This is a genomic window from Mycolicibacterium grossiae (assembly GCF_008329645.1).
In the GTDB taxonomy this organism is placed as follows: Bacteria; Actinomycetota; Actinomycetes; order Mycobacteriales; family Mycobacteriaceae; genus Mycobacterium; species Mycobacterium grossiae.
Map to the genome: position 1 here is coordinate 3,253,025 of NZ_CP043474.1, position 56,523 is coordinate 3,309,547.

Below are 56,523 nucleotides of genomic sequence, written 5' to 3' on the forward strand. Positions count from 1 at the left end.
TTCGGCAACGGCCGGGTGCCCGGCGAGGGAAGTACGCGGCCCGCCGACCCGCCGCGTCCCGAACCGGTCCTCAGCTCACCCGACGTGGTGCTCGCCCCGGTCGTCGTCGCGGACCCGCCGACGGCGCCCGTCGCGCCGGTGGCGGTGCTCCCGCCCTCGGCACGCACCGACGAGCGCAGCGGCACGCCCGTGCTGGCCGCGCCGCCGGCGGAGACCGGCGGCATCGGCGCGCTGTGGGGACTCGCGGGCCTGCTCCTCGCCCCGCTGGCCGGCATCGGGCTCGGCTACCGGCAGGCGCGCGCCCACCGCGCCGCGGCCGAGCTGACGTCGTCCCTGGGCTGACGTTCCCTGGGCTGACGTTCCCTGGGCTGACGTTGCCGGGGACGACGTCCGTGAGTGGTCAGCGCCGCAGATCCTTGCGCAGGATCTTCCCCGCGGCGGACTTGGGGATCGCGTCGATGAACTCGACCTGGCGGACCTTCTTGTAGGGCGCGACGTGCTCGGCGACGAAGGCCATCACCGCCTCGGCGGTAAGGTCGGACCGCCGGACCACGAACGCCTTCGGCACCTCCTCGCCGGACTCCGCGTCGCGCACGCCCACCACGGCGGCGTCGGCGATGTCGGGATGGCCGAGCAGCACGGCCTCCAGTTCGGCGGGCGGTACCTGGTAGCCCTTGTACTTGATCAGCTCCTTGAGCCGGTCGACGATGAACACGCAGCCCGTCATGTCGATGCGCGCGAGGTCACCGGTATGCAGGAAGCCGTCGTCGTCGATGGTCTCGGAGGTGGCGGCGTCGTTGTTGAGGTAACCCGCCATGACGTTCGGGCCGCGAAACCACAGCTCGCCGGTATCGCTCAAACCCTCTGTCGGAGGCTCGATCTCGCGACCCGTGTCGGGGTCGACCAGCTTGCTCTCGGCGTTGGGGACGGTCCAGCCGCAGGAACTCAGCGGCGCCGCCGTGCCGACGAAGCTCACACCGTGGTCGAACGGCGTCACGTGGCTGACCGGGCTGAGTTCGCTCATGCCGTAGCCCTGCACCACCGGGCAGCCGATGCGCTCGGCCACCGCGCGGGCGAGGTCCTCGTCGAGCGGGGCCGCGCCCGACATGATGCCGCGCAGGCTCGACACGTCGTGCTCGGCGACCAGCGGGTGCTTGGCCAGGGCGACGGCCACCGGCGGCGCGATGAACGCGAACGTGCAGCGCCGCTCCGAGATGTTGGTCAGGAATCCGGTCAGGTCGAAGCTCGGCATGATGACCAGCCGCGCCCGGGCGTGCATGGCCGCGTTCAACAGCACGGTCATCCCGTAGATGTGGAAGAACGGCAGCACCGCGAGGATGCGGTCGTCGGCGACCATGCCCTGCACCGGCCGGATCTGGGCGACGTTGGCCGCCAGGTTGCGGTGCGTCAACATCACGCCCTTGGGGTTGCCGGTGGTGCCCGAGCTGTAGGGCAGCACGGCGAGGTGCGTGGCCGGGTCGAAGGCGACGTCGGGCGCCGGCGCGGCGGCCGCCAGCAGGTCGGCGGCGTTCGGATGCCCGTCGGCGTCGGCGCCGGGCCCGTCGAGCACCACGAGGTGCGCATCGTCGAGGCCGACGGCGGCGGCGGCCTCGACGGCCTGGGGCAGCAGCGCGGAGACGGTGATCAGCAGGCGGGCCCGCGAGTCGGTCAGCTGCTTGGCGACGTCCTTCGCGGTGAAGAGCGCATTGATCGTGGTGGCGGTCGCGCCCGCGCGCAGGATGCCGTGGAACGCGATCGCGAAGGCCGAACTGTTGGGCGCGAGCAGGCCTACGACGTCGCCGACGCCGATGCCGCGCTGAGCCAGTGCGCCGGCGAATGCGTCGATGCGGGCGATCATCTCGCCGTAGGTGACCTCGGTGCCGGTGGTGGCGTCGACGAGCGCCACGCGCTCGGCGTCGGCGTCGGTGAGGTCGCCGAACAGGTATTCGTACAGGCTCGTGGTGGGGATCTGGACCTGGGGGAAGGGGCTCGCGAAACTCATGGTGCCTCAGATCGAACCACGCCGGACCGTCAGCGTTGGTCGAGTCGTTCGATGAGCGTCCGGGAGGCGACGAGGCGGTAGCTGGCGTCGACGAGTTCGGCGATCTCGTCCCAGTCGACCGCCGCAGTGGTGAAGTCGAGCCCGAGCCAGCCGTAGGGCCCCAGGTACGCCGGGTAGAAGGTCCGCGGGTCCGCGTCGAGGGCGGCCCGTTCGGCCTCGTCGACCTTGACCAGTACGCAGTGCGCGACGCTACGCATCGGGCCGGACTCCTTGGTGCTGCCGCCGTAGATCGCGAACATCTTCGGTGCGCAGAAGACCGGCCGGCCGTGAGAGACCTTCTCGAACGCCTCGGGGAACCCGAGCGCGATCGTGCGGACCTCCGCGAGGCCGGGATCGTCGTCGCGGAAGGCGATCGGGTGCGGCATGGACCGAGCCTACGGGGCGGGACCGTAGGTCGGGGCGGCCCGTGTCGACGTCACGGCCGACGCCCGTGCGGTCCGGGCCGCGCCGTGGGCGTTTCGCGTCGGTGCCCTCGGATAGCCTGCGACGGTGACTTCGACCGAGGTTGACCCCGTCCCACCGGACGTACGCCGGGCCTGGCAGGAGCTGGCCGACGAGGTGCGCGGTCACCAGTTCCGCTACTACGTCAAGGACGCGCCCGTCATCTCCGACGGCGAGTTCGACGCGCTGCTCGGCCGGCTCGCGGCCCTGGAGGAGCAGTACCCGGAGCTGCGCAGCCCGGATTCGCCGACTCAGCTCGTCGGCGGCGCTGGCTTCGCCACCGAGTTCGCCTCCGCCGACCACCTCGAACGCATGCTCAGCCTCGACAACGTGTTCAACATTGACGAGCTGGACGCCTGGGCCGGCCGCCTCACCGGCGAGATCGGCGCCGACCCGGAGTTCTTGTGCGAGTTGAAGATCGACGGCGTCGCCCTGGCGCTGGTGTATCGCGACGGCCGGTTGGAGCGGGCGGCCACCCGCGGCGACGGCCGCACCGGTGAGGACGTCACGCTCAACGCGCGCACCATCGACGACGTCCCCGAGCGGCTGAGCCCGAGCGACGACTACCCGGTGCCGGCGCTGCTGGAGGTGCGCGGCGAGGTCTTCTTCCGGGTGTCGGACTTCGAGGACCTCAACGCCGGCCTGGTCGCGGAGGGCAAGCCGCCGTTCGCGAACCCGCGCAACAGCGCCGCCGGTTCACTGCGGCAGAAGAATCCGGCGGTCACCGCCCGCCGCCGGCTGCGCATGATCTGCCACGGCCTCGGACGGTCGGAGGGCTTCTCGCCGCCGACGCTGCACGACGCCTATCTCGCGCTGAAGGCCTGGGGACTGCCGGTGTCGGACCACACCACGCGCGTCACGGGCATCGCCGCGGTCGCCGAGCGCGTCGCCTACTGGGGCGAGCACCGCCACGACGTCGAGCACGAGATCGACGGCCTGGTGGTCAAGGTCGACGACGTGGCGTTGCAGCGCCGCCTCGGCGCCACCTCCCGTGCGCCGCGGTGGGCGATCGCCTACAAGTACCCGCCGGAGGAGGCGACCACCACGCTGCTCGACATCCGGGTCAACGTGGGTCGCACCGGTCGCGTGACGCCGTTCGCCTACATGGAGCCGGTCAAGGTCGCGGGGTCCACGGTCGGGCTGGCCACGCTGCACAACGCCTCGGAGGTCAAGCGCAAGGGCGTCCTCATCGGCGACACCGTGGTGATCCGCAAGGCGGGTGACGTGATCCCCGAGGTCCTCGGCCCGGTGGCCGATCTGCGCGACGGCAGCGAGCGCGAGTTCGTCATGCCCACCGAGTGCCCGGAGTGCGGCACCACGCTGCGGCCCGCCAAGGAGGGCGACGCCGACATCCGTTGCCCGAATGCGCGGTCGTGCCCGGCGCAACTGCGGGAGCGCGTGTTCCACGTCGCCGGCCGCGGCGCCTTCGACATCGAGGGGCTCGGCTACGAGGCGGGGATCGCCCTGCTGCAGGCCGGCGTCATCTCCGACGAGGGCGACCTGTTCACCCTCGGCGAGGACGACCTGCTGCGCACCGACCTGTTCACCACGAAGGGCGGGCAACTGTCGGCCAACGGCAAGCGGCTGCTCGCCAACCTCGGCAAGGCCAAGGAGCAGGCGCTGTGGCGCGTGCTGGTCGCGCTGTCCATCCGGCACGTGGGCCCGACCGCGGCGCGTGCGCTCGCCGGGGAGTTCGGCAGCCTCGAGGCCATCGAGGCGGCATCCGAGGAGCAGCTCGCGGCCGTCGAGGGCGTGGGTCCCACGATCGCGGCAGCGGTCACGGAGTGGTTCGGCGTCGACTGGCACTGCGCGATCGTCGAGAAGTGGCGCGCCGCCGGCGTGCGGATGGCCGACGAACGCGACGCGTCGATCGAGCGCACCCTCGAGGGGCTGTCGGTCGTGGTCACCGGGTCGCTCGCGGGGTTCTCCCGCGACGAGGCCAAGGAGGCCATCCTGGTGCGCGGCGGCAAGGCCGCCGGGTCGGTGTCGAAGAAGACGGCCTACGTGGTGGCGGGGGATGCGCCGGGGTCGAAGTACGACAAGGCGGTCGAACTCGGCGTGCCGGTGCTCGACGAGGACGGGTTCCGGCGGCTGCTCGACGGCGGCCCGGACGCGGTCTGAGTGCCGGAACGGCGTCAGCGCAGGATGGTGGCGACGATCCCGGCGAGGTAGCCCAGCCGGGCCACCTCCGACGGCCGGAACGCGGGGCCGCCGGGACGGCCCAGCACGACGGCGGTGTGCGGATCGCCCAGCGGTGCGGCCGCCAGGGTGGTGTCCATGTCGCGCCACACCTCCGGCAGCCAGTCCGCGGTGTCGTCGAGGGCCGCGGCGTGCTCGAGGGGCAGCCACGGTGCGGAGGTGGCCTCGGTCTCGGGGGCGCCGCCGCTGCCGACGACGCGTTCGGTGTGGCCGTCGATCGAGCGGATGACCGTGCACCAGCCGACGCGCAGCACGCGCGGCGCCTCGTCGGCGAGGACCTGCAGCTTGCCGGGCGTGCTCCGCGCGGCGGCGATGTGGTCGATCAGCTCGAGTTCGCGGTGCGCCTCCAGCAGCCCGGTGTGCGGACGGACGCTGTCCACCCAGACGCCGGGGAGCCGTTCGGCTGCGGTGATCAGCGCGTCGGGCATCGCCCCGTGCGGGAGGTCCACGACCAGGTCGTCGATCGCGTACCCGGCGGCGCGCTCGACCACGTCGAGGCTGAGGATGTCGGCGCCGACGGAGCCGAGAGCCACCGCGAGCGACCCGAGCCTGCCGGGTCGGTCCTCGAGTTGGACCCGCAGCAGATAGGACGGCACGGCGAACACTGTCCCACGGAGGGCCGGAGCGCAGCGACTCGGGAAGTGGGCGGCGTGGGCGGGAGCGGAGCGACTCGGGAAGTCCAGCGCGGAGCGACTCGGGAAGTGGGCGGCCACTAGGCTCCGTACACGTGTCGCAGATATCCCGGGACGACGTCGCCCACCTCGCGCGTCTCGCCCGGCTCTCCCTGACCGACGGCGAGCTGGACAGCTTCGCCGGCCAGCTCGACGCCATCCTGGCCCACGTGGGCCAGATTCAGGCCGTGGACGTGACGGGCGTGGAGCCGACCGACAATCCGTTGCAGGCGGTGAACGTGACCCGTCCGGACGTCGTGGAGCCGTGCCTGCCGCAGGACGAGGCGCTGGCCGCCGCGCCGAACGCGGTCGACGGCCGGTTCGCGGTGCCGCGCATCCTGGGGGAGGCGGAATGAGCGACCTGATCCGCCGCACGGCGGCCGAGCTGGGCGCGGCGATCGCCGCCAAGGAGGTCTCGGCCACCGAGGTGACGCAGGCGCACCTCGACCAGATCGCCGCCACCGACGGCGACTACCACGCGTTCCTGCACGTCGCCGGCGACGAGGCGCTGTCCGCTGCGGCCCGCGTCGACGCCGCCGTGGCCGCGGGGGAGGCGCTGCCCTCGCCGCTGGCCGGTGTGCCGCTGGCGCTCAAGGACGTGTTCACCACCACCGACATGCCGACGACCTGCGGATCGAAGATCCTCGAGGGGTGGCGGTCGCCGTACGACGCGACGGTCACCGTGCGGCTGCGCGCGGCGGGGATCCCGATCCTCGGCAAGACCAACATGGACGAGTTCGCGATGGGCAGCTCGACGGAGAACTCCGCCTACGGGCCGACCCGCAACCCGTGGGACACCGACCGGGTGCCGGGCGGGTCGGGCGGCGGCAGCGCCGCCGCGCTCGCGGCCTTCCAGGCGCCGCTGGCGATCGGCACGGACACCGGCGGCTCGATCCGCCAGCCGGCCGCGCTGACCTCGACCGTCGGCGTGAAGCCCACCTACGGCACGGTGTCGCGGTACGGCCTGGTGGCCTGCGCCTCGTCGCTGGATCAGGGCGGACCGTGCGCCCGCACGGTGCTCGACACCGCACTGCTGCACCAGGTGATCGCCGGGCACGATCCGCATGACTCGACGTCGGTGGACGCCGAGGTGCCCGACGTCGTCGCCGCCGCGCGGGCCGGCGCGACCGGAGACCTGACCGGCGTGCGCGTCGGCGTGGTGAAGCAGCTGCGCAGCGGCGAGGGCTACCAGCCCGGCGTCCTCGCGTCGTTCACCGCGGCCGTCGACCAGCTGACCGCCCTCGGTGCGGAGGTCGTCGAGGTGGACTGCCCGCACTTCGACCACTCGCTGGCGGCGTACTACCTGATCCTGCCGTCGGAGGTGTCGAGCAACCTGGCCCGGTTCGACGCGATGCGCTACGGGCTGCGGGTGGGCGACGACGGCACGCACAGCGCCGAGGAGGTGATGGCGCTGACCCGCGCGGCCGGCTTCGGCCCGGAAGTCAAGCGCCGCATCATGATCGGCACGTACGCGCTGTCGGCGGGCTACTACGACGCCTACTACAACCAGGCGCAGAAGGTCCGCACGCTGATCGCCCGCGACCTGGACGCCGCCTACGAGAAGGTGGACGTGCTGGTCTCCCCGGCGACGCCGACGACGGCGTTCCCGATCGGCGAGAAGGTCGACGATCCGCTGGCGATGTACCTGTTCGACCTGTGCACCCTGCCGCTGAACCTCGCCGGGCACTGCGGCATGTCGGTGCCCTCGACGCCCTCGGCCGACGACGGGCTGCCCGTCGGGCTGCAGATCATGGCGCCCGCGCTGGCCGACGACCGGCTCTACCGGGTGGGCGCGGCGTACGAGGCGGCCCGCGGTCCGCTGCCAACCGCGCTCTGAACGGGCAGGATGGACGGATGGCAGGAGCGAGCTGATGCGCATCGGAGTCCTCACCGGCGGCGGTGACTGTCCCGGTCTGAACGCGGTGATCCGTGCGGTGGTGCGGACGTGCGACGCCCGCTACGGCTCGTCGGTCGTCGGCTTCCAGGACGGCTGGCGGGGTCTGCTGGAGAACCGGCGCATCCAGCTGGCCAACGACGACCGCAACGACCGGCTGCTCGGCAAGGGCGGCACCATGCTCGGCACGGCGCGGGTCAACCCCGACCTGCTGCGCGCGGGACTGGACCAGATCAAGCAGACACTCGAGGACAACGGGATCGACGTGCTGATCCCGATCGGCGGCGAGGGCACGCTGACCGCGGCGCACTGGCTGTCCGAGGAGAACGTCCCGGTGGTCGGCGTGCCGAAGACCATCGACAACGACATCGACTGCACCGACGTGACGTTCGGCCACGACACCGCGCTGCAGGTCGCCACCGAGGCGATCGATCGGCTGCACAGCACCGCCGAGTCACACCAGCGGGTGATGCTCGTCGAGGTCATGGGCCGGCACGCCGGGTGGATCGCGCTCAACGCGGGCCTCGCCTCGGGCGCGCACATGACGTTGATCCCCGAGCAGCCCTTCGACGTCGAAGAGGTCTGCCGGTTGGTGAAATCCCGTTTCGTGCGCGGGGATTCGCACTTCATCTGCGTGGTGGCCGAGGGGGCGAAGCCGGCCGAGGGGTCGATGTCGCTGCGGCAGGGCGGCATGGACGAGTTCGGTCACGAGCGCTTCACCGGCGTCGCGCAGCAACTGGCGATCGAGGTGGAGAAGCGCATCAAGAAGGAGGTGCGCGTCACGGTGCTCGGGCACGTGCAGCGCGGCGGTACCCCGACGGCGTACGACCGGGTGCTGGCGACGCGGTTCGGCGTCAACGCCGCCGACGCCGCGCATGCCGGCGAGTTCGGCATGATGGTCGCCCTGCGCGGGCAGGACATCGGCCGGGTGCCGCTCGCCGACGCGGTGCGCCAGCTCAAGCTCGTGCCGCAGAGCCGCTACGACGACGCGGCGGAGTTCTTCGGCTGAGCGGTCCGCACTAGGATCGAACCATGACCATCGCCCCCGCCGAACTCCTCGACTACGACGAGGTGATCGCCCGGTACGAGCCCGTGATGGGCATGGAGGTGCACGTCGAGCTGTCGACGGCCACCAAGATGTTCTGTGGCTGCGTCAACCAGTTCGGCGGCGAGCCGAACACCCAGGTGTGCCCGGTCTGCCTGGGCCTGCCCGGCTCGCTGCCGGTGCTCAACCAGAACGCCGTCGAGTCGGCGATCCGCATCGGGTTGGCGCTCAACTGCGACATCACCCCGTGGGGCCGGTTCGCCAGGAAGAACTACTTCTACCCCGACCAGCCGAAGAACTACCAGATCAGTCAGTACGACGAGCCGATCGCGGTGGACGGCTACCTCGACGTGCCACTCGAGGACGGCACCACCTGGCGGGTGGAGATCGAACGCGCCCACATGGAGGAGGACACCGGCAAGCTGACCCACCTGGGCAGCGACACCGGCCGCATCGAGGGCGCCACCACGTCCCTGCTGGACTACAACCGCGCCGGCGTCCCGCTCATCGAAATCGTCACCCGGCCCATCGAGGGCACCGGCGAGCGCGCCCCGGAGATCGCCCGCGCCTACGTCACCGCGCTGCGGGACCTGTTGCGCGCCCTCGGCGTCTCCGACGTGCGCATGGACCAGGGGTCCATGCGGTGCGACTCCAACCTGTCGCTGAAGCCGAAGGGTGCCAGCGAATTCGGCACCCGCACCGAGACCAAGAACGTCAACTCGCTCAAGAGCGTCGAGGTGGTGGTCCGCTACGAGATGCGGCGCCAGGCGGCCGTTCTCGACGCCGGCGGACGAATCGTGCAGGAGACCCGGCACTTCCACGAGGACGGCCACACCACGGCCGGGCGCAGCAAGGAGACGGCGCAGGACTACCGCTACTTCCCCGAACCCGACCTGGAGCCGGTCGCGCCGAGCGCCGATCTGGTCGAGCGGCTGCGCGGCACCATTCCCGAGCTGCCGTGGTTGTCGCGCAAGCGGATTCAGCAGGAGTGGGGCGTCTCCGACGAGGTGATGCGCGACCTGGTGAACGCCGGCGCGGTGGAACTGGTGACCGCCACCGTGTCCCACGGCGCTCCCAGTGACGCGGCCCGCGCGTGGTGGGGCAACTTCCTGGTGCAGAAGGCCAACGAGGCGGGCGTGGAACTCGACGCACTGCCCATCACCCCGGCGCAGGTGGCGGCCGTCATCGCGCTGGTCGACGAGGGCAAGCTCTCCAACAAGCTGGCCCGCCAGGTGATAGAGGGCGTGCTCGCCGGTGAGGGAGAACCCGAGCAGGTGATGACCGACCGCGGTCTGGCCGTGGTGCGCGACGACTCGGTGATCAAGGCCGCCGTCGACGAGGCGCTCGCCGCCAGCCCCGACATCGCGGCGAAGATCCGCGGTGGCAAGGTGGCTGCCGCGGGTGCCATCGTCGGCGCGGTGATGAAGGCGACCAAGGGGCAGGCCGACGCCGCGCTGGTGCGCGAAATGGTCATCGCCGCCTGCAGTTAGGACCACCCGGTGCCGCGTCCGCAGGATCTGGTGTTCCGCCTGCTCCGGCAGCCCCTGCGGCTGCTGTCGCTGCGGTCCATCGTCATCGTCAGTCAGCTCGGCGTCGTCATCCTGGTGTTGGTGCTGGGCGTCTGGGTGTGGGTGGGCGTCACCAACGACCAGAACAGCCAGCTGGACCGGCGGCTCGACTCGCTGAGCAGCCTCGGTGACGTCAACACCCTGATCCGCAGTGCACAGCAGGACGGATCGCGCCCGGCGCCCGCCGACGGCGACTTCGTCCGCACCGCGCGCATCGGCCCGGCCACCGTCTCGATCCCGGGGGACATCGTGTTGCCCGCGCTGCCGAACGGCTACGCCGACGTCAGCATCGACGGCATCGACTACCGGGTCCGGACCATCACCACGGGCAACGCGTCGATCGCGCTGGGCGCACCCGTCGCCGAGACGCAGGACCGCATCGACGCCCTGCACTGGCGGGTCTTCTGGATCTGCTCCGGCGTCATCCTCGGCACGCTGCTCATCGGCTGGGTGATCTCGCTGGTGATGGTCAACCCGTTCCGGCTGCTGGCCAAGCAGGCCCGCGCCATCAACGCGCAGTCCAACCCCGACGAGGTGCAGGTGCGCGGGGTGTGGGAGGCCGTGGAGATCTCCGAGGCCGTCGAGGGCATGTTGGCGCGCATCGGCGACGAGCAGCAGCGCACCCGCGCCGCCCTGGAGTCCGCGCGCGACTTCGCCGCCGTCGCGTCGCACGAGCTGCGCACGCCGCTGACCGCCATGCGGACCAACCTCGAGGTGCTCGAGACGCTCGACCTGGGGCCCGAGCAGCGCGCGGAGGTGATCGGCGACGTCATGCGGACGCAGAGCCGCATCGAGGCGACGCTCACGGCGCTCGAGCGCCTGGCGCAGGGGGAGCTGACCACCACCGACGACTTCGTGCCCGTCGACGTCACCGAGCTGCTCGACCGGGCCGCGCACGACGCGATGCGCAACTACCCGGGCCTCGACGTCGCGCTGGGGTCGTCGACCACCGTGCTGATGCTGGGGCTGCCCGCGGGGCTGCGGCTGGTGATCGACAACGCCATCGCCAACGCCGTCAAGCACGGCGGCGCGACGGCCGTGCGGCTCAGCGTGATCAGCTCCGCCGACGGCGTCGAGATCGCCGTCGACGACGACGGCTCGGGTGTGCCCGCGGAGGAGCGCACGACGGTGTTCGAGCGCTTCCACCGCGGCACGACGGCATCGCGCTCCGGGTCGGGGCTGGGGCTCGCGCTGGTGGCGCAGCAGGCCGAATTGCACGGCGGCACCGCCGCGTTGGAGGTCAGTCCGATGGGCGGGACGCGGTTGATGCTGCGCCTGCCCGGCTCGGGTCCCCGCTAGGGCGAGCCGGGTTCACGTCTTCGGTTGCTACGTCTTCTCGTCGCTGCTGCGCGGGAAGCCGCCCTGCGGGAACAGCGGGAACACCACGTCGTCGAACTGCTGCAGGTCGCCGGAGGTCTTGTTGACCGTGGCGCCCCAGACGTTGCCGTCGGGCGACATCTGCAACGCCCACACGTGACCGCGGGTGTCCTGGCGCAGCACCTCGGGCTCACCGGTCACCGCGCCGGTATCGGGCGCCATCCGCACGGCGACGGTCTGCTTGGTGTCGACGAGGTTGACCAGCACGGTCCCGTCCTGCGCGGCGCAACCCGCCACGCCGGGCCGGTTCGGCCACGACCAGACCGTCGACACCTTCGAGTCCTTGGTGATGCGCTGCAACCGGTCCCCGGTGCCGGTGCGGTCGGTGACGTAGAGCGACCCGTCGCCCGGATCGATGCACATGCCGCCCGCGCCGCCGATGCCGGACAGCGCCGTGGTCTCTGGCGCGGGGTTGACCGTCGTCGGCGCCTCCACGCGCAGCAGCTTGCCCGCCAGGGACCCCGGGTTGGTGGCCTGCGCGGGGTCGCCGGCGTCACCGGTGAGCACCATCAGCGTCGTGGGGCTGGTGAACTTGAGCGCCCCGGCGTTGTTGACCGCCCCCTTCGGGATGCCGGTCAGGATCGGCTTGGGCACGTCGCCGTCGGCGATGCGCACGACGCGGTTGTCCTCGGGCGTGCTGATGTAGGCGTACATCAGCCGGTCCTGCGGATAGGTCGGGGACAGCACGATGTCGAGCAGGCCGCCGTCGCCGCTCGGGTCCACCGGCAGCGTCAGCTTCACCTTCGGCTCGGCGTTGGTGGCGACTTCCTTGATGGCGCCGGTCTGTCGCTCGGCCACCAGCGCGGACTTGCTGTCCGGGCCCATGATGAGTCCGCTGGTGCTCTCCAGGCAGCCCTGCATGACGCCGGGCGCGGGGCACGCCTTGGGGAACGGCTGCCCCGGCAGCGGCGGCGGAGGCGGCGGGGGACTGCTCGACGGCGGCTCCATGGCCGGCTCGGTGGTGAACGGTTCGGAGGCAGCCGAGTCGAACCGGGCGCAGCCCGATCCGAGGGCCACCGTCGCGGCACACAGCAGCACCAGCACACCCTGCAGCGACCGTCGCAGTCTCATGCGAGCCAGGTTACGGATCGCGACGCCGTGCGCGCCACGCCGGTGTCACGGGTGTGCAACGACCAGCGAACGCGACGCGCCAATACACGACTGGTGGGTGATGTGCACTTACGCTGGGTTTCGTGACCAGTACCTCACACGATCCGCGTGCCTGGCAGCGACCCGGGGGTCTCGACGGCCCGGCCGCGCCGCCCGCGTCTGCGCGCCTGGTCGATCCGGAGGACGACGTGCCATCGACCCCGTACGCCGGCGACTTCGAGACGACCGCCATCCCGCGGTACGACTCGGCACCGGCTCAGCCGCCGGCCTACGCCCTGATGGGGGATCCCGAGCCCCTGCCGTACGTCCAGCCGGGCGGCCGGCACGCCGCCGGCACCGCCGAACCGGTCGAGGTGGGTACCGACCCCCTCACCGAGGACCGCATCCGCGCGGCGGGCAAGCGCGGCACGCAGGACCTCGGGCTGATGCTGCTGCGCGTCGGCCTGGGCGCGCTGCTCATCGCCCACGGCCTGCAGAAGGCCTTCGGACTGTGGGGCGGCACCGGCCTGGGTGGCCTGCAGGAGTCGCTCGCCGGTCTCGGCTACCAGCACGCCGGCATCCTGACCTACGTGGTCGCGGGCGGGCAGATCGCCGCCGGGGTCCTGCTGGTCCTGGGGCTGTTCACGCCGCTGGCGGCCGCGGGAGCGGTGGCCTACCTGGTCAACGCCCTGCTCGCGGCGGTCGTCGCGCAGTCCGGCCCCGGCTTTCCGTTCTTCCTGCCGGACGGTCACGAGTACCAGGTGACGCTGCTGGTCGTGGCCGCCGCCCTGTGCCTGACCGGTCCGGGGCGCTACGGCTTCGACGCCGGGCGCGGCTGGGCGCGCCGCCCGTTCATCGGCTCGCTGGCCGCGCTGCTGCTCGGCGTCGGTGCTGGCGTCGGCATCTGGGCGCTGCTCAACGGCGTCAACCCGCTGGGCTGACCGCACACGACCTCGGGGGTCACGCGTAGGGATTCGGTACCCGGCCGCCGCTGGCGGCGGTGAGCTGCGGCAGCGTCGCGAACGTCACGGCGGGCAACCGGAACTCGCTGCCGTCCGTGCACCGGGCCAGCGCCCAGGACCGCCGGTCGAAACGCAGCCCCTCGATGTCGGTCCAGTTCACGGTGCGACTGGACAGCAGGGTGCGTGCGGTGACCGCGTCGGCGTCGGCCACCGTGCGGTAGCGGAAGATCGCCACCGTCAGCCCCACGGGCAGCAGCAACAGCGCGGTGAACCACGCCGGTTCGGCCAGCACCAGCGTCAGCAAGCCCAGCGTGAAGAAGCCGACGGCCAGCAGCGCCGTCGCGGGGATCTTCAGGATCACCGGGGCGGCGGCGGGTTCCGATTCGTCGCGACTCACGCCACCATCCTTCCACCGGGGCCGGATTTGACCCGAACGGGCCCACGGGGCTACCGTCAACGGTCATGCAGACCGGCATGCTCGTAGTAATTGGTTCGCGCGTTGGTGCGTAACCAGGCTGATTGAACCAGTCGGGACTTACCCCAGGTCTACGAGCACCGACGCGCAACCCTCGTACAGCGGAAGCTGACGGGGGTTTTTTGTTGCCCAGAACGTCACCGAAGTACGGACGAGGATCGAAGAGGACACCGTGAGCGCACCGACCACGCGACCACCGGCCGCCACACGCCCCGACAACGGGGCGCAGGCCGTGTCGAAGAACCCCGCTGCGCAGCCCAGAAGGGTTGCGCCGCAACAGATGACGGGCGCCCAGGCCGTGGTGCGGTCGCTCGAGGAACTCGACGTCGACACCATCTTCGGCATCCCCGGCGGCGCGGTGCTGCCGGTGTACGACCCGCTGTTCGACTCGCAGAAGCTGCGGCACGTGCTGGTCCGGCACGAGCAGGGCGCCGGGCACGCCGCCAGCGGCTACGCCCACGCCACCGGCAAGGTCGGCGTCATGATGGCCACCTCGGGTCCCGGCGCCACCAACCTGGTGACCCCGCTGGCCGACGCCCAGATGGACTCGATCCCCGTGGTCGCCATCACCGGGCAGGTCGGCCGCGGTCTGATCGGCACCGACGCATTCCAGGAAGCGGACATCTCCGGCATCACGATGCCGATCACCAAGCACAACTTCCTGGTCCGCAACGGCGACGAGATCCCGCAGGCGCTGGCCGAGGCGTTCCACATCGCGGCGACCGGCCGGCCGGGCGCGGTGCTGGTCGACATCCCGAAGGACATCCTGCAGGGGCAGTGCACCTTCAGCTGGCCGCCGGTGATGGATCTCCCGGGCTACAAGCCGAACACCAAGCCGCACAGCCGGCAGATCCGCGAGGCGGCCAAGCTCATCGCCGCCGCGCGCAAGCCGGTCCTGTACGTGGGCGGCGGCGTCATCCGCGCCGATGCCAGCGCCGAGCTGCTGGAACTGGCCGAGCTGACCGGCATCCCGGTGGTCACCACGCTGATGGCCCGCGGCGCGTTCCCCGACAGCCACGCCCAGAACATGGGCATGCCGGGCATGCACGGCACCGTCGCCGCGGTGGCCGCGCTGCAGCGCAGCGATCTGCTGATCGCCCTGGGCACCCGCTTCGACGACCGCGTCACCGGCAAGCTCGACTCGTTCGCCCCGGGCGCCAAGGTGATCCACGCCGACATCGACCCCGCCGAGATCGGCAAGAACCGGCACGCCGACGTGCCGATCGTGGGCGACGTCAAGGCCGTCATGGTCGAACTCACCGCCGCGCTGCGACGCGACGGGACCTCGGAGTCCACGCTGGGCATGGACGAGTGGTGGGAGTACCTGCGCGGCGTGCAGGCCACCTACCCGCTGAGCTACGCGCCGCAGAGCGACGGCAGCCTCTCGCCCGAGTACGTCATCGAGACGCTCAGCCGCATCGCCGGTCCGGAGGCCGTGTACGTCGCGGGCGTCGGACAGCACCAGATGTGGGCGGCGCAGTTCGTGAAGTACGAGAAGCCGCGCACCTGGCTGAACTCCGGCGGCCTCGGCACGATGGGGTACGCCGTGCCGGCCGCGATGGGCGCCAAGTTCGCGCGTCCCGAGGCCGAGGTGTGGGCCATCGACGGCGACGGCTGCTTCCAGATGACCAACCAGGAGCTGGCCACCTGCGCAGTGGAGGGTGCACCCATCAAGGTCGCGCTCATCAACAACGGCAACCTGGGCATGGTGCGGCAGTGGCAGACGCTGTTCTACGACGAGCGGTACAGCCAGACCGATCTCGCCACGCACAGCCGCCGCATCCCGGACTTCGTCAAGCTGGCCGAGGCACTGGGCTGCGTCGGTTTGCGCTGCGAGCGTGCCGAAGACGTCGAGGACGTGATCAACCAGGCCCGCGCGATCAACGACCGCCCGGTGGTCATCGACTTCATCGTCGGCGCCGACGCGCAGGTGTGGCCGATGGTCGCTGCCGGTACCGGCAACGACGAGATCATGGCGGCGCGCAACATCCGCCCGCTGTTCGACAACGAGGACCAGGTGTAGCGCGCATGACCACCATCCACACCCTCTCGGTCCTGGTCGAGGACAAGCCGGGCGTCCTGGCCCGCGTCTCGGCGCTGTTCTCCCGGCGCGGGTTCAACATCCAGTCGCTGGCGGTCGGCGCCACCGAGCAGAAGCACCTGTCGCGCATGACGATCGTGGTGGCCGTCGACGACTTCCCGCTCGAGCAGATCACCAAGCAGCTCAACAAGCTGGTGAACGTCATCAAGATCGTCGAGCAGGACGAGGACAACTCGGTGTCGCGCGAACTGGCGCTGATCAAGGTGCGCGCCGATGCGACCACCCGCGGCCAGATCATCGAGGCCGTGAACCTGTTCCGCGCCAAGGTCGTCGACGTGTCACCCGAGTCGCTGGTCGTCGAGGCGACCGGCACGCCGGGCAAGCTGCAGGCGCTGCTCAACCTGCTCGAGCCCTACGGCATCCGCGAGATCGCCCAGTCCGGCATGGTGACGCTGGCCCGCGGGCCCCGCGGCATGGTCACCTCCAAGTAGCCAGACCCACGAAGAGAGAAGGAAACACACAGTGGCAGTTGAGATGTTCTACGACGACGACGCCGATCTGTCGATCATCGCCGGACGCAAGGTCGGCGTGATCGGCTACGGCAGCCAGGGGCACGCGCACTCGCTGAGCCTGCGCGACTCGGGCGTCGACGTGAAGGTGGGTCTGCGCGAGGGCTCGAAGTCGCGGGAGAAGGTCGAAGAGCAGGGTCTCGCGGTCGACACGCCCGCCGAGGTCGCCAAGTGGGCCGACGTCATCATGCTGCTGGCGCCCGATACCGCGCAGGCCGAGATCTTCACCAAGGAGATCGAGCCCCACCTCGAGGACGGCAACGCGCTGTTCTTCGGTCACGGTCTGAACATCCACTTCGGTCTCATCAAGCCGCCCGCCAACGTCACCGTCGGCATGGTGGCCCCCAAGGGCCCGGGCCACCTGGTCCGCCGCCAGTTCGTCGACGGCAAGGGCGTGCCGTGCCTAATCGCCGTGGACCAGGACCCCAAGGGCGAGGGCCAGGCGCTCGCACTGTCCTACGCCAAGGGCATCGGCGGCACCCGTGCCGGCGTCATCAAGACCGACTTCAAGGAAGAGACCGAGACGGATCTCTTCGGCGAGCAGGCCGTGCTGTGCGGCGGCACCGAGGAACTGGTGAAGGCCGGCTTCGACGTGATGGTCGAGGCGGGTTACGCGCCGGAGATGGCCTACTTCGAGGTGCTGCACGAGCTGAAGCTCATCGTCGACCTGATGTACGAGGGCGGCATCGCCCGGATGAACTACTCGGTGTCCGACACCGCTGAGTTCGGTGGCTACATCTCCGGCCCGCGCGTGATCGACGCGGACACCAAGGAGCGGATGCGCGCCATCCTCAAGGACATCCAGGACGGCACCTTCGTCAAGCGCCTCGTCGCCAACGTCGAGGGCGGCAACAAGGAACTCGAAGGTCTGCGCCAGCAGAACGCCGAGCACCCCATCGAGGTGACCGGCAAGAAGCTGCGCGACCTGATGAGCTGGGTCGACCGTCCGATCACCGAGACGGCCTAGCAGTCGTCCGACGATCCATCGCATCGGCGCGTCGGGGGTGTTCCGGGCGCGCCGTTGCGCGTTCTCGACGTGCGTCGACCGGGTGTCAGTGGGTATGAATGGAGGGTGCTGTTGGACGTCATGACCACTAATGAACTCGTCGTGCTGGTCGACGACGAGGGCCGCCAGGTCGGGACCGCCGCCAAGGCCTCGGTGCACACCGCCGAGACGCCGCTGCATCTCGGCTTCTCCTGCTACCTGTTCGACGACGCGGGCCGGGTGCTGCTGACCCGCCGTGCGCTGAACAAGAAGACCTGGCCGGGGGTGTGGACCAACTCCTTCTGCGGTCATCCCGGACCGGGCGAGGATCCGGCCGACGCCGTGGTGCGCCGTGCCGCCGAGGAACTCGGCGTCGACCTCGACGCGCCGACGTGCATCCTGCCGGACTTCCGCTACCGCGCGGTCGCTGCGGACGGCACCGTCGAGAACGAGCTGTGTCCGGTGTTCTGGGCGCGCACGGGCGCACCGATCCGCCCGGTTGCCGACGAGACGATGGACGTGCGGTGGGTCGACTGGCCGGAACTGCGGGCGGCTGCCGACCTCCCCTGGGCCATCAGCCCGTGGGCGGTGGAGCAGGTGCCGTTACTCGAGGCCGCGGGCCTTCCGGACGCGCTGGCTCGCTGAGGCGCCGGCGGCGCAGCGCGTACAGCCGCTCGGCGTACTCGAGGTCGTCACGCCACAGCCGCGCCGCGGTGTACCGCATGAACGGCAGCAGCGCCGGTCCCACGCGGGTGGCGTAGACGAAGCCCGGGCGGTCCGAGTGGGCGATGACCGCCTCGATCACCGCCGTGCGGGGCAGCCCGTCCGGGCCGGGACCCAGTGGCGTGGCGTGGGTTTCGACCACGCTGCCGCTGCCCTCGCCGTCCACGATCCGCATGAGGATCGTGCGCGGCTCGGGGCTGACGAACTCCGCGATCACCGGCACCCCGAGCCGTCCCATGCGGAACGTGACCGCCACGGCGAACCGGTCCTCGGCGTCGGAGACGTCGGCCGCGGCCGGCGGTGCGCTGACGACGTCGAGCCGGGTGAACGAGTAGGGATGGAACCAGGCCCCGTGCCACGGGTCGAGGCGGTTGGCGATGACGTCCCGGGGCTCGCAGGTGCCCTCGAGCCGGGCGACCGCCGCGACCGTGGGGCCGACCGGGCGGTGCGCGAGCACCGGTGCGTCGGTCGGGGTTTCGCCGCCGACGTGGTCGAGCCGCACCCAGGCGAGCACGCCGTCGTCGTGGGCGGGATAGGGTCGCCAGCCGGCCTGCCGCCTGCCGGTCACGCGCAGTCCGTGCCACGGACACACGACCGCTCCGCAGTCGACGGTGCCGGTCGAGAGATCGGCGCCGAGGTGCGGGCAGGCCGCCGGGCCGACGTGCAGTGCGCCGGCGTCGTCGCGCCACGCGACCAGTTCGATGCCGGCCACGCTGGTACCGAACGGCTTTCGCGCGATGTCGGTGCTGGCCGCGAAGACGTACCAGTTGCCACTCGGGCGGCTCTGCGACCGCCTCAGTGCGGTGTCGATGACGGCGGGCGCGGCGTCGGCGTACGTCGGCCGCTGCCCGGCCCAGTTCAGCGGGGGAAGCACCTGGAACGGCCAGGCCTTCGCGATCTTGGTGCGGATCTCGTTGACGAGCGTCATGCCGAGAGGCTCCTTCGTTGTCCGGCGAGTCGTCGCAGCAGTGCCGAGCGACCCTCGGTCGGCACCGTGTGCAGCAGGTGTCCCCGCACTCCATGGTGCGCGAGGATCGCGTTGGCGGCCGCCCAGCCGGTGGTGGCGGCGCGTTCCATCAACGCGACGGGCAGGTCGATGCGGATGCCGTCACCGGCCAGCATCAGGCCCGGGTATGGCGTCGTCACGCCGGGGCGACCGGCGAAGTCGCCGGGTGCGAAGCGCGGGCAGTCCTGCCGGCACAGGACGCGTTCGTCCACGATGGTGGCCGCCGCGGTCTCCGGATACAGCTCGTACAGCCGGGCCAGCAGGCGGTCACGCAGGTCGGCCTCATCGGCGGTCGCCGCGTAGGCGTGCAGTTCCACCACCGATCCGCCGGTGCGCCGGCTCCACTGCGCGGCCTGGCGTTCGTAGCGTTCGAGCACGCTGACGTTGTCCAGCGGCGGCCTGCCGCCGGTGCCGAGGAACGGCGGCCGGTCGGCCCGCACCGGGCGGTCCAGCCACAGCCGGTGCACGACGAACGGCGGCGCGGTGCCGAGGTCGTCGATCGACTGCCGCCACGCCGGGTCACCGAGGGCGGGGGAGTCGACGACGATGCGCCGGCACCCCGTCACGTCGGTGGCCAGCACGACCGCGTCGGCGGCCAGGGTGTCGCCGGTGTCGAGCGTCACGGTCCACGAGGGTGCGACCGACGTGACCGACGTCCCGGTGTGCACGCGGGCACCGAGCGTTTCGAGATAGCGCCGCAACGGATTCCAGAGCGCGTCGTCGAAGTTCGCGTCGGCGACGTCGAAGACGAGTCCCTCGCTCGAGCCGAGGAAGTAGATGTGGAACATCGTCGCCAGCTCGGCGGCCGAGAGATCCGGCGGCTTGGCGAAGAAGCTGCGCGAGAACACCTCGAACGCGAGATGCCGTGCGGCGTCGGGGAAGTTGATGTCGCGCAGGAAGTCCTCGGCGGTGCGGTCGTCGAGCCGCTCGTAGACCTCGGGCACCGAGACCGCGGCGAGCGGCGCGGCGGCGCGGGCGTTGATCCGCGCGAGATCACGCAGCCGGAAGGTGGGGCTGCGCAGGGCGAACATCAGCGCGTTGAGGGGCGGGGCGGTGGGCAGCCCGCGGAAGGTGTCCCGCCGCCCGCGCGCGTCGATCAGCGGGTAGTCCTCGACGGGCGTCAGCATCGCGAGGTCGGGGTCGATGCGCCGCAGCAGCGCGCGCAGGTTGTAGTACTGACGGAAGAAGGCGTGGAAGCCGCGGTTCATCGCCACGGTGGAGCCGTCGCTCAGGGTGTCCGACCACCCGGCCACCCGGCCGCCGAGGTGCTGCTCGCGTTCGACGACGTCGACGGCGAACCCGCGTTCGGCGAGGCCGGTCGCGGCCGCCAGACCGGCGATGCCCGCGCCGACCACCACGGCGCGTGGCCGGCCCCGGGCGTCGGCGACGCCCGACGGGGGCAGATGGGTCACCCGGCGGGTGTCGGTCACGGTGCGTCCGCGAGGAAGGTGTGCACGATGCCGCGCTGCCATCCCGTCACGGTCTCGCTGCGCACGTTGACGAAGCCGTTGGCGCGCAAGCGATCCTGGAACGCCGAGGCGCCGTCGAAGCGGTTCACGCTGTCGCGCAGGTAGCGGTAGAGGGCGGCGTCGCCGGTGCGCAGCCGTCCCATGGGGATGATCACCGCCGTGCTGACGACGTTCCACGTGATGCCGGCGACGCGCGAGTCGCGCACCGAGTAGTCGTGCACGGCCAAGGTGGCGCCGGGTGCGAGCAGTTTCCGGAACGCGGTCAGGGTCGCGTCGGGGTCGGGCAGGTTGCGCACCAGATACGCGGCGAGGATGCCGTCGAAGGGCCCCTCGACGCCGGCGTCGGCGAGGCCCTCGGCGTAGGAGTGCACGAAGCGCACCGTGTCGGGCCACTGCTTGGCGCGCGCCTGGGCCAGCATGCCCGCCGATCCGTCGACGCCGATGATCTCGGCGTGCGGCGCGGCGGCCAGCAGCGCCGCGGTCGACAGCCCGGTACCGCAGCCCACGTCGAGCAGGCGCAGGCCGCGGCCACCGTCGGGCAGGTTCATCCGCTGAGCCGAGAGCAGCAGGTGCTCGTTGTATCCGGGGTTGGCGCCCACCAGACCGTCGTAGGCGGCGGCGCCGGCGTCGAAGGCGGCGGGTACGTCACGACGAACGTTCACGGTGTTCCTCTCGGTCGTCCCAAAGTGGTGCTACTGCCGCGGGATTCAGCGCTGCGCCGGTCACGCCCCCCGGCTGCCGAGGCGCGCCCGCCAGGCGCGGGTCAGGCCGCCGGCCGCCACCGCCAGCCGGCGCCCGGTACCCACGGTCGCTCGCGTACCGAACACCGCGAAGTCGATCTCCTCGATGCGGTCGAGGATCTCGGAGTACAGCGTGAGCGCCGCACCGATGCACGGGCGCGACCGCGGTTCGAGCAGGTCGATGCCGCGGCGGGCGTAGGTGTAGACACCGCGGGTGATCGCGTGCTGCTCCACCAGGGCGGCGCGGACGCGTTGATCGGTGCGCTTGGTGGTGTGGCACCACTCGAGCAGTTCGCGGTCGACGCCGTGTGCGGCGAGTTCGTCCGCCGGCAGGTACACCCGGCCGCGGTCGAGGTCCTCGTCGATGTCGCGCAGGAAGTTGGTGAGCTGGAAGGCGGTACCGAGCGCCGCGGCGTAGGGGGCGACTTCCTCGCGGGGCGCGACGGTGCCGAGGACGGGCAACATCTGCAGGCCGATCACCTCGGCGGAGCCGTACATGTAGCGGTTGATGGCGGCGCGGTCCGGATAGTCGGTGACGGTCAGGTCCATGCGCATGGACTTGAGGAAGTCGTCGAAGAGCTGCCAGTCGATGTCGTACGCCCGTGCGGTGTGCGTCACCGCCGCCAGCGTCGGGTCGTCGCCGGCCTCCTCGCCCTCGACGAGGCGCTTGAACAGATCGGTGGCGAGACCCTGCAGACGGTCGGCGCGATCGGCGGTGCTGGCGCCGTCGAACGTGTCGAGGATGTCGTCGGCGTGCCGGGCGAAGCCGTACAGGGCGTGCACGGCGGGTCGCTGGTCGGGGGCCAGCAGGCGGGTGGCGAGGAAGAACGTGCGGCCGTGCTGGGCGTTGATGGAACGGCACCGCCCGTAGGCCTCGCGCAGCTCCGGTTCGCGAACCCCCGCCGCGTCCAGCTCCGAACCGATCACGAGACCACCGTCCGAATCCTCTTGTCCGTCACGCCGCTTCCGGTCACCCTGTCCGCGGCCAGTTTGCCCGACAGGATCGCCGTGGGCACGCCGACGCCGGGCACCGTCGACGAGCCGGCGAGCACGGCGTTGTCGATGCCCCGCACGGTGTTCGCCGGCCGGAACGGCCCGGTCTGGGCGAAGGTGTGCGCCAGCGCGAACGGGGTGCCCGCGGCCATGCCCTGACGTTCCCAGTCGGCGGGGTCGATCACGTGCAGCAGATCGGCGTCCTCGGCGACCCCGGGCAACCGGTCGCGGACGGCGTCCAGCATGCGCTGCACGTAGTCGTCGCGGGTGGCCGCCCAGTCGATCCGGCCGACCTGGGTGTTGGGCGCGGGCGCCAGCACGTACAGCAGGTCGCGGCCGGCGGGGGCGAGCGTCGGGTCGCCCGCGGTGGGACGGGTCACGAGGATGGACGGGTCCCTCATGACCCGGCCGTCGTCGATGATGTCGCGGAAGGTCTGCTCCCACGCGTCGCCGAAGAGGATGTTGTGATGTCCCGCAATGTCATTGGTGACCGCGCGGCAGCCGACGTGGGCGACCACGGCCGACGGCGCGGGCCGCAGCCGCAGCGCCCGGCGCGGTGTCCGGCCCAACAGCCGGTAGGTATCGGGCAGTTCGGTGGTGAGCACCACCGCGTCGGCGGCGAACCGCTCACCGGTGTCGGTGTGCACCGCCCGCACCCGCGACCCGTCGTGATCGAGCGCGGAAACCGTGGCACCGTAGACGAATTCGACACCCGCGTCGGCCGCGGCGGCGGCCATCCCGTCGGGCAGGGCGCGCACGCCGCCCTTGGGGAAGTACACGCCGGCGATGGTGTCCATGTAGGCGATGACGGCGTACACCGCCAGCGCGCGCTGCGGCGGCACGCCCGCGTACAGCGCCTGGAAGGTGAAGACGCGCTTGAGCCGCTCGTCGGTGATGAACCGGCCGACCACCGACTCCCAGCGCCGGAAGCCGCCGAGGGCCACCAGCCGGGCCAGCTGCGGCGTCACCAGGGACAGCGGGGAATCGAAGTTGCTGCCGATGAAGCCGTCGAACTCGATCTCGTACAGCCGCGACAGCCAGCGGCGCAGTTCCAGGTAGCCGTCGGCCTGTGCCCGGCCGGCGAACCTTTCGATGGCCGTCGCCATCGCCTGCGCGTCGCCGTGCACCTCGAGGCTGCTGCCGTCGGCGAAGGACGCGCGGTAGGCGGGGTCGACCGGCAGCATCTCGACGCGTCCCGCCAGCGAGTCACCGACGGCGGCGAACGCCTCGTCGATGATGTCGGGCATGGTCAGCACCGTCGGCCCGGTGTCGATGAGGTGGCCCCGCACGTCGGCGCGGCCCACCCGGCCGCCGGGGTGCTCGCCGCGTTCGACGACGGTGACCTTGCGGCCCCGGCCGGCGAGGTGCAGAGCGGCCGCCAGCCCGGACAGGCCGGCGCCGACCACCACGACGTCGTCGGTGGGCCCGCTGAGGCTGCGCATCAGGCGGCCCGATCCGTGCAGACGGCGGCCATGTCGGCCAGGGCGGTCCTCGCGACGTCCGGCATGTCACCAGTCTCGACAAGGTCCAGCGCGTGCGCCAGCCTTTCGTCGATCATCTGCTCGATCCACTCCGGTGCGCCGGCCGCGGCGATCAGCCGCCGCCAGCGCTCGACGTCGGCGGCACTCAGGTCCGAGGCGTTCATCAGGTCGGTCATCTCCCGTCGGGTGGTGGCATCGGCGAGGTGGTGGGCCGCGACGACGACGCTGGTCGCCTTGCGGTCGGTGAGGTCGGAGGCGATCGGCTTGCCGGTGACGGCGGGGGTGCCGAAGACGCCGAGCAGGTCGTCGCGCAGCTGGAACGCCTCGCCGACGGCGTCGCCGTAACCGCTCAGGCGGGTCATCACCCGCGGGCTGCAGTCGGCCAGCGCGCCGCCGATCTCGAGCGGTCGGCGCACCGTGTAGTTGCCGGACTTGCGCCGGGCCACGTCGAGGACGCGTTCCAGCGGGGGCAATCCCGCCGCGTCGTTCACCAGGTCGGCGAACTGGCCGACGGCGAGTTCGGTGCGCATCTCGTCGTAGCGGGGCCAGGCCCGGTCCAGCGCGGCGGCGTCGAGGCCGCTCTCGCGCAGCATGCGTTCGGCCCACACCAGGCACAGGTCGCCGAGCAGCACCGCCGCGGACTCCCCGAAGCGCTCGGGCGAGCCGGAGAGGCCGTTCGCGCGATGCCACGACGCGAAGCCGACGTGCGCCGCGGGCCGTCCCCGTCGCGTCGCCGAACGGTCCATGACGTCATCCTGCAGCAGGGCGAAGGCGTGCAGCAGTTCGAGGCTGGCCGCGGCGTCGAGCACCGGGCCCACGGGCTGTGCGTCGCCCCGGCACAGCCAGCCGACGTAGAGGAACGTCGAGCGCAGGCACTTGCCGCCGTCGACGAATCCGCGCAGGACGTCGAGGACGACGTCGGCGCCCGCGAGGTCGGTGGCGCAGCGCGTGGCGACGAAGTCGCCGACGCGGCGCAACACCTCCTCGCGCAGATCGCGCCGCCAGTCGTCCGCCGTCGTCAGTTCGGCGAGTGCGCCGTGTGTCACCGCCGTCGTCAGGGGTGCCCTGCCATGGTTCGAACCGCCGCTCATACTCGCATGATCCCCGTCATCACCCCGCGCTTCTACCCGCATCCCGGTCGGGGAATCGGCCCGAAAGATTTTGTTCAGAATTCGAAGTCTCCCACCTGTGAACCGGGCCACACCGAAGGGGACACCGTCACGGCGCCAGCGACGGCATCCGGCGGATGCCGAACTCGCGCCGCAGCACCGTGCGGGCCGCGTAGTACCCGGACATGCCGTGCACCCCGGTGCCGGGTGGGGTCGCCGAAGAACACAGGTAGGCCCCCGGTATCGGGGTCGTCCACGGGTTGGCCCGCAGTGTGGGTCCGACCATGGCCGCGAACAGCGTCGCGCCGCCGACGATGATGTCCCCTCCGACGTAGTTCGCATCGTGATCGGCCATCCGGGCGGCGGGCACGCAGCGCGCCGCCAGCACCAGGTCGCGGAAGCCGGGGGCGGCCTGCTCGAACTGGGCGGTGATGGTCTCGGTGAGGTCGGCCGTCGAGCCCGACGGCACGTGGGCGTAGGTCCATAGCGGCCGGCGCCCCTGGGCGTCGATGCGCGACGGGTCGGCCAGGTGCGGCAGCGCGGCCAGCGTCATCGGCCACTCGGCGTGGCGGCCCGCGGCGACCTCGCGCTCGGCGAGCGCCATCCTGGCCCGGGTGCCGCCCAGGTGCACGGTGCCCGCGCCGGCGAGACGCGGGTCGCGCCAGGGGATGTCGCCGGCGAGCACGAAGTCGACCTTGCACACGCCGGGCCCGAAGCGGTAGCGCCGCAACGCCTTCGCGTACCGCGCGGGGACGGCGTCGCCGTAGACGTCGAGCAGCGCGGTGGGCGCCGTGTCGTACACGACGACGCCGCCGGGCGGAGAGGTCACCCGGTGACCCAGGACGAGTTCGCCGCCGTGCGCGCGCACGTCGGCGATCAGCGCGTCGGCGATCCGCTGGGTGCCGCCGACCGGCACCGGCCACCCGGCGGTGTGCGCGACGGTGCCGAGCATGACGCCGGCGCCGCTGTTCACCGGAGACGGCACGCGGTGGATCGCGTGCACGCCGACGCCGGTGAACAGGGCACGCGCGTCCTCGCCGCGCAGCACGTTCCACGCCGGGCTGCCCATGGCCAGCACCCGCAGCCCGGTACGCACCGTGGTCGGCAGATCCGGTGGCAGTGAACGCTTGTCGCCGAGGAAGAACCCCAGCACCCCGTCGACGTGCTCGGTGAGCGGGCCGAACAGGCGACGCCACGAGGCGCCGTCGTCGAGTTCGGCGCACGTCCGGTCCAGCCGGTGGTACGCGATCGCCGCCGGACGGCCGGGCAGCGGGTTGGCGTAGGACACCTCCGGCGCCACCAGGTCCACGCCGCGGGCCGCGAGGTCGAACTCGGCGAAGAACGGGGACGCCCTGCCCAGCGGGTGCACTGCCGAGCACACGTCGTGCCGCACGCCGCCGTACTCGGGGTCGGTCGCGGTGCGGGCGCCGCCGCCCGCGGTGCTCTGCGCCTCGAGCACGCGCACCCGCAGGCCCGCCCGGGCCAGGACCACGGCGGCGCTGAGCCCGTTCGGTCCGCTGCCGACCACGGTGACGTCGACGTCCGTCTCGTTCCCGCCCACGACCCGATCATGGCAGCCCATTAGTCTGACCGCGTGAGTCTCCCCGTCGTTCTGATCGCCGACAAGCTGGCCGAGTCGACCGTCGCCGCCCTGGGTGACCAGGTGGAGGTGCGCTGGGTCGATGGTCCGGACCGGCCCAAGCTGCTCGCCGCCGTCCCCGAGGCCGACGCCCTGCTGGTCCGCTCCGCGACCACCGTGGACGCCGAGGTGCTCGCCGCGGCGCCCAAGCTGAAGATCGTCGCCCGCGCGGGCGTCGGCCTCGACAACGTCGACGTCGACGCCGCCACCGCGCGCGGCGTGCTCGTCGTCAACGCCCCCACCTCCAACATCCACAGCGCCGCCGAGCACGCGCTGGCGCTGCTGCTCGCCACGGCCCGACAGATCCCGGCCGCCGACGCGACGCTGCGCGCCCACACCTGGAAGCGGTCGTCGTTCTCGGGCACCGAGATCTTCGGCAAGACCGTCGGCGTCGTCGGCCTCGGGCGCATCGGCCAGCTGGTGGCCCAGCGGCTGGCCGCATTCGGCGCGCACATCACCGCCTACGACCCCTACGTGTCGCCGGCCCGCGCCGCCCAGCTCGGCATCGAGCTGCTGCCGCTCGACGAACTGCTGGGACGCGCCGACTTCATCTCCGTGCACCTGCCGAAGACCAAGGAGACCGCCGGACTGTTCGGCGCCGACGCGCTCGCCAAGACCAAGCCGGGCGTCATCATCGTCAACGCCGCGCGCGGCGGTCTGATCGACGAGCAGGCGCTCGCCGACGCCATCACCAAGGGACACGTGCGCGGGGCCGGGCTCGACGTGTTCGCCACCGAACCCTGCACGGACAGCCCGCTGTTCGACCTCCCGCAGGTCGTCGTCACGCCGCACCTCGGCGCGTCGACGGCCGAGGCGCAGGACCGTGCCGGCACCGACGTGGCGGCGAGCGTGAAGCTGGCGCTGGCCGGTGAGTTCGTGCCCGACGCCGTGAACGTCGGCGGCGGCACGGTCGGCGAGGAGGTCGCGCCGTGGCTCGACCTGGTGCGCAAGCTCGGCCTCCTGGTGGGGGCGCTGTCGCCGGAGCTGCCGACCACCCTGTGCGTGCAGGTGCGCGGTGAGCTGGCCTCCGAGCAGGTCGACGTACTGCGGCTGTCGGCACTGCGCGGCCTGTTCTCCGCGGTGATCGAGGAGCAGGTGACGTTCGTCAACGCCCCGGCGCTGGCCGCCGAGCGCGGCGTCGAGGCGAGCATCGACACCGCCTCGGAGAGCCCGAACCACCGCAGCGTCGTCGACGTGCGCGGCGTGGCCGCCGACGGCTCGTCGGTCAACGTGGCCGGCACGCTGTCCGGCCCGCAGCAGGTCGAGAAGATCGTGCAGGTCAACGAGCGCAACCTCGACCTGCGCGCCGAGGGCGTCAACCTGATCATCAACTACGACGATCAGCCCGGCGCGCTGGGCAAGATCGGCACGCTGCTGGGCAGCGCCGGGGTCAACATCCTGGCCGCGCAGCTGAGCCAGGACGCCGACGGCGGGGGCGCCACCATCATGCTGCGGCTGGACCGGCCGGTGCCCGACGACGTGCTGTCGCGCATCGGCAGGGAGGTCAGCGCCGCGACGCTGGAACTGGTGGACCTGTCGTGAGCCTGAATCTCGCCGTCATCGCCGGCGACGGCATCGGTCCCGAGGTCATCGCCGAGGCGCTCAAGGTGCTCGACGCGGTGCTGCCGGGCGTCTCGCGCACCGAATACGACCTCGGCGCCCGGCGCTACCACGCGACGGGGGAGACGCTGCCCGACGGCGTCGTCGACGAGCTGCGCGGCCAGGACGCCATCCTGCTCGGTGCGATCGGCGACCCCTCGGTGCCTAGCGGTGTGCTGGAGCGGGGACTACTGCTGACGCTGCGCTTCCAGCTCGACCACCACGTCAACCTGCGGCCGTCGCGGCTGCTGCCCGGGGTGTCCAGCCCGCTGGCCGGTGACCCGTCGATCGACTTCGTCGTCGTGCGCGAGGGCACCGAGGGCCCGTACACCGGCACCGGCGGCGCGATCCGCACGGGCACGCCGCACGAGGTGGCCACCGAAGTCAGCCTCAACACGGCCTTCGGCGTCGAGCGCGTCGTCCGCGATGCGTTCGCCCGGGCCGCCGCGCGGCGCAAGCACCTCACGCTGGTGCACAAGACCAACGTGCTGACGTTCGCCGGCCGACTATGGGCACGCACCGTCGAGGAGGTCGGTCGGGAGTTCGGCGACGTCGAGATCGCCTACCAGCACATCGATGCCGCGACCATCCACATGGTCACCGATCCCGGCCGGTTCGACGTCATCGTCACCGACAACCTCTTCGGCGACATCATCACCGACCTCGCGGCCGCGGTGTCGGGCGGCATCGGGCTGGCGGCCAGCGGCAACATCGACGCGACGCGCACCAACCCGTCGATGTTCGAGCCGGTGCACGGCAGCGCGCCGGACATCGCCGGCCAGGGCATCGCCGACCCGACCGCCGCCATCATGTCGGTGGCGCTGCTGCTCGCCCACGTCGGCGAGGACGAGGCGGCCGCGCGCGTGGACCGCGCGGTGGAACGCCACCTCGCGACCCGCGGCGACGAGCGGCTGTCGACGTCGGCGGTCGGCAATCGGATCGCCGGACTGCTTTAAGCCCGCTGGTGCACCGACTCGACGGTGTACCAGTGCGGGTCAAAGCCGTCGGCGATCTCGGCTGCCTCGCGCATGTGCGCCTGCGCCGCCGGGTTCTCGCGCATGGCGGCGCACGCTTCGGCGTCCGTCCACTGGGCGTAGTTGACGACGCGGGAGCCGTCGGTGCTGACGTGGATGTTGGCCGAGACGAAACCCGGCAGGTAGCGAATGACCTCGTCGGTGGCGGCCGTCAGGACGGCGGCCAGGGCGTGCGCGCGTTCCGGGGCCACCGTGAAGACGTTGATGAGCGTGGCGCAGGACGCGTGCGGGTCGATGGTCGTCATCGGGACTCCTTCATGTCAGGTTCCTTACTTACATGGCGCACGGTAGCGCCTTGTAAGGTTCCTGTCATGTCGACCGTCGAAGCCGGTGCCGGCTACCTGGTGAAGCGAGTGCAGCAGGCGCTGCGGCGCCGCTGCGATGCCGCACTCCGTCCCTCCGGGCTGTCCATGGCGCAGTACACCGCGCTGCGCGCCCTCGCCGACCATCCCGACGCGTCGGCGTCGGACCTGGCGCGGCTGTGCTTCGTCACCCGACAGTCGCTGCAAGACGTGCTGGGCGGTCTGCGCGCCGCCGGCCTGGTCGACGGCGACGCGACGCGACGGCGGGGCCGCTCGGTGGCGCTGACGCTCACGGGCGAGGGGAGCGCACGGCTCGCCGCTGGGCACGAGGCGGTTCTCGCCGTCGAGGACGAGATGTGCCGGGGGCTCGACGCGACCGCTCGCGACCGGCTCGCCGAGGCGCTCACCACGTGCGCGCACAACCTGGAAGCCGACCCGGCCCCGTGAGGCGACTGCGCGACGCGGTGACGGTCACCCACCAGTGCTGGCTCTTCGCCATCGGGTCGACGCTGTTCGCCGTCGCGACCGTCCCCGGCACGGCCCTCGGGGTGTCCGCCGCGAACGCCCTCTGCTTCGCCGGCTCCTGGTTCTTCACCACCGCCGGCTGGATCCAGCTGGTCCGCTCCGGACCCGAGGGAAGCGCCGAATGGCTCTCGGCGGCAACCCAGTTCGCGGGCACCGTGCTGTTCAACGTCAGCACCGGAGCGGCCGTCGTGGCGCACGAGGTCATCACGCAGCGGCGACTGGTGTGGATGCCCGACGCCGTCGGATCGATCGCCTTCCTGGCCAGCGGTGCGCTCGCGCTGGCGGCAGTCGGCTGGTGGGCGAGATCGGTCGTCGGCGCAGCGGCATGGGTCAACATGGCCGGTTGCCTCGCGTTCGGCGCCAGCGCGGCAGGCGCCTTCGTGCTGACCGCCGGCGGCATCGCCGATCAGGCCGTCGCCACGGCCGGCACCTTCGTCGGGGCGCTGTGCTTTCTGGTGGCCGCCCTGATGGGACTGCCGCGCTTCGCCGACGGCTAGGCCGTGCTGGCGTCGGATGCGTTGCTGCGCAACGGATCCGACGCGACCGGAACCAGCGGCACGGCGATCAACGGCAGCACCGCGCACACCGCGAACGCGACGGGATAACCCGCCACGGCGATCAACGCCCCGAACGCGGGTGGCACCACCCCCGAGGTGAACAGCTGGCTGGTGTTCTGCGTTCCCAACGCCCGGCCGCTCCAGAACGGGCCGGCGATCTCGGCGATCGCCGTGAAGGCCAACCCGTTGTCGGACACCGTCACCACCGACGCGGCCACCAGGATCACCACGCTCAGCGGCGACCCCCACGCGTCGGTCACCGCGAGCAGACCCATCGCGACGGCGGCCGCCACCGCGATGGTGCGCACCGGATGGAGCCGGGATCCGACGGCGTCGGACCACCGCCCCGCGGCGATCCGGCCGCCGGCGCCGAGGAGTTGGGCCACGGTGACCAGGGCGCCCGCCGACGCCGCCGACCAGCCGCGGTCGGTGACCAGCCACACCAGCGCGAAGGTCCACACCAGCGCCTGCGGCGTGACCAGCAGCACCGACACCGCGTGAATGCGCCACAGCGCCGACGACCCGCGGTAGGGGTTCGCCAGGTGCTCGGGCGGCGCGTCGGCGCGCGGCGGCCGCGGCGGATCGAGCACGCCCAGTGCGCTGATGACGGCTGCCACCGTGCACGCCACGGCAGGAAACAGCAGAGCCGCGCCGATCCCGTGGTGTTCGGCCAACCGCGGAATCACCAACGCGCCCAACCCGACTCCGAGGGGCTGCGCGGTCTGGCGGATCCCCATCGTCAGCCCGCGCTGGTGCGGCGGGAACCAGCCGACCACCAGCCGGCCGCTCGCCGAATTGCTGCTGGCGGCCGCCATGCCCCCCAGGAACAGACACACCGCCACGGCGATCAGCGAGTGCATCGCCGCTGCGGCGAATGCCGCTGCGGCGGTGAGGGCGGATCCCACGGCCAGCACGAGGCGTTCGCCGACCCGGTCGACCACCCACCCCCAGGCGATCAGCGTGACCACCATGCCGAAGCTCGGCATCGACGCCATCAGCCCCGCCTCGGCGAGGTCCAGGCCGAGTTCGGTGTGCAGCGTGGGGATGAGGAACGCGACGCCGTTGATGAACACGTTGGAGAACAGGGTGGCGGCCAGGGCGATGACCAACATCGACCATCGCCGTCCGGTGCTGATCGCGTAGTCGGCCATATTCGCCATGGTGCCACCGCAGTCTCACCATGCTGAACGGTCTTCTCGCATAGTGAGACAGCCGCAGTGGCGGACCCGCCGTCGCCAGAGACGCCGTCCGCACTAGGCTGGGCTGATGCGTCTTGGTCGAATCGCCAGTCCCGACGGTGTTGCCTTCGTCACGATCGAGGGAGATGTGTCCGATCCCGGTGCGGCGGTGGTGCGGGAGATCGCCGAGCACCCCTTCGGCACGCCCGAGTTCACCGGCCGTTCCTGGCCCCTGGCGGACGTCCGGCTGCTCGCGCCCATCCTTGCCAGCAAGGTGATCTGCATGGGCAAGAACTACGCCGCCCACGCCGCGGAGATGGGCGGCGAGGCGCCGGAGGATCCGGTGATCTTCCTCAAGCCGAACACCGCGATCATCGGTCCGAACGTTCCCATCCAGCTGCCCGCCGATGCCCACCCGGTGCACCACGAGGGCGAACTCGCCGTCGTGATCGGCCGCCCCTGCAAGGACGTCCCGGCCGCCAGGGCAGCCGAGAACATCCTCGGCTACACCATCGCCAACGACGTCTCCGCCCGCGACCAGCAGCGCAAGGACGGGCAGTGGATGCGCGCGAAGGGCCATGACACCTTCTGTCCGGTCGGCCCGTGGATCGACACCGACGTCGACCCCTTCGATCTGGAACTGCGTACCGAGGTCAACGGGCAGGTCCGACAGCGCAGCCGGACCTCGCTGATGATCCACGACATCGGCGCCATCGTGGAATGGGCGTCGGCGGTCATGACCCTGCTTCCCGGCGACCTGATCCTGACCGGCACGCCCGAGGGCGTCGGCCCCATCGAGGACTCCGACACCGTGTCAATCACCATCGAGAAAATCGGCACGCTCACGAATCCGGTTGTCCGCAAGGGGAAGTCGTGAGTGCCGACGTGACCGGCGCGGTGCGGGTCCGGTTCTGTCCCTCGCCGACCGGCACGCCGCACGTCGGACTGGTGCGCACCGCCCTGTTCAACTGGGCCTACGCGCGACACACCGGCGGCACGTTCGTGTTCCGGATCGAGGACACCGACGCCGCACGCGACAGCGCGGAGAGTTACGCCGCGATCCTCGACGCGCTGCGCTGGCTCGGCCTGGACTGGGACGAGGGTCCCGAGGTCGGCGGTCCGCACGCGCCGTACCGGCAGTCCGAGCGTCGCGAGATCTACCGCGACGTCATCGCCCGCCTGCTCGAGGCGGGGGAGGTCTACGAGGCGTACTCGACACCCGAGGAGGTCGAGGCCCGCCACCTCGCCGCCGGCCGCAACCCGAAGCTGGGCTACGACAACTTCGACCGCACGCTGACCGACGTGCAGAAGGCGGCCTTCGCCGCCGAGGGCCGGTCCCCGGTGCTGCGGCTGCGCATGCCCGACGAGGACCTGGGCTGGACCGACCTGGTGCGCGGACCGGTCAGTTTTCCGGCCGGATCGGTGCCCGACTTCGCGATCACGCGCGCCACCGGGGATCCGCTGTACACGTTGGTCAACCCGGTGGACGACGCGCTGATGCGCATCACGCACGTGCTGCGCGGCGAGGACATCATGCCGTCGACGCCGCGCCAGATCGCGCTGTACCGCGCGCTCACGCGCATCGGGGTGGCCGAGCGGGTGCCGGAGTTCGCACACCTGCCGAGCGTGCTCGGCGAGGGCAACAAGAAGCTGTCCAAGCGCGATCCGCAATCCAATCTGTTCCTGCACCGTGATCGGGGCTTCCTGCCGGAAGGGCTGCTGAACTACCTGGCGCTGCTCGGTTGGGGCATCGCCGACGACCGCGACGTCTTCGGCCTCGACGAGATGGTCGCCGCGTTCGACGTGCGCAACGTCAACGCGAATCCGGCGCGCTTCGACCAGAAGAAGGCCGACGCGATCAACGCCGAGCACATCCGGTTGCTCACCCCGGAGGACTTCACCGCCCGGCTGGCCGCCTACCTCGCCGAGCACGGGCACGACACCGGCCTGGACGCCGACGCCTTCGCCACCGCGGCCGCGCTGGTGCAGACGCGCATCGTGGTCCTGGGTGACGCGTGGGGACTGCTCGGCTTCCTCGACGAGGGCACGTTCGCCCTCGACGAGAAGTCGGCGGCCAAGGAGTTGCGGGCCGAGGCGGTGCCGGTGCTCGACGCCGCCGTATCGGCGCTCGAGGCGGTGTCGGAGTGGACGACACCCGCGATCGAGGCCGCGCTCAAGGAGGCGCTCCTCGAGCGTCTCGAACTCAAGCCGCGCAAGGCCTTCGGACCCATCCGGGTGGCGGCCACCGGCGCGACGGTCAGCCCGCCGCTGTTCGAGTCGCTGGAGCTGCTCGGCCGAGACCGCAGCCTGACCAGGCTGCGGGCCGGTCGCGAGCATGCCGCCGCATCCGCCTGACGGGCGGTGTGAAAGCGGAGCCGAAATCTTTGGTAGTCTGCTCGTCGGCCCGAGAACGCGACGCCATGGTGGCCACCACGGCGCAGCAGCCTCGGATCAGGCTCCTGACCAGCGGTCATGGGCTGCCATTGGGGTATGGTGTAATTGGCAACACAGCGGTTTCTGGTACCGCCATTCTAGGTTCGAGTCCTGGTACCCCAGCCAATGCGGCGATTAGGTCGGCGTGGTCTCACCCGCTATGCTGACCGTCGCAGAAAGTTCTAGCCCCCGTCGTCTAGCGGCCTAGGACGCCGCCCTCTCACGGCGGTAGCGTGGGTTCGAATCCCATCGGGGGTACGCGTGAAGCGCCCGTCCACTCGGACGGGCGCTTCTTTCGTCGAAGGGCCGTTCGCGGCCCGGGTTCGTCGAGCGCCGTTCACGGCCCGGGTTCGTCGAGCGCCGTGTCACAGTCGGCGGGTCAGCGCGTCGGCGGCAGCCAGCAGATCGGCCGCCCAGCGCGCGCCGGGGCGGCGGCCCATCCGGTCGATCGGCCCCGACACCGACACCGCGGCGATCACGGCGCCGCGGCCGTCGCGCACGGGTGCCGAGACGCTCGCCACGCCGGGCTCGCGCTCCGCGGCGCTCTGGGCCCACCCACGCCTGCGGACCTCGGCGAGCGTGCGCTCGCTGAACGAGGCGTTCGGCAGCACGGCCTGCTGCGTCGCGGCATCGCTGTAGGCGAGCAGCACCTTGGCCCCCGAGCCGGCCGTCATCGGCATGCGGGTGCCGACGGGAACGGTATCCCGCAGCCCGGCAGGCGGTTCCAGCGCGGCCACACACACCCGCGACGTGCCCTCGCGGCGGTAGAGCTGAATGCTCTCGCCGGTGATCTCGCGCAGCCGCGGAAGCACCGCGGCGCCGGCGGCCAGCAGGGGATCGTTGACGTGAGCGGACAGTTCGGTGAGTGCGGGGCCCAGGCGCCAGCGGCCCTCGGCATCGCGAGCGAGCAGCCGGTGCACCTCGAGGCCGGCGGCCAGCCGGTGCGCCGTGGCCCGCGGCAGCGTCGTCCGCTCGCACAGTTCGGCCAGGTTGCACGGCGACTCGGCCACCGCATGCAGGACTCCCACGGCTTTGTCGAGGACGCCGATACCGCTATCCTGTCTCACAGGGAGATACTAGCGTCCCGCATGGTGAGATAGCCAGCCCTTCACCTGCGGACCGCTCGAAGGACGCACACATGACCGATGCATCGCGCACGCCACGCACCATGGCCGAGAAGGTCTGGGCCGACCACGTCGTCGTCCCCGGCTCCGGCGAGGGCGCCTCGCGGGAACCCGATCTCATCTACATCGATCTGCACCTCGTGCACGAGGTCACCAGCCCGCAGGCCTTCGACGGCCTGCGGCTCGCCGGCCGCCCGGTCCGCCGCCCGGACCTCACGATCGCGACCGAGGACCACAACGTGCCGACCGTCGACATCGATCAGCCCATCGCCGATCCGGTGTCGCGCACCCAGGTCGAGACGCTGCGGCGCAACTGCGAGGAGTTCGGCATCCGGCTGCACCCGATGGGCGACGCCGAGCAGGGCATCGTGCACATCATCGGACCGCAGCTCGGTCTGACCCAGCCCGGCACCACGGTCGTCTGCGGCGACAGCCACACCTCGACCCACGGCGCCTTCGGCGCGCTGGCGATGGGCATCGGCACGAGCGAGGTCGAGCACGTGCTGGCGACGCAGACGCTTCCGCTGCGGCCGTTCAAGACGATGGCGGTCAACGTCGACGGTGAGCTGCCCGAGGGTGCCAGCGCCAAGGACATCATCCTCGCCGTGATCGCGAAGATCGGCACCGGCGGCGGCCAGGGGCACGTCATCGAATACCGCGGCAGCGCCATCGAATCGCTGTCGATGGAGGGCCGCATGACGATCTGCAACATGAGCATCGAGGCCGGCGCGCGCGCCGGCATGGTGGCGCCCGACGAGACCACGTTCGCCTTCCTGAAGGGCCGTCCGCACGCGCCGACGGGCGCCGACTGGGATGCGGCGGTCCAGGCGTGGAGTGCGCTGCGCACCGACGAGGGTGCCGAATTCGACACCGAGGTCTACATCGACGCGAGCACGTTGAGCCCCTTCGTCACGTGGGGCACCAACCCGGGGCAGGGCATTCCGCTGAGCGCCTCGGTGCCGGACCCCGAGCTGATGTTCGACGAGGGCGAGCGGCAGGCGGCCGAGAAGGCGTTGGCCTACATGGACCTTCGCCCCGGCACCCCGATGCGCGACGTCGCCGTCGACGCGGTCTTCGTGGGATCGTGCACCAACGGCCGGATCGAGGATCTGCGCGTGGTCGCCGAGGTCCTGCGCGGCCGCACGGTGGCCGACGGCGTCCGAATGCTGGTGGTGCCCGGCTCGATGCGGGTGCGCGCGCAGGCCGAGGCCGAGGGTCTCGGCGAGGTGTTCACCGCCGCCGGCGCCGACTGGCGGCAGGCCGGCTGCTCGATGTGCCTCGGCATGAACCCGGATCAGCTCGCGCCGGGGGAGCGTTGCGCGTCGACGTCCAACCGCAACTTCGAGGGCAGGCAGGGCAAGGGCGGTCGCACCCACCTGGTCTCGCCGGCGGTGGCGGCGGCCACGGCCGTGCGCGGCACCCTGTCCTCCCCGGCCGACCTGCCCGCCGTCGCGAATCGTTAGGAGTACCCGTGGAAGCCTTCAGCACGCACACCGGAATCGGCGTCCCGTTGCGCCGATCCAACGTCGACACCGACCAGATCATCCCGGCGGTGTACCTCAAGCGGGTCACCCGAACGGGTTTCGAGGACGGCCTGTTCGCCGCCTGGCGCAACGACCCGTCCTTCATCCTCAACCAGTCGCCGTTCGACCGCGGGTCGGTTCTGGTGGCGGGGCCGGACTTCGGCACCGGCTCCTCCCGCGAGCACGCGGTGTGGGCCCTGATGGACTTCGGCTTCCGGGTCGTCATCTCGTCCCGCTTCGCCGACATCTTCCGGGGCAACGCGGGCAAGGCGGGTCTGTTGGCCGCCGAGGTGGCTCGCGATGATGTGGAACTCCTGTGGAAGCTCATCGAGCAGAACCCGGGTCTGGAACTCACTGTGAATCTGAAGGATCGGACGGTGACCGCCGGAACGGTCATGGTGCCGTTCACGATTGATGACTACACCGCATGGCGGCTGCTCGAAGGACTCGACGATATAGGCCTTACGCTGCGCAAACAGGACGAGATCGCCGCATTCGAGGCACGTCGGCCGGGCTGGAAACCGCGCACTCTGACCTCCTGACGGGCAGTGCCGCGGGGCCGAAATCTCGGCCCCGCAACCCCGTTCTGAGACTGCCGTACCACAGCCCATGTGGGGCAATCGGATTGCCAAGGGGCCTCTCAGCTACGCCCGAAATTGGGCGTGGCTCTTGGATATCTGCAGCCTGAGGGTTTACCGTGGGCTCTAGTCGGTCCAAGGTGGGCCACTGGCTTCGGAGGTTTCGAATGAACAAGGCAGAGCTCATCGACGTCCTCACGGACAAAATGGGCACCGATCGTCGGCAGGCAACTGCCGCCGTGGAGAACGTCGTCGACACGATCGTGCGCGCCGTCCACAAGGGCGACAGCGTGACGATCACCGGCTTCGGCGTCTTCGAGCAGCGTCGCCGTGCGGCCCGCGTGGCGCGCAACCCCCGCACCGGTGAGACCGTCAAGGTCAAGCCCACCTCGGTGCCCGCGTTCCGGCCCGGCGCTCAGTTCAAGGCGGTCGTGTCTGGCGCACAGAAGCTCTCGGCCGACGGTCCCGCGGTGAAGCGCGGTGCGAGCACCGCCACCGCGCGCAAGACCGCCGCGAAGAAGGCCCCGGCCAAGAAGGCGACGCCCGCCAAGAAGGCCGCGCCCGCCAAGAAGGCGACCGCCACGAAGGCCACCGCCACCAAGGCGACCCCGGCCAAGAAGACCACGGCCACCAAGGCGACCCCGGCGAAGAAGACCACCGCCACGAAGGCCACCGCCACCAAGGCGACCCCGGCCAAGAAGACCACGGCCACCAAGGCGACCCCGGCGAAGAAGACCACCGCCGCGAAGTCCACCGCCGCGAAGGCCACCGCCACGAAGGCCAGCCCGGCCAAGAAGACCACCGCCACCAAGGCGACTCCGGCCAAGAAGGCTGCGCCCGCGGCGAAGAAGACCGCACCCGCGGCCAAGAAGGCGCCGGCGAAGAAGGCCGCACCGGCCAAGCGCGGCCGCAAGTAACCGGCTGACCGACCGAAGCCGGGTCCACCGGCACGCAGCGCGCCGCGGATCGCCCGTCGATCCGCGGCGCGTCGTCGTGTGGGGAGGCCCTAGGCGTCGTGCCTGGCCAGGGGGCTGCCGATGTGATCGGCGGCCACCAGCACGCCGTCGGCCAGCGACAGCACCCAGACGCTGCCCTTGCGGTTGCGCGACTTGTCCGCCTTGATCCCGTGGCGCGCGCACCACCACGCGATGAGGTCCGGAATCACCTTGCCCTGCGTGCAGATAACGGGCGTGCCGTCGGACGTGGCGATCTCGGTGAGGCGGCGCCGGCCGGCCTCGGGATCCGAGGCGTAGTCCTCCTCGGTCAGCGTCGGCTCGTCGGCGATGGTGACGCCGAGTTCCTCGGCGAGCGGTTCGAGCGTCTGCGCACACCGTACTCGTGGCGCCGCATACAGTTCGGTGGCGCCGAAGGCGAGCAGCAGTCCGACCAGCGATTCCGCCTGCGCCCTGCCCTTCTTGTCCAGCGGCCGCTTGCGGTCGTCGCCCTTGTAGCGTGACTTGCTGCCGGCGACGCCGTGCCGCACGACCAGCACGGTGCGGGTGTCCGCGGGCGCCTTGGCGAAGCGGCGCAGCACCTTCCGGTCGAGCGGATATCCGAGCCGTTTCATCGCCGCCGGCACGGGCAGCCAGAGCAGTTCGTCGACCTCGTCGTTGGCGACGAACTCGCCGCCGATCGCCCGCGCCGCCCAGAACCGGACCTTCTTGGTGCCGTGGGCGACCGGGTAGCTCACCGTCGTCAGGCGCCGGCCGAGTTCGGCCGCGTAGCCGGTCTCCTCGCCGATCTCCCGGACCGCCGCGACCGCCTCGGTCTCACCGGGGTCGAGTTTGCCCTTCGGCAGCGACCAGTCGTCGTACCGCGGCCGGTGCACGACCGCGACTTCCGTCGTGCCGGCCTCGTCGCGCCACAGCACTCCGCCGGCGGCCAGCACCGTGGCGCTGCCCGAGCCCTTCTTCGCCACTGAACTCCCTGTCGGTCACGATCCAAAACGGGGTCGGACGGCACTCAGTGGTGCCGGTGGGAATCCATCAGCGACACCTGGTGATCCCGCACCGTCTGGCCCTCGTGGGGCAGGGCCGTCCAGCGACCGTCGGCACCGAGTTCCCAACACCTGGTGGCCGGATCGAGGGCGGAGGTGAAGACGTCGTTCAGCTGCGAGGTCAACCTCGGATCCTTCACCTGTGCCATCACCTCGACGCGGCGGTCGAGATTGCGGTGCATCATGTCGGCGCTGCCGATCCAGAACTCATCGATGGCGTTGAAGTGAATGATGCGTGAATGCTCCAGGAAGCGGCCGAGGATCGACCGCACGACGACGTTCTCGGAGAACCCCTCCGCGCCCGGCCGCAGCGCGCAGATCCCGCGCACCACGACCTCGACACGGACACCGGCTTGCGACGCCCGGTAGAGCGCGTCGATCACCTGCTCGTCCACCAGCGCGTTGGCCTTCAACCGGATCCGGGCGTCGGCGCCGTCGCGATGGGCGGCCACCTCCCGCTCGATGCGTTCGATGATGCCCTTGCGCACGCCGTGCGGCGCCACCAGCAGGTTGCGGTAGGAGACCTTGCGCGAGTACCCGGTCAGCGAGTTGAACAGGTCGGTGAGGTCGGCGCCGATGTCGGGTGCGGCGGTCAGCAGGCCGACGTCCTCGTAGAGCCGGGCGGTCTTCGGGTTGTAATTGCCGGTGCCGATGTGGCAGTACCGGCGGATCGCCGAGCCCTCCCGGCGTACCACCAACGCCGTCTTGCAGTGCGTCTTCAGGCCGATCAACCCGTAGACGACGTGCACGCCCGCCTGCTCCAGTGCCCGCGCCCACTTGATGTTGGCCTGTTCGTCGAAGCGCGCCTTGATCTCGACGAGCGCGACCACCTGCTTGCCCGCCTCGGCGGCGTCGATGAGCGCGTTGACGATCGGCGAGTCACCCGAGGTGCGGTACAGCGTCTGCTTGATCGCCAGGACGTTGGGATCGGCGGCGGCCTGCTCGATGAAGCGCTGCACCGTCGTCGAGAACGAGTCGTAGGGGTGGTGCACCAGCACGTCGCCGTCGCGCAGCGTGGCGAAGATGCTCTTGGGCGTCTCGCGCTCGCCGAAGGCGGGCGGCGTCGCCGGGACGAACGGCCGGTCCTTCAATTCCGGACGGTCCACGCCGTAGATCTGCCACAGTGACGAAAGGTCGAGCAGCCCGGGCACTTCGATGACGTCGCCGGGATGCACGTCGAGTTCGCGCAGCAGCAGCTCCAACATGTGCTCGGTCATGTCGTCGGCGATCTCGAGCCGGACCGGGGACCCGAAGCGCCGGCGGGCCAGTTCGCGCTCGAGGGCCTGCAGCAGGTCCTCGTCGCGGTCCTCCTCGACCTCGAAGTCCGCGTTGCGGGTGATCCGGAACGCGTGGTGCTCGACGATCTCGAGGCCGGGGAACAGCACGTCGAGGAAGGCCGCGATGAGTTCCTCCATCGGCAGGAACCGGATCTGGGTGCGGCCCTCGTCGTCGTCGCGCGGACGCAGTTCGACGAAGCGGTCGACGTTGTCGGGCACCTTGATTCGGGCGAAGTGCCGGGTGCCATCGTCGGGCTGGCGGACGGTGATGGCCAGGTTGAGGCTCAGACCGCTGACGAACGGGAACGGGTGCGCCGGGTCGACCGCCAGCGGGGTGAGGACCGGGAACACCTGCTCGTGGAAGTAGGTGGAGAGCCGGTCGCGCTCGGAGGCGTCCAACTCGCTCCACGTCACGATGACGATGCCCTGCTCGGCGAGCGCCGGGCGCACCAGCTCACCGAACACGGTGGCGTGGCGGGTGGCGATCTGCTGCGTGCGTTCGCCGATGCGGCGCAACTGCTCGCGCGGCGACAGCCCGTCGGCCGACCGCACCGACAGACCCATCTCGTCGCGGCGCTTCAGGCCGGCGACGCGCACCATGTAGAACTCATCGAGATTCGAGGAGAAGATCGCCAGGAACTTGGCCCGTTCGAGCAGCGGCAGTGACGGGTCCGCGGCGAGCGCGAGGACGCGGGCGTTGAAGTCCAGCCAGCTGAGTTCGCGGTTGAGGTAGCGGTCGTCGGGCAGCGGTTCGGGAAGGTTGGGGTCGACCGCGTCGGCGGTCGCCGCCGGCGGTGCCTCCGGTGCCGTGCTTTCCGACACCCACTCGGCGTCGGCGGTTCGGGTCTCGGCTTCGGTCACGTCAGCGATCATCCACCATGGCCGGGCGGCGACGCTAGGCGGCGAGGTCACCGGTCGGCGCCGGGAACCTCCATGTCGACCACCGTTCGCTTGGTGGCCATCCCCACGCCCAGTTGCAGGGCGGCGGCCAGGTCGTCGGGGGTGTCGATGTCGCACCGCAGACCCGGCCACTCGCGGGTGAGGGCCACGGCCCCCGAATCGCGGTGACGCCGAGCGGAATCCGTGCCGAACAGGGGCTCGAGCGGCGCGCCGAACGCGAACAGGGCCGCGGTGCCGTTGCCGTGCCGGTCGCCGACGAAGCTGCGCGGGTGTGCGCGGGCGGCGGACACCGCCTGTGCCAGTTCACGGGCCTGCAGCGCGGGCAGGTCGCCCTGCAGCACCGCAACGTCGTCGGTGGTCGCGCGCACCGCATTCTCGGCGGCGCGCAGCGCGGCGTTGAGCGGGTCGGCGTGCCCGGCGGGGGTGGGGTCGTGCAGGACGCGCGCCCCCAGCGTGCGCGCGGCGTCGGCTGCGTCGTCATCGGGGGTGACCACCGTGATCGAACGCACCGCGGGAACCGCTTGTGCGGCGGTGATGGTGTCGGCCAGCATGGCGAGCACCAGTGCGGCACGGGCGGGCGCCGGATAGACCGACGCTAGCCGTGTCTTGGCCGCCGAGAGCCGCTTGACCGCGATGATCAACCCGACCTCGGTCGACGCTCGGGGGGCGGTGCCGCTCATGCCCGCCATCCTGCCAGCAGCAGCGGTTCGCGATGCGCGTCCACGCATGGAGAAACCCGCAGCGGCTAGATTCATTCCCGTGGTGAACGCGGCGGTGATGGGGGCGGGGGCCTGGGGTACGGCTCTGGCGAAGGTGCTCGCCGACGCGGGCAACGAGGTCACGCTGTGGACGCGCCGCGCCGACGTCGCCGACGAGATCACGTCGACGCACCGCAACACCGGGTACCTCGGCGACGTGACGCTCCCGGCATCCATCCGCGCGACCAGCGATGCGGCCGACGCGCTGGCTGGTGCGTGCACGGTGCTGCTGGCGGTGCCGTCGCAGACGCTGCGCGACAACCTCGGGCGGTGGCGGCCGCACCTCGCCGACGACACCACCCTGGTGAGCGTCGCGAAGGGCGTCGAACTCGAGACGCTGCTGCGGATGAGCCAGGTCATCGCGCAGGTCACCGATGCCGCGCCGGGCCGCATCGCGGTGATCACCGGCCCCAACCTCGCCAGCGAGATCGCCGACGAGCAGCCTGCGGCGACCGTCGTCGCGTGCGCGGACTCCGGACGCGCCGTCGCGTTGCAGCGGGCGCTGTCGACCGGATACCTGCGGCCCTACACCAACTCCGACGTGATCGGCGCCGAAGTCGGTGGCGCCTGCAAGAACGTCATCGCGCTGGCCTGCGGCATGGCGGCCGGCGTCGGGCTGGGGGAGAACACCGCCGCGGCGATCATCACCCGCGGGCTCGCGGAGATCATGCGGCTGGGCATCGCGCTGGGTGCCAAGGCCACGACGCTCGCAGGCCTCGCCGGCGTCGGCGACCTGGTCGCCACGTGTACCTCGCCGCACTCGCGCAACCGGGCCTTCGGCGAGCGGCTCGGCCGGGGCGGGACCATGGCCAGCGCGCTGGCCGCAGCCGGCGGCCACGTCGCCGAGGGCGTGACGTCCTGCCGATCGATCCTGGCGCTGGCGTCGAGCTACGACGTGGAGATGCCGCTCACCGACGCCGTCCACCAGGTGTGCCACGCGGGCCTGTCGGTCGAATCCGCGGTGGCCCTGCTGCTCGGTCGCAGCACGAAGCCGGAGTAGCGCGGTGGACGGCCGCCTCGGTGACTCCACCCGCAGCGTTCTCGCCGCGGGGTCCGCCGCCGAGCCCGGACGCCCGGTCACGCCGCCGCCCGTGCCCGCCGCCGCCTACCACCTCTCGCCGGACGAGTCCGCGCCGATCGACACCTACGGGAGGGCCTCCAATCCCACGTGGCGTCAGTTCGAATCCGCGCTCGCCGATCTCGAGGGCGCCACGTCGGCATTGAGTTTCGCGTCCGGCATGGCGGCCATCACCGCCGCCCTGCGGGTGGTGGCGACGCCGGGATCGACGCTCGTGGTGCCCGCCGACGGGTACTACCAGGTGCGCCGCTACGCCGCCGAGAGTCTCGCGCCGCGCGGCGTCACGGTGCGCGAGGCCGTCGCCGCCGACATGTGCGACGCCGCCCGTGGTGCGGACGTCGTGATCGCCGAAACCCCGGTGAATCCCACCCTCGACGTCGTGGACCTGCATCACCTGGCGACGGTGTGCCGCAGCCGGGATGCGATCCTGCTGGTCGACAACACCGCGCCGACGCCGCTGGGCCAACAGCCGCTGTCGCTGGGTGCCGACCTCGTCGTCGCCAGCGCCACCAAGGGACTCTCCGGCCACAGTGACCTGCTCGCCGGTTACGTTGCGGGCAGCCGCCCCGAACTGATGGCCGCCGTCGAACGCGAACGTCTGCTCGGCGGAGCGGTTCTCGGCACCTTCGAGGCGTGGCTCGCCCTGCGCAGCCTCGGGAGCGCCGGGCTGCGCATCGAGCGGCAGTGCGCGAACGCGATGGCGGTCGCGCTGCTGCTCCGTCGCCACCCCGCGGTGACCGCGGTGCGCTACCCGGGCCTGCCCGAGGACCCCGCCCACGCCGTGGCGGCCGCGCAGATGAAGCGGTTCGGCGGTCTGGTGTCGGTGGAACTCGCCGACGCCGACGCCGTGCACGCCCTGGCTGCCCGCAGCGCGCTGCTCGTCGCCGCCACCAGCTTCGGCGGCCTGCACACGTCCATCGACCGGCGCGCCCGGTGGGGCGACCCCGTCGGCGCGGGTTTCGCCCGGCTGTCGATGGGCATCGAGGACACCGACGACCTGCTGGCCGATCTGGAGCAGGCGCTGGCCTGAGCGGTCACGCCGGCCCGACCGGTAGCCTCTGCAGGTTGTGACTGGCCGCATCCGCGTCGCCGTCGTCTACGGCGGCCGCAGCTCCGAGCACGCGATTTCGTGTGTGTCCGCAGGCAGCATCCTGCGCAACCTCGATCCCGAACGCTTCGAGGTGGTGGCCGTCGGCATCTCACCGGAGGGCTCGTGGTTGCTGACCGACGGACGGCCGGAGACCCTCGCGATCACCGACGGGCGGCTGCCCGGCGTGAGCACCGACTCGGGCACGGCACTGGCCCTGCCCGCCGACCCGTCGCTGCGCGGCCAGCTGGTCGCCATCGGCGCCGGCGACGTCCTCGCCGCCGTCGACGTCGTCTTCCCGGTGCTGCACGGCCCCTACGGGGAGGACGGCACGATCCAGGGCCTGCTCGAACTCGCGGGCGTGCCGTACGTCGGCGCCGGCGTGCTCGCCAGTGCTGCGGGCATGGACAAGGAGTTCACCAAGAAGCTGCTCGCCGCCGAGGGCCTGCCGATCGGCGACCAGGTGGTGCTGCGGCCGGGGGTGCCGACCGTCACCCTCACCGAGCGCGAACGCCTCGGTCTGCCGGTGTTCGTCAAACCGGCCCGCGGCGGATCCTCGATCGGCGTCAGCCGCGTCACCGCCTGGGATCAGTTGCCCGCCGCCATCGACGCGGCCCGCAGGCACGACCCCAAGGTCATCGTCGAGGCCGCCGTGCCCGGCCGTGAACTCGAGTGCGGCGTCCTGGAATTCCCGGACGGCTCGCTGCGGGCCAGCACGGTCGGCGAGATCCGGGTGGCGGGCGTGCGCGGCCGCGAGGACGGCTTCTACGACTTCGAGACCAAGTACCTCGACGACGCCGCCGAACTCGACGTACCGGCCAAGGTCGACGACGACGTGGCCGACGCGATCCGCGATCTCGCGATCCGGGCGTTCCGGGCCATCGACTGCCAGGGACTGGCCCGCGTCGACTTCTTCCTCACCGACGACGGCCCGGTGATCAACGAGATCAACACCATGCCCGGGTTCACCACCATCTCGATGTACCCGCGGATGTGGGCGGCGAGCGGCGTCGACTACCCGACGCTGCTGGCGACGATGGTCGACACCGCCCGCGCGCGCGGCACCGGTCTGCGCTGACGCCTCAGCCCGCGGGCCCCGGTGACGGCGTCACCCGCGGCAGGGCGGCTGCCACGGACTCGGAGACCAGCTGGATCGGCGTCGGCCCCGAACCGTCGGGCAGCGTCAACGCGACGTAGGTGGGCCGGTCGACCGCGATCCACGTGGTGCGGCCCGGCTCGCCGACCCGGAACCAGCTCACCTCGTCGACGACCTGCACCGGCGTCCCCGCGACGAAGTCGAGCGGGCGTTCCAGCCCGCAGCGCAGCACCACCGCCTCGGACCGACCGTCGGCCTGCCACGCCGCCGCGCCGACCGGCGCCGGATCGACCAGTTCGGCGCGGTGATAGTCGCCGAGGTCGGCGGGCAGGGCGGCGAGCAGCGCCCGGCAGGCGTCGCCCCCGGCCTGAGGCGCGGGGACGGTGACCAGCGCGACGGGCTGGGGCCGCTCGGAGCGCACCCGCACCGCGGCGACCACCAGCACGCCGACCACCGCAGCGACCGCGAGGACGACGGCGGCGATCAGGACCCCACGCGGGGGACCGTCGGACGGGGCGTCGGGTGCGCTCGGTGCGGTCACCCGGACGACTCTAGGACCCGACGGGACAGGTCAGGGTCCGGGTGATCCCGGTGACCTGCTGCACCTTCGGCACGACCGACGTGGTCAGTTCGTCGAGGGTTGCGGCGCCCACCCGGGCCACGACGTCGTAGGGCCCGGTGACGTACTCCGAGGACAGCACGCCGGACAGGGCGGCCAACTGCTTGGCGACCACCTCGGCACGTCCCACCTCGGTCTGGATCAGCACGAACGCCTCGACCACCCGCTGTCTCCTCCGTTCCGCTGCCTAGACTCGGGCCAAACCTACCGCAGGTCGCGCGGGTGTTCAGGGCACGACGAACGGAGGCGGCATGACCGGCGAGCAGCCGCCCACCCTCGCCGGCGTCGGCGAGTTCGGCGTGATCGCCCGGCTCGTCGCCGGCCGCACGCAGCCTGCGGCGGTGCAGGTGGGGCCCGGTGACGACGCGGCGGTGCTCCGGCTCGCCGACGGTCGTGTGGTGGTGTCCACCGACATGCTCGTCGAGCACCGGCACTTCCGGCTGGACTGGTCGACCCCGTACGACGTCGGCCGCAAGGCCATCGCGCAGAACGCCGCCGACGTCGAGGCGATGGGCGCGACACCCGTTGCGTACGTGGTCGGCTTCGGTGCTCCCGCGGACACCGCCGTCGATGCGGCAGCCGCACTGTCCGACGGCATGTGGGCCGAGGCCGGCCGGACCGGGGCGGGCATCGTCGGCGGCGACCTGGTGGCCGCCGAGCAGTGGGTGCTCTCGGTGACCGTGCTCGGCGACCTCGGGCGCCGCGCGCCGGTGCTGCTCGACGGTGCCCGCCCCGGCGACGCCGTCGCCGTCGTCGGTGACCTCGGCTCGTCGGCGGCCGGGTATGCGTTGTGGCGCAACGGCGTTCGCGACGGCGCGTTCGAGGGGTTGCGGGCGCGGCACCTGGTGCCTGAGGTGCCCTATGGTCGGGGTGCTGGCGCCGCGGACGCCGGCGCACGCGCCATGACCGACGTGTCGGACGGGCTGCTGGCCGACCTGGGTCACGTCGCCGAGGCGTCCGGGGTCGCGATCGACGTCGAGACGGCCGCGCTGCGCGCCGAGCACGCGGACCTGGCCGCGGCGGCCGCGGCCACCGGCGAGGACGCGTGGGCGTGGGTGCTGGCCGGCGGCGAGGACCATGCGCTGGTCGCCACGTTCGGCCATGCCCCGCCTGCCGGTTGGCGACGCATCGGCACCGTGCGCGACGGTGCGGGCGTCACGGTCGACGGCGCGCCGTGGCGCGGGAACGCGGGCTGGCAGTCGTTCTGAGGGCGGCGACCGCTAGGTTGACCCACCATGGTCGCTCGCCCCCTGGAGGACATCGTCGAACCCGGCTGGGCCCGCGCCCTGCACCCCGTCACCGATCAGGTGGCGGCGATGGGGGAGTTCCTGCGCGACGAACTGGCGGCGGGCAGGCGGTACCTGCCTGCGGGGGAGAACGTGCTGCGGGCGTTCTCCTTCCCGTTCGACGCGGTGCGGGTGCTGATCGTCGGACAGGATCCCTACCCCACGCCCGGGCACGCCGTGGGACTGAGCTTCTCGGTGGCCGCCGACGTCCGGCCGCTGCCGCGCAGCCTGGACAACGTCTTCAAGGAGTACGCCGCCGACCTCGGTCACGACCTGCCGAGCAGCGGCGACCTGACGCCGTGGTCGGAACGGGGCGTCATGCTGCTCAACAGGGTCCTGACGGTGCAGCCCGGAGCGCCGGCGTCGCACCGTGGCAAGGGCTGGGAGGCGGTGACGGAGTGCGCGATCCGCGCGCTGGCGGCGCGACCGGCACCGCTGGTGGCGGTGCTGTGGGGGCGCGACGCGGCGACGCTGAAGCCGATGTTGACCGGCGAGCGGTGCCGCACGATCCAATCGGTGCACCCGTCGCCGCTCTCGGCGTCGCGGGGTTTCTTCGGCTCGCGCCCGTTCAGCCGCACCAACGCGTTGCTGGCGGAGCTGGGCGCCGAACCGATCGACTGGCGGTTGCCCTGACGGGCGCCGCCGAGGCGGCGAACGTCAGCCGCGGGCGACCTTGCCGGCCTTGATGCACGACGTGCAGACGTTGACACGCCTGCGGTTGCCGCCCGGACGGTCCACGGCGCGCACCGTCTGGATGTTCGGATCCCAGCGGCGGCTGGTCCGGCGATGGGAGTGCGACACCGACTTGCCGAAGCCGGGGCCCTTCCCGCAGATCTCGCAGACGGCAGCCATGTAGAACTCCTCAATCAGTACTTGGGGTCTCCGGTCCGCTCCCCGCGACCACGCGCGGGTCGAACCGACAACCAAGACAGAATACCGGGCGGGGTGGTGATCGCCAAAACGGCGTCCCCACCGTGCCCGACCCGCGCGAATGCCGCGCGGCCCTGTCAGCGTAGATGGCTAGGCTCACACCGGACACCGAGCGAGGAGGTGCGATGTCGGCGGACGTGCTCGACGCCACCACCTTGCGTCGCTGGGCCCACGCCGCCGTCGAGGCGCTGAGCGCCCACGCCGACGAGATCAACCGGCTGAACGTCTTCCCGGTCGCCGACGCCGACACCGGCACCAACATGCTGTTCACCGTCCGGGCGGCCGCGGCGCACGCCGACGGCGCCGGCGGCGGCGTCGCCGAGGTGACCGCCGCCCTGTCCGCCGGGGCGCTGCAGGGCGCACGGGGCAACTCCGGGGTGATCCTGTCGCAGATCTTCCGCGGCATGGCCGAGGTGACCGCTCGGGCCGCCGCCGAGCGCGGCGGGGACCTCGCGGCGATCGACGGCGCGCTGTTCGCCGCGGCGCTGCGGCACGGCGTCGGACTGGTCGTCGCGTCGGTCGGCGAGGTCGTGCCCGGCACCATCACCTCCGTGCTGCAGGCCGCCGCCGACACGGCGGAGGACACCGCCGGTGACCACATCGGGCTCGCGGACGTCGTCGCCGCGGCGGCCGAGGCCGCGTGCGACGCGCTGGACCGCACGCGCGAACAACTCGACGTCCTCACCCGCGCCGGGGTCGTCGACGCGGGCGGCCGCGGGCTGGTGGCGCTGCTCGACGCGCTCTCCGTCGCGCTCACCGGCCACGCCCCGCACCGCCGCCGCTACGAGGCCGCGGCGGTCGCGCCGTCCGCCGGGCCGGCGTCCGCGCCGCAGTTCGAGGTGATGTACCTGCTCGACGAATGCGACCATGCGGCGGTGCACACCCTGCGCGCGCGGCTGGAGCGCCTGGGCGACTCGATCGTCATCGCCGCCTCCGGCGGCGGGGTTGCGGCAGCCGCCTCCAGCGGCGGGGTCGCGCCCGCGGCTTCCGGCGGTGTGGCGCAGCGCTTCTCGGTCCACGTGCATGCGGACGACGCGGGTGCGGCGGTCGAGGCCGCGCTCGATCTCGGCCGTCCCAGCGCCATCCAGATCACCGCGCTGACCGTGGCGCCCGAGCCGGACCCGGCCGCGCGCCGGCGCGCGGTCCTCGCGGTGGTCGACGGCGACGGTGCCCGTGAGCTGTTCGCCGGCGAGGGCGCCGCGGTGTTGCCCGTCGGGGCCGACGCCCCGGTGCGCGCGCACCACCTGCTGCGGGCCCTCGTCGACAGCGGCGCCGGGCAGGTCATGGTGTTGCCGAACGGCTACGTCGCGGCCGAGGAACTCGTCGCCGGCTGCACCGCGGCCACGGCGCGCGGCATCGAGGTCGTGCCGGTGCCCGCGGCGTCGATGGTGCAGGGTCTCGCCGCCCTGGCCGTGCACGATGCCGAGCGCGCCGCCGTCGATGACGGCTACACCATGGCGCGCGCCGCGGCCGGCGCGCGGCACGGCTCGGTGCGGCTCGCCACCGAGGACGCGCTCACCTGGGCGGGCGCGTGCACACCCGGTGACGGGCTCGGCATCTCGGCCGACGAGGTGCTCATCGTGGGTCCCGACGTCGTCGCCGCCGGGGCCGGGCTGATCGACCTGCTGCTGATGTCCGGCGGTGAACTGGTCACCGTCCTCACCGGGCGCGACGTGGCTCCGGAGGTCGGCGAGGCGCTGCGGGCCCACGTGCACCGCGAGCACCTCGGGGCCGAACTGGTCACCTATCACACCGGGCACCGCGGCGACCTGCTGCTGATCGGGGTGGAGTGACGTGGTCGCCCTCACCGACTCGCTGACCCACGTCGTCGGCGCCAAGGCCGCCGCGGCGCTCGAGGAGCACCTCGGCATCGTCACCGTCGACGACCTGCTGCGCCACTACCCGCGGACCTACAACAAGGGCACCACGGTGCTCGACGACACCGAGGCCGAACCGCTCCGGGTGGGCGATCACGTCACGTTCGTCGACACCATCGCCCAGGCGGACGTGCGCCTGACCAAGCAGCGCAAGCAGTACCTGGTGATCACGCTGCGCGACCGCAAGCCGAAGGTCACCGCCACCTTCTTCAACGCGCACTACCTGAAGAAGACGCTGGTCACCGGGACGCAGCTGATGCTGTCCGGGGAGGTCGGCTTCTTCCGCGGCAACATGCAGCTGACCCACCCCGCGTTCGTGGTGCTCGACGACGCCGGCAACGTCAAGACGGGTTCGCGGGAACTGACCGCCATGGCCGCCGGCGCCGACGGCGGCGTCGACGTCACCAACCTCAGCCGCGACTTCTTCCCCATCTACAAGGCCACCGCCAAGGTGCAGAGCTGGGACCTGTTCGCGTGCGTGCGGCAAGTGCTCGCCGTGCTCGACCCGGTCCCCGACCCGCTGCCCGCGGAGATCGTGCGCCGGCACGACCTGATGAGCGAGGACGCGGCACTGCGCGCGGTGCACCTCGCGGAGAACAAGCTCGACCGGGACCGCGCCCGGGAACGGCTGACGTTCGACGAGGCCATGGGGCTGCAGTGGGCGCTGGTGGCGCGGCGCAACGGCGAGCTGAGCGTCGCGGCGCCGCCCGCGCCGCCGCAGCCGGGCGGCATCGCCGACGCCCTGCGCGAGCAACTGCCCTTCGACCTGACCGAGGGACAGCGCTCGGTGCTCGACGTGCTGCGCTCCGAGCTGTCCGCCACCACGCCGATGCACCGGATGCTGCAGGGCGAAGTGGGGTCCGGCAAGACCATCGTCGCGCTGCTGGCGATGGCGCAGATGGTCGACGCCGGATACCAGTGCGCGCTGCTCGCGCCGACGGAAGTCCTTGCGACGCAACACGCCCGCTCGATCCGCGACGTGCTCGGGCCGCTCGCGCGCGCAGGCGAGTTCGACGGCGTCGAGTCGTCGACCCGGGTGGCGCTGCTCACCGGGTCGATGACGTCGCCGCAGAAGCGCGAGATGCGCGAGGAGATCGCGAGCGGCGAGGCGGGCATCGTCGTCGGCACGCACGCGCTCATCCAGAAGACCGTCGAATTCCGCAATCTCGGCCTGGTGGTGGTCGACGAGCAGCACCGCTTCGGCGTGGACCAGCGGGACCGATTGCGCGCCAAGGCGATCGGGCACACCCCGCACCTGCTGGTGATGACCGCCACGCCGATCCCGCGGACCGTCGCGCTCACGGTCTACGGCGACCTGGAGACCTCGGAGCTGCGCGAGCTGCCCCGCGGTCGGCAGCCGATCGCCACCAATGCCATCTTCGTCACCGAGCAGAAGTCGTGGCTGCCGCGCGCGTGGCAGCGCATCCGCGAGGAGGTGGCGGCGGGCCGGCAGGCCTACGTCGTCGCCTCCCGCATCGACGAGTCCGACGACGACGGCGGCGGGGGCGGCAAGGACTCCGACGAGGGCGGTCCGCCGCCGGTGACGGTGGTCGAGCTGTACGACGGGCTGCGGGCCGGTGAGCTGGCCGGGCTGCGGCTCGGGCTCATGCACGGGCGGCTGTCGGGGGAGGAGAAGGACGCCGTGATGACGGCGTTCCGCGACGGCCACGTCGACGTGCTGGTGTGCACCACGGTCATCGAGGTGGGCGTCGACGTGCCCAACGCGACGGTGATGCTCGTCATGGACGCCGACCGCTTCGGCATCAGCCAGCTGCACCAGCTGCGGGGGCGCATCGGTCGCGGCCAGTACCCCAGCCTGTGTCTGCTGGCCACCCGGCTGCCGCAGTCCTCGAAGGCCGGGGCGCGGTTGCAGGCCGTGGCCGCCACCCTCGACGGGTTCCGGCTCGCCGATCTCGACCTCGCCGAGCGCCGCGAGGGCGACGTGCTGGGGCTCTCGCAGAGCGGACGGCCCATCACCTTGAAGCTGCTGTCGCTGCACGACCACCGCGAGGTCATCGAGACCGCGCGCGAGTACGCCCAGGCCATCTACGACGATCCCGACGAGCGCTACCACCCGGGCATGGAGATCCTCGCCGCGCCGTTCGTGGCCGGTGAGCGGGTCACGTTCCTGGACAAGGCATGACGCGCAGCTGGTGGCTGATCGCCGCCGTCGCGCTGGCCGTGGTGGTGGCCGTACAGGTGGTCTCCGCCGAGCGGCACGACGCACCGTTCATCGCCCGTGCCGACGTCCCGACCGTGGCCCCCGGCGTCGACGTCCTGGCCGGCGTCGCCGTCATCCCGGCGCGCGTGCGCGCACACGACTACCGTCGTGCGGCGTTTGGCGAATCGTGGACCGACGACACCACCGCCCCCGGCGGGCACAACGGCTGCGACACCCGCAACGACGTCCTCGATCGCGACCTCACCGACAAGACCTACGTGTCGATCTCGCGCTGCCCGACGGCCGTGGCGACCGGCGTGCTGCACGACCCGTACACCAGCGCCGTCGTCGACTTCACCCGCGGCAACCAGATCGGCGCCTCGGTGCAGATCGACCACCTGGTGCCGCTGGCGCTCGCCTGGGATCTCGGCGCCCGTGACTGGACCGACGAGACGAGGGTGCGATTCGCCAACGATCCGGCGAACCTGATCGCCGTGGCGGGCCAGGCCAATCAGGACAAGGGCGACGCGGAGCCGGCCGACTGGATGCCGCCGAACCGGGCGTTCTGGTGCCAGTACGCGGTGCAGTTCGCCGAGGTGCTGCGCGGCTACGCGCTGCCCATCGACGCGTCGTCGGCGACCGTGCTGCGCGATGCCGCGGCGACCTGCCCGACGGGCTAACCGGTGTAGGTCTCGGGATCCGGACGGAAGCGGGTGCCGTCGTCGAGGGCGTTGAGCGCGTCCATGTGCTCGCCGGTCAGCTCGAAGTCGAAGACGTCGAAATTCTCCGCGAGGCGCTCGGGCTTGCTCGACCGGTAGATGACGACGTTGCCGAGCTGCAGGTTCCACCGGATCAGCGCCTGGGCCGGGGTCTTGCCGTACGCCTGCGCGACGGAGGTGACGGTCGGATTCTCGATGAGCCTGCCCACGCCGAGCGGCCCGTACGCCTCGGTGACGATGCCGTGTTCGGCGTTGGCGGCGCGCAGGGCGGCCTGGTTCAGCTGCGGGTGCAGCTCGATCTGGTTGACCGCGGGCACGAAGAAGGCCAGGTCGATCACGGTGGAGACGTCCTCGGCCGTGAAGTTCGCGACGCCGATGGACTTCGCGTTGCCCAGTTCCTTCTGCTTCATCAGGCCGCCCCAGCTGTCGACGTACTTGCTGGGATTGCCCGCGGGCCAATGGATCAGATAGAGGTCGACGTACTCCTGACCGAGCCGTTCCAGGCTGGCGGCCAACGCGTCCTGGCTCGCCTGGTAGCCCTGGTCGGGGGTGGCCAGCTTGGTGGTCAGGAAGATCTCGGCGCGAGGGATGCCCGACGCGGCGATGGCGCGGCCCACGGCGGCCTCGTTGCCGTAGGCGGCGGCCGTGTCGATCGACCGGATGCCGATCTCCAGCGCGGCCGACACCGCGCGCTCGGCCTCGTCCTCGCTCAGCTCGCCGACGCCGATGCCGAGCACCGGCATGGTGTTGTCGTCGTTGAGGCTCGCGTTGGGGATGCCTGCCGCCGAAGTCATGTTCTTCCTACCCTTTGAAGTTGAACGTGCGTGGATCGGGACCCAGCCGCGTGCCGTCCTCCAACGAGGCGATCGAGGCCATGTCCTCGTCGCTCAGGTCGAAGTCGAACACGTCGAAGTTGCTGACGATGCGTTCGGGATTGACCGATTTCGGGATGACGATATTACCGAGGTGCAGGTGCCACCTAATCAGAACCTGCGCTGGCGTTTTGCCGTGGGCGTCGGCGATCGAGGTCACCGCGGGGTGGCTCAGCAGCGAACCCTGCCCCAGCGGGCTCCACGCCTCGGTGGCCACGCCGAGTTCGGCGTGCACCTCCCGCAGCGCCTGCTGCGGCAGCAGCGGATGGAGCTCCACCTGGTTCACCGCGGGCACGATGCCGGTCGCGTCGATCACCGCCCGCAGGTGCTCGGGCTCGAAGTTGCTCACCCCGATCGACGTGATGCGGCCCTGCTCGCGCAGGTGGGCGAACGCCTTGAACGTGTCGACGAAGGCGTCGACCTCCGGCATCGGCCAATGGATGAGATAGAGGTCGAGGCGCTCGAGGCCGAGCTTCGCCATGCTGGCGTCGAAGGCGCGCAGCGTCGAGTCGTAACCCTGCTCGGAGTTCCACAGCTTGGTCACCACGTAGACCTCGTCGCGGGCCAGACCCGAGGCGGCGACGGCGCGCCCGACGCCTTCCTCGTTGCCGTACGCCGCCGCCGTGTCGACGTGCCGGTAGCCTGCCGAGAGCGCCGCGCCGACCGCGCGCTCGGTCTCGTCCGGGGGCGTCTGCCACACCCCCAGCCCCACCGCGGGGATGGACTGGCCGTCGATGAGCGTGATGGAGGGAGCAGTCGCCATGACCACGAGTCTGCCAGCCGAGCCGGTGCGCATCGCCGACCCCGGGGCCGGTCGTCCGGGCCCCGCCAAGCTGGCCCTGCTGAACGCCGTCAGCGGCGTGCTGGTGCCGTTGGTCGCCCGCATCCCCGAGCCGGTGAAGCGCGGCCTGCTCGGCGGGCGCCGGGTGACGCTGGACGGCAACACCCTCGACACCACGCTGCAGCTGGTCCTCGGCGTGCAGAACGCCTCCGGCGTCAGCGGACTGGTCGCCAGCGACGACGTCACCGTGGCCCGCGCCCAGCTGCGCGCGCTCGCGAAGAAGATCGATCCCGCGATCGCGGTCGACGTCGCGGAGCTGACCGTCCCCGGGCCGGCCGGCGACCTCGGCGCCCGGCACTACGCGCCGCCCGGGAGCACCGGCGGTGAGCCGCTCCTGGTGTTCTTCCACGGCGGCGGCTTCGTGGTCGGCGACCTCGACACCCACGACGCGCTGTGCCGCCTGCTGTGCCGCGACGCCGGCGTGCACGTCCTGTCCGTCGACTACCGGCTGGCCCCCGAACACAAGGCGCCTGCCGCCGGCGAGGACTGCTACGCCGCCTACCGCTGGGCCGTGGCGCACGCCGCGGACCTGGGCGCCGACCCCGCGCGCATCGCGGTCGGCGGTGACAGCGCCGGCGGCAACCTCGCCACCGTGGTGTGCCAGACGGCCCGGGCCGCCGGCGACGTGCCCCTGCCCGCGCTGCAGCTGCTCATCTACCCCGCGACGAACTTCGCCGAGGACACCCGCTCCAAGACGCTGTTCGCCGAGGGCTTCTTCCTCACCAAGCCACACATGGACTGGTTCCGGGACAACTACCTGCTGGGCGCTTCGGTCGACGTCGCCGATCCGCGCATCTCCCCGCTGCTGGCCGACGACCTCTCCGGGCTGCCGCCCGCGATCGTCGTCACCGCAGGCTTCGACCCGCTGCGCGACGAGGGCAACCGCTACGCCGACGCGCTGGCGGCAGCCGGGGTGCCCGTCGACCGGCGCGAGTACGGCTCGCTGGTGCACGGCTTCGCCAACTTCTTCGCCATGGGCGGCGGCAGCGCCACCGCCACCGCCGACGTGGCGGCGGCCCTGCGGGCCCACCTGAGCGGGTCCTGAGAGGTCGGACGGGCACGTCAACGCCGCCGGTGCCCGCCGGTACCCTGTGAACCGTGGCCAACAAACCCAAGAAGAACGCCAGCTACGACCTGAAGGCTGCCGATCGCAAGCGCAACCTGCTGATCCAGATCGGGCTGACGGCCGTCGTGGTGGTCTTCGCGGTCGCCCTGGTGCTGACCATCGTGCTGAACGCGAAGGACAAGCCGGGCGCCGGGGAGAGCAAGGCGATCCGGGTGGCCGCGGCCAACGTCGCGACCAAGGAGGGCAGCAGCGACCCGAAGGTCGTCCTGAGCATGTACGAGGACTTCCTCTGCCCGGTCTGCGGCCGCTTCGAGCAGACGTTCGGCCCCACGATCACCTCGCTGGTCGACAGTGGCGCCATGGCGATCGACTACAACATGGTGGCCATCCTCGACCGGCCGGCGAACGACAACTACTCCTCTCGGGCCGGTGCCGCGGCGTACTGCGTCGCCGACGAGTCCAACGAGGCGTTCCGCCGCTTCCACGCCGCGCTCTACGCCCAGCAGCCCAGTGAGACGGGCTCGACCTTCCCGACCGACCAGCAGCTGATCGAGACCGCGCGGCAGGCC

Annotated in this window: 54 protein-coding genes and 2 tRNA genes (2 of these 56 only partly in view); 33 read left to right on the forward strand and 23 right to left on the reverse strand. The window is 71.6% G+C overall.

Annotated elements, in window-relative coordinates; translation table 11 throughout:
• A protein-coding gene (locus tag FZ046_RS15610) for a hypothetical protein (protein WP_070352166.1) crosses the window boundary here: on the forward strand, positions 1–342 show its 3' end. It extends 561 nt beyond the left edge of the window; 342 of the gene's 903 nt are visible here — the last part of the coding sequence; its start codon lies beyond the left edge, outside the window; the stop codon is at positions 340–342.
• Between the two features lie 58 nt (positions 343–400).
• Here FZ046_RS15610 and FZ046_RS15615 read toward each other — a convergent pair whose 3' ends face one another.
• Together FZ046_RS15615 and FZ046_RS15620 are read right to left on the reverse strand one after the other, a co-directional pair.
• Positions 401–2,002 carry a 4-coumarate--CoA ligase family protein gene (locus FZ046_RS15615; protein ID WP_070352167.1) on the reverse strand — a complete coding sequence of 534 codons (1,602 nt, stop codon included), beginning with the start codon at positions 2,000–2,002 and terminating at the stop codon, positions 401–403.
• A gap of 29 nt (positions 2,003–2,031) precedes the next feature.
• Positions 2,032–2,427, reverse strand: a complete 396-nt coding sequence (locus FZ046_RS15620) for an MmcQ/YjbR family DNA-binding protein (RefSeq protein WP_070352168.1) — start codon at positions 2,425–2,427, stop codon at positions 2,032–2,034.
• 124 nt (positions 2,428–2,551) lie between these two features.
• Between FZ046_RS15620 and ligA the strand changes: the two genes are divergently transcribed.
• The gene (gene ligA / locus FZ046_RS15625; protein ID WP_070352169.1) at positions 2,552–4,624 is read left to right on the forward strand and encodes an NAD-dependent DNA ligase LigA; all 2,073 of its coding nucleotides are present in this window, start codon (positions 2,552–2,554) and stop codon (positions 4,622–4,624) included.
• 14 nt (positions 4,625–4,638) lie between these two features.
• Here the strand turns inward: ligA and FZ046_RS15630 are convergent, their stop codons facing one another.
• Positions 4,639–5,298: an ACT domain-containing protein gene (locus tag FZ046_RS15630; RefSeq protein WP_070352229.1), complete on the reverse strand. Its 660-nt coding sequence runs from the start codon at positions 5,296–5,298 to the stop codon at positions 4,639–4,641.
• Between the two features lie 131 nt (positions 5,299–5,429).
• Between FZ046_RS15630 and gatC the strand changes: the two genes are divergently transcribed.
• The 5 genes from gatC to FZ046_RS15655 are packed head-to-tail and all read left to right on the forward strand — an operon-like array spanning position 5,430 to position 11,179.
• Complete coding sequence (gene gatC, locus FZ046_RS15635; protein ID WP_070352170.1) at positions 5,430–5,729, forward strand: Asp-tRNA(Asn)/Glu-tRNA(Gln) amidotransferase subunit GatC; 300 nt, start codon at positions 5,430–5,432, stop codon at positions 5,727–5,729.
• Positions 5,726–7,210, forward strand: a complete 1,485-nt coding sequence (gene gatA / locus FZ046_RS15640) for an Asp-tRNA(Asn)/Glu-tRNA(Gln) amidotransferase subunit GatA (protein WP_070352171.1) — start codon at positions 5,726–5,728, stop codon at positions 7,208–7,210. Before gatC ends, gatA begins: the two co-directional genes overlap by 4 nt.
• Before the next feature lie 34 nt (positions 7,211–7,244).
• Positions 7,245–8,276, forward strand: a complete 1,032-nt coding sequence (locus tag FZ046_RS15645) for an ATP-dependent 6-phosphofructokinase (RefSeq protein ID WP_070352172.1) — start codon at positions 7,245–7,247, stop codon at positions 8,274–8,276.
• Between the two features lie 23 nt (positions 8,277–8,299).
• Complete coding sequence (gene gatB / locus FZ046_RS15650; RefSeq protein WP_070352173.1) at positions 8,300–9,802, forward strand: Asp-tRNA(Asn)/Glu-tRNA(Gln) amidotransferase subunit GatB; 1,503 nt, start codon at positions 8,300–8,302, stop codon at positions 9,800–9,802.
• A 9-nt stretch (positions 9,803–9,811) separates the two neighbouring features.
• Positions 9,812–11,179 carry a sensor histidine kinase gene (locus FZ046_RS15655; RefSeq protein WP_070352174.1) on the forward strand — a complete coding sequence of 456 codons (1,368 nt, stop codon included), beginning with the start codon at positions 9,812–9,814 and terminating at the stop codon, positions 11,177–11,179.
• Between the two features lie 27 nt (positions 11,180–11,206).
• Here the strand turns inward: FZ046_RS15655 and FZ046_RS15660 are convergent, their stop codons facing one another.
• Positions 11,207–12,328, reverse strand: a complete 1,122-nt coding sequence (locus FZ046_RS15660; RefSeq protein ID WP_070352175.1) for a PQQ-dependent sugar dehydrogenase — start codon at positions 12,326–12,328, stop codon at positions 11,207–11,209.
• Between the two features lie 122 nt (positions 12,329–12,450).
• Here FZ046_RS15660 and FZ046_RS15665 point away from each other — a divergent pair, with 122 nt between their 5' ends.
• Positions 12,451–13,287 carry a DoxX family protein gene (locus FZ046_RS15665; RefSeq protein WP_070352176.1) on the forward strand — a complete coding sequence of 279 codons (837 nt, stop codon included), beginning with the start codon at positions 12,451–12,453 and terminating at the stop codon, positions 13,285–13,287.
• A 19-nt stretch (positions 13,288–13,306) separates the two neighbouring features.
• Here FZ046_RS15665 and FZ046_RS15670 read toward each other — a convergent pair whose 3' ends face one another.
• Positions 13,307–13,705 carry a PH domain-containing protein gene (locus tag FZ046_RS15670; protein WP_070352177.1) on the reverse strand — a complete coding sequence of 133 codons (399 nt, stop codon included), beginning with the start codon at positions 13,703–13,705 and terminating at the stop codon, positions 13,307–13,309.
• Positions 13,706–13,955: 250 nt separating this feature from the next.
• Between FZ046_RS15670 and FZ046_RS15675 the strand changes: the two genes are divergently transcribed.
• The 4 genes from FZ046_RS15675 to idi all read left to right on the forward strand — a co-directional run bounded on the left by FZ046_RS15675 (position 13,956) and on the right by idi (position 18,023).
• Complete coding sequence (locus FZ046_RS15675; protein WP_070352178.1) at positions 13,956–15,806, forward strand: acetolactate synthase large subunit; 1,851 nt, start codon at positions 13,956–13,958, stop codon at positions 15,804–15,806.
• 5 nt (positions 15,807–15,811) lie between these two features.
• Positions 15,812–16,315 carry an acetolactate synthase small subunit gene (gene ilvN, locus FZ046_RS15680; RefSeq protein ID WP_070352179.1) on the forward strand — a complete coding sequence of 168 codons (504 nt, stop codon included), beginning with the start codon at positions 15,812–15,814 and terminating at the stop codon, positions 16,313–16,315.
• A gap of 43 nt (positions 16,316–16,358) precedes the next feature.
• Positions 16,359–17,360, forward strand: a complete 1,002-nt coding sequence (gene ilvC, locus FZ046_RS15685; protein ID WP_176749519.1) for a ketol-acid reductoisomerase — start codon at positions 16,359–16,361, stop codon at positions 17,358–17,360.
• 120 nt (positions 17,361–17,480) lie between these two features.
• Positions 17,481–18,023, forward strand: coding sequence for an isopentenyl-diphosphate Delta-isomerase (idi, locus tag FZ046_RS15690; RefSeq protein ID WP_070352230.1), 543 nt, complete (start codon positions 17,481–17,483; stop codon positions 18,021–18,023).
• Here idi and FZ046_RS15695 read toward each other — a convergent pair.
• The 7 genes from FZ046_RS15695 to FZ046_RS15725 form a co-directional block, all read right to left on the reverse strand.
• Complete coding sequence (locus tag FZ046_RS15695; protein ID WP_083298091.1) at positions 17,953–19,029, reverse strand: DUF5914 domain-containing protein; 1,077 nt, start codon at positions 19,027–19,029, stop codon at positions 17,953–17,955. The genes idi and FZ046_RS15695 overlap by 71 nt on opposite strands.
• Positions 19,026–20,537, reverse strand: coding sequence for an FAD-dependent oxidoreductase (locus tag FZ046_RS15700; RefSeq protein WP_070352181.1), 1,512 nt, complete (start codon positions 20,535–20,537; stop codon positions 19,026–19,028). The genes FZ046_RS15695 and FZ046_RS15700 overlap by 4 nt, the downstream gene beginning before the upstream one ends.
• The gene (locus tag FZ046_RS15705; RefSeq protein WP_070352182.1) at positions 20,534–21,238 is read right to left on the reverse strand and encodes a class I SAM-dependent methyltransferase; all 705 of its coding nucleotides are present in this window, start codon (positions 21,236–21,238) and stop codon (positions 20,534–20,536) included. Before FZ046_RS15705 ends, FZ046_RS15700 begins: the two co-directional genes overlap by 4 nt.
• A 60-nt stretch (positions 21,239–21,298) precedes the next feature.
• Positions 21,299–22,243, reverse strand: a complete 945-nt coding sequence (locus tag FZ046_RS15710) for a phytoene/squalene synthase family protein (RefSeq protein WP_070352183.1) — start codon at positions 22,241–22,243, stop codon at positions 21,299–21,301.
• Positions 22,240–23,751 carry a phytoene desaturase family protein gene (gene crtI, locus FZ046_RS15715; protein ID WP_070352184.1) on the reverse strand — a complete coding sequence of 504 codons (1,512 nt, stop codon included), beginning with the start codon at positions 23,749–23,751 and terminating at the stop codon, positions 22,240–22,242. The genes FZ046_RS15710 and crtI overlap by 4 nt, the downstream gene beginning before the upstream one ends.
• The gene (locus FZ046_RS15720) at positions 23,751–24,881 is read right to left on the reverse strand and encodes a polyprenyl synthetase family protein (protein WP_070352185.1); all 1,131 of its coding nucleotides are present in this window, start codon (positions 24,879–24,881) and stop codon (positions 23,751–23,753) included. Before FZ046_RS15720 ends, crtI begins: the two co-directional genes overlap by 1 nt.
• Positions 24,882–25,008: 127 nt before the next feature.
• The gene (locus tag FZ046_RS15725) at positions 25,009–26,460 is read right to left on the reverse strand and encodes a phytoene desaturase family protein (protein WP_246182798.1); all 1,452 of its coding nucleotides are present in this window, start codon (positions 26,458–26,460) and stop codon (positions 25,009–25,011) included.
• Positions 26,461–26,493: 33 nt separating this feature from the next.
• On the opposite strand from FZ046_RS15725, the gene serA reads away from it, so the two are divergent.
• The gene (gene serA / locus FZ046_RS15730; protein WP_070352187.1) at positions 26,494–28,080 is read left to right on the forward strand and encodes a phosphoglycerate dehydrogenase; all 1,587 of its coding nucleotides are present in this window, start codon (positions 26,494–26,496) and stop codon (positions 28,078–28,080) included.
• A 2-nt stretch (positions 28,081–28,082) separates the two neighbouring features.
• Positions 28,083–29,093 (forward strand): 3-isopropylmalate dehydrogenase, encoded by a 1,011-nt coding sequence (locus FZ046_RS15735; protein ID WP_070352231.1) that lies wholly within the window; start codon positions 28,083–28,085, stop codon positions 29,091–29,093.
• Here FZ046_RS15735 and FZ046_RS15740 read toward each other — a convergent pair.
• Positions 29,090–29,416: an antibiotic biosynthesis monooxygenase gene (locus tag FZ046_RS15740; protein ID WP_070352188.1), complete on the reverse strand. Its 327-nt coding sequence runs from the start codon at positions 29,414–29,416 to the stop codon at positions 29,090–29,092. The genes FZ046_RS15735 and FZ046_RS15740 overlap by 4 nt on opposite strands.
• A 66-nt stretch (positions 29,417–29,482) precedes the next feature.
• Here FZ046_RS15740 and FZ046_RS15745 point away from each other — a divergent pair, with 66 nt between their 5' ends.
• Complete coding sequence (locus tag FZ046_RS15745) at positions 29,483–29,920, forward strand: MarR family winged helix-turn-helix transcriptional regulator (protein ID WP_070352189.1); 438 nt, start codon at positions 29,483–29,485, stop codon at positions 29,918–29,920.
• A gap of 5 nt (positions 29,921–29,925) precedes the next feature.
• The gene (locus FZ046_RS15750; RefSeq protein ID WP_246183047.1) at positions 29,926–30,495 is read left to right on the forward strand and encodes a hypothetical protein; all 570 of its coding nucleotides are present in this window, start codon (positions 29,926–29,928) and stop codon (positions 30,493–30,495) included.
• Here the strand turns inward: FZ046_RS15750 and FZ046_RS15755 are convergent.
• A complete protein-coding gene (locus FZ046_RS15755) occupies positions 30,492–31,706 on the reverse strand; it encodes an MFS transporter (protein WP_070352190.1) in 1,215 nt (404 codons plus the stop codon). The two genes, FZ046_RS15750 and FZ046_RS15755, sit on opposite strands and share 4 nt — an antisense overlap.
• Positions 31,707–31,821: 115 nt before the next feature.
• Here FZ046_RS15755 and FZ046_RS15760 point away from each other — a divergent pair, with 115 nt between their 5' ends.
• From FZ046_RS15760 to FZ046_RS15775, 4 genes are all read left to right on the forward strand, one after another.
• Positions 31,822–32,610, forward strand: coding sequence for a fumarylacetoacetate hydrolase family protein (locus FZ046_RS15760; protein ID WP_070352191.1), 789 nt, complete (start codon positions 31,822–31,824; stop codon positions 32,608–32,610).
• Between the two features lie 8 nt (positions 32,611–32,618).
• Positions 32,619–34,088: a glutamate--tRNA ligase gene (gltX, locus tag FZ046_RS15765; protein WP_246183048.1), complete on the forward strand. Its 1,470-nt coding sequence runs from the start codon at positions 32,619–32,621 to the stop codon at positions 34,086–34,088.
• A 129-nt stretch (positions 34,089–34,217) separates the two neighbouring features.
• Positions 34,218–34,292, forward strand: a tRNA-Gln gene (locus FZ046_RS15770).
• A 59-nt stretch (positions 34,293–34,351) separates the two neighbouring features.
• Positions 34,352–34,424 (forward strand) — tRNA-Glu (locus FZ046_RS15775).
• 107 nt (positions 34,425–34,531) lie between these two features.
• On the opposite strand, the gene FZ046_RS15780 is transcribed toward FZ046_RS15775, so the two are convergent.
• Positions 34,532–35,233: an IclR family transcriptional regulator gene (locus tag FZ046_RS15780; RefSeq protein WP_070352193.1), complete on the reverse strand. Its 702-nt coding sequence runs from the start codon at positions 35,231–35,233 to the stop codon at positions 34,532–34,534.
• Positions 35,234–35,304: 71 nt separating this feature from the next.
• Between FZ046_RS15780 and leuC the strand changes: the two genes are divergently transcribed.
• The 3 genes from leuC (at position 35,305) to FZ046_RS15795 (ending at position 38,308) form a co-directional block, all read left to right on the forward strand.
• The gene (gene leuC, locus FZ046_RS15785; protein WP_070352194.1) at positions 35,305–36,753 is read left to right on the forward strand and encodes a 3-isopropylmalate dehydratase large subunit; all 1,449 of its coding nucleotides are present in this window, start codon (positions 35,305–35,307) and stop codon (positions 36,751–36,753) included.
• A gap of 8 nt (positions 36,754–36,761) precedes the next feature.
• Entirely contained in the window at positions 36,762–37,355 is a 594-nt protein-coding gene (gene leuD, locus FZ046_RS15790) for a 3-isopropylmalate dehydratase small subunit (protein ID WP_070352195.1), read from the forward strand.
• Positions 37,356–37,558: 203 nt separating this feature from the next.
• Positions 37,559–38,308, forward strand: coding sequence for an HU family DNA-binding protein (locus tag FZ046_RS15795; RefSeq protein WP_070352196.1), 750 nt, complete (start codon positions 37,559–37,561; stop codon positions 38,306–38,308).
• A gap of 89 nt (positions 38,309–38,397) precedes the next feature.
• Here the strand turns inward: FZ046_RS15795 and mutT1 are convergent, their stop codons facing one another.
• Genes mutT1 through cofC form a run of 3 tightly spaced genes read right to left on the reverse strand, consistent with a single transcriptional unit; the run spans position 38,398 to position 42,244 of the window.
• A complete protein-coding gene (mutT1, locus tag FZ046_RS15800) occupies positions 38,398–39,309 on the reverse strand; it encodes an 8-oxo-(d)GTP phosphatase MutT1 (protein WP_070352197.1) in 912 nt (303 codons plus the stop codon).
• A gap of 44 nt (positions 39,310–39,353) precedes the next feature.
• Positions 39,354–41,525, reverse strand: a complete 2,172-nt coding sequence (locus FZ046_RS15805; protein ID WP_070352233.1) for an RNA degradosome polyphosphate kinase — start codon at positions 41,523–41,525, stop codon at positions 39,354–39,356.
• Between the two features lie 47 nt (positions 41,526–41,572).
• Entirely contained in the window at positions 41,573–42,244 is a 672-nt protein-coding gene (cofC, locus tag FZ046_RS15810; RefSeq protein WP_070352234.1) for a 2-phospho-L-lactate guanylyltransferase, read from the reverse strand.
• A 79-nt stretch (positions 42,245–42,323) separates the two neighbouring features.
• Here cofC and FZ046_RS15815 point away from each other — a divergent pair, with 79 nt between their 5' ends.
• From FZ046_RS15815 to FZ046_RS15825, 3 genes are read left to right on the forward strand one after another with little or no spacing between them, the layout of a single operon-like run.
• Entirely contained in the window at positions 42,324–43,322 is a 999-nt protein-coding gene (locus FZ046_RS15815; RefSeq protein ID WP_070352198.1) for an NAD(P)H-dependent glycerol-3-phosphate dehydrogenase, read from the forward strand.
• A gap of 4 nt (positions 43,323–43,326) precedes the next feature.
• On the forward strand, positions 43,327–44,430 hold the full coding sequence (locus FZ046_RS15820) for a cystathionine gamma-lyase (RefSeq protein ID WP_070352199.1): 1,104 nt from the start codon (positions 43,327–43,329) through the stop codon (positions 44,428–44,430).
• 37 nt (positions 44,431–44,467) lie between these two features.
• A complete protein-coding gene (locus FZ046_RS15825; protein WP_070352200.1) occupies positions 44,468–45,565 on the forward strand; it encodes a D-alanine--D-alanine ligase family protein in 1,098 nt (365 codons plus the stop codon).
• 4 nt (positions 45,566–45,569) lie between these two features.
• On the opposite strand, the gene FZ046_RS15830 is transcribed toward FZ046_RS15825, so the two are convergent.
• Positions 45,570–46,124: a DUF3515 domain-containing protein gene (locus tag FZ046_RS15830; RefSeq protein ID WP_070352201.1), complete on the reverse strand. Its 555-nt coding sequence runs from the start codon at positions 46,122–46,124 to the stop codon at positions 45,570–45,572.
• A 10-nt stretch (positions 46,125–46,134) separates the two neighbouring features.
• Complete coding sequence (locus FZ046_RS15835) at positions 46,135–46,365, reverse strand: Lrp/AsnC ligand binding domain-containing protein (RefSeq protein ID WP_070352202.1); 231 nt, start codon at positions 46,363–46,365, stop codon at positions 46,135–46,137.
• Between the two features lie 88 nt (positions 46,366–46,453).
• Here FZ046_RS15835 and FZ046_RS15840 point away from each other — a divergent pair, with 88 nt between their 5' ends.
• Positions 46,454–47,410, forward strand: a complete 957-nt coding sequence (locus tag FZ046_RS15840) for a thiamine-phosphate kinase (RefSeq protein WP_070352203.1) — start codon at positions 46,454–46,456, stop codon at positions 47,408–47,410.
• A 27-nt stretch (positions 47,411–47,437) separates the two neighbouring features.
• Positions 47,438–48,121, forward strand: coding sequence for a uracil-DNA glycosylase (locus FZ046_RS15845; protein ID WP_070352204.1), 684 nt, complete (start codon positions 47,438–47,440; stop codon positions 48,119–48,121).
• 24 nt (positions 48,122–48,145) lie between these two features.
• Here the strand turns inward: FZ046_RS15845 and rpmB are convergent, their stop codons facing one another.
• Positions 48,146–48,340 (reverse strand): 50S ribosomal protein L28, encoded by a 195-nt coding sequence (gene rpmB / locus FZ046_RS15850; RefSeq protein ID WP_070352205.1) that lies wholly within the window; start codon positions 48,338–48,340, stop codon positions 48,146–48,148.
• A gap of 203 nt (positions 48,341–48,543) precedes the next feature.
• On the opposite strand from rpmB, the gene FZ046_RS15855 reads away from it, so the two are divergent.
• The 3 genes from FZ046_RS15855 to FZ046_RS15865 are packed head-to-tail and all read left to right on the forward strand — an operon-like array spanning position 48,544 to position 53,136.
• Positions 48,544–50,211 (forward strand): DAK2 domain-containing protein, encoded by a 1,668-nt coding sequence (locus tag FZ046_RS15855; RefSeq protein WP_070352206.1) that lies wholly within the window; start codon positions 48,544–48,546, stop codon positions 50,209–50,211.
• 1 nt (position 50,212) lies between these two features.
• Positions 50,213–52,438 (forward strand): ATP-dependent DNA helicase RecG, encoded by a 2,226-nt coding sequence (gene recG, locus FZ046_RS15860; protein ID WP_070352207.1) that lies wholly within the window; start codon positions 50,213–50,215, stop codon positions 52,436–52,438.
• Positions 52,435–53,136, forward strand: coding sequence for an HNH endonuclease family protein (locus FZ046_RS15865; protein ID WP_070352208.1), 702 nt, complete (start codon positions 52,435–52,437; stop codon positions 53,134–53,136). Before recG ends, FZ046_RS15865 begins: the two co-directional genes overlap by 4 nt.
• On the opposite strand, the gene FZ046_RS15870 is transcribed toward FZ046_RS15865, so the two are convergent.
• Positions 53,133–53,969 (reverse strand): aldo/keto reductase, encoded by an 837-nt coding sequence (locus FZ046_RS15870; RefSeq protein ID WP_070352209.1) that lies wholly within the window; start codon positions 53,967–53,969, stop codon positions 53,133–53,135. The two genes, FZ046_RS15865 and FZ046_RS15870, sit on opposite strands and share 4 nt — an antisense overlap.
• 7 nt (positions 53,970–53,976) lie before the next feature.
• On the reverse strand, positions 53,977–54,810 hold the full coding sequence (locus FZ046_RS15875) for an aldo/keto reductase (RefSeq protein ID WP_070352210.1): 834 nt from the start codon (positions 54,808–54,810) through the stop codon (positions 53,977–53,979).
• On the opposite strand from FZ046_RS15875, the gene FZ046_RS15880 reads away from it, so the two are divergent.
• Complete coding sequence (locus FZ046_RS15880) at positions 54,809–55,933, forward strand: alpha/beta hydrolase (RefSeq protein ID WP_070352211.1); 1,125 nt, start codon at positions 54,809–54,811, stop codon at positions 55,931–55,933. The two genes, FZ046_RS15875 and FZ046_RS15880, sit on opposite strands and share 2 nt — an antisense overlap.
• 53 nt (positions 55,934–55,986) lie before the next feature.
• Positions 55,987–56,523, forward strand: partial view of a DsbA family protein gene (locus tag FZ046_RS15885; protein ID WP_070352212.1) — the 5' portion only. 249 nt of this gene lie beyond the right edge of the window; the window shows 537 of its 786 coding nt (coding positions 1–537); the start codon lies at positions 55,987–55,989; the stop codon falls past the right edge of the window.

Bases quoted from the DNA above. Each gene is read 5' to 3' on its own strand.
- FZ046_RS15645 (WP_070352172.1), top strand. From the start codon at position 7,245: ATGCGCATCGGAGTCCTCACCGGCGGCGGTGACTGTCCCGGTCTGAAC.
- FZ046_RS15845 (WP_070352204.1), top strand. From the start codon at position 47,438: ATGGTCGCTCGCCCCCTGGAGGACATCGTCGAACCCGGCTGGGCCCGC.
- ilvC (WP_176749519.1), top strand. From the start codon at position 16,359: ATGTTCTACGACGACGACGCCGATCTGTCGATCATCGCCGGACGCAAG.
- FZ046_RS15795 (WP_070352196.1), top strand. From the start codon at position 37,559: ATGAACAAGGCAGAGCTCATCGACGTCCTCACGGACAAAATGGGCACC.
- gatA (WP_070352171.1), top strand. From the start codon at position 5,726: ATGAGCGACCTGATCCGCCGCACGGCGGCCGAGCTGGGCGCGGCGATC.
- FZ046_RS15695 (WP_083298091.1), bottom strand. From the start codon at position 19,029: ATGACGCTCGTCAACGAGATCCGCACCAAGATCGCGAAGGCCTGGCCG.
- FZ046_RS15745 (WP_070352189.1), top strand. From the start codon at position 29,483: ATGTCGACCGTCGAAGCCGGTGCCGGCTACCTGGTGAAGCGAGTGCAG.
- FZ046_RS15840 (WP_070352203.1), top strand. From the start codon at position 46,454: ATGACCGGCGAGCAGCCGCCCACCCTCGCCGGCGTCGGCGAGTTCGGC.
- FZ046_RS15875 (WP_070352210.1), bottom strand. From the start codon at position 54,810: ATGGCGACTGCTCCCTCCATCACGCTCATCGACGGCCAGTCCATCCCC.
- FZ046_RS15870 (WP_070352209.1), bottom strand. From the start codon at position 53,969: ATGACTTCGGCGGCAGGCATCCCCAACGCGAGCCTCAACGACGACAAC.
- FZ046_RS15865 (WP_070352208.1), top strand. From the start codon at position 52,435: ATGACGCGCAGCTGGTGGCTGATCGCCGCCGTCGCGCTGGCCGTGGTG.
- idi (WP_070352230.1), top strand. From the start codon at position 17,481: ATGACCACTAATGAACTCGTCGTGCTGGTCGACGACGAGGGCCGCCAG.
- ilvN (WP_070352179.1), top strand. From the start codon at position 15,812: ATGACCACCATCCACACCCTCTCGGTCCTGGTCGAGGACAAGCCGGGC.
- leuC (WP_070352194.1), top strand. From the start codon at position 35,305: ATGACCGATGCATCGCGCACGCCACGCACCATGGCCGAGAAGGTCTGG.
- crtI (WP_070352184.1), bottom strand. From the start codon at position 23,751: ATGCGCAGCCTCAGCGGGCCCACCGACGACGTCGTGGTGGTCGGCGCC.
- FZ046_RS15720 (WP_070352185.1), bottom strand. From the start codon at position 24,881: ATGAGCGGCGGTTCGAACCATGGCAGGGCACCCCTGACGACGGCGGTG.
- FZ046_RS15855 (WP_070352206.1), top strand. From the start codon at position 48,544: ATGTCGGCGGACGTGCTCGACGCCACCACCTTGCGTCGCTGGGCCCAC.
- rpmB (WP_070352205.1), bottom strand. From the start codon at position 48,340: ATGGCTGCCGTCTGCGAGATCTGCGGGAAGGGCCCCGGCTTCGGCAAG.
- cofC (WP_070352234.1), bottom strand. From the start codon at position 42,244: ATGAGCGGCACCGCCCCCCGAGCGTCGACCGAGGTCGGGTTGATCATC.
- FZ046_RS15755 (WP_070352190.1), bottom strand. From the start codon at position 31,706: ATGGCCGACTACGCGATCAGCACCGGACGGCGATGGTCGATGTTGGTC.
- FZ046_RS15740 (WP_070352188.1), bottom strand. From the start codon at position 29,416: ATGACGACCATCGACCCGCACGCGTCCTGCGCCACGCTCATCAACGTC.
- FZ046_RS15760 (WP_070352191.1), top strand. From the start codon at position 31,822: ATGCGTCTTGGTCGAATCGCCAGTCCCGACGGTGTTGCCTTCGTCACG.
- FZ046_RS15615 (WP_070352167.1), bottom strand. From the start codon at position 2,002: ATGAGTTTCGCGAGCCCCTTCCCCCAGGTCCAGATCCCCACCACGAGC.
- FZ046_RS15660 (WP_070352175.1), bottom strand. From the start codon at position 12,328: ATGAGACTGCGACGGTCGCTGCAGGGTGTGCTGGTGCTGCTGTGTGCC.
- FZ046_RS15620 (WP_070352168.1), bottom strand. From the start codon at position 2,427: ATGCCGCACCCGATCGCCTTCCGCGACGACGATCCCGGCCTCGCGGAG.
- gatB (WP_070352173.1), top strand. From the start codon at position 8,300: ATGACCATCGCCCCCGCCGAACTCCTCGACTACGACGAGGTGATCGCC.
- FZ046_RS15880 (WP_070352211.1), top strand. From the start codon at position 54,809: ATGACCACGAGTCTGCCAGCCGAGCCGGTGCGCATCGCCGACCCCGGG.